Consider the following 56,512-nt stretch of genomic DNA (forward strand, 5'->3'; position numbering starts at 1 on the left):
TCGCCCGCAAGGGCGATGGCGAACCGGGCGTCAAGACGATCTGGCTTGGTTTGAAGGATGTTCATGTGGCGGCGCAAACAATACGCACCCTACGTGAAATGGGGGCGCTCAACAGTTATGTATAACGAGGTGCCCTAAACCGCCACCTGTCGCGACCGCCGCTTTACCGGATGTGTCTATCATGTCATCGGGTCTCCATGATCGATTGTCTGGCCGCTTCAGTTCTTCTTGACGTTTTTTTGTCATTCTTAAATTGCTTCCCATAACCCCTGGCAAAAAAATTATGGGAATTATTTTTTTGGGCGGAACCGTCACGTCATGACGCACCGTATCTTTTATCTCGGTCAGGTTGACCGTATATTCAGCCCAGCCGCCGACAGTCTGATGAAACTCACCCTGATGATTGCCATGCTCATTCAGATCATCATCGTCGCTCACGGCAGTTCTCCCTTGTAACGTATCGTGTAGTTGTCCATGCCTTCTCCTTTTTGTACGGGTGTGTGTCCATCGGCGTTACTGGTGCCGCTTATCTTGTTGCCGTCGTCACGTATCAGCTCGAAAGCGATATCGGCTGCCGGTTTGCCGTTGACCTCCAGCAAACGGATGGCCTGATCAAAACTGGTATGGGGCCTTTCATTGAACTCCTGCGACACACTCTTCGGCGCCAAGGTTTCCAGATTGCCGTTGAACAGCACCGGCGATGACGTGAAGAACTGCACCTTGTCGCTGATTTCCAGCATGTGGTTGGCGCCGTGCAGGCGAATGCCTTTCTTGCCTTTGATATTGACCCAGTCCGCTTCGCTGATCAGCGACAGCACTTTGCGGGCGATGATGTCGACTTCGTCGTTGTGGGCTTCGATGGCGATCTTGCCGGAGGCGGCGATCAGTTTCATGCCGGCCTTGTGGACGAAGATGCGCAGACTGTGGGCCACGCTGGCAAAAAGACTGTGGCCGCTGGCCAGGGCGATATCCTTGCCGCTGGTTAGCGCCACATGCTCGCTGGCGCCCATATGGACCGAGGCCGCGCTCGACAATTCGATGCCGGCCGGGCTGGCCATGACCAGGTGCGGTTCGGACAGCTCCGGAAAATGCTCTCCGCTGCCCTTGATGGCCTTGTTTTGCTGCTTGATGGCGTCAGCCACGGCGCCTTGCTCGCTGGCGCTGTCCTGGGCGCCGGCGTCGACTGCCATCTCGGCCAGGCCATGCTGCAGTTCCCTGGCCTGCGCCAGCCGGGCCAGGGTATCGTCGAGCTGTTTTACGGCGCCTGTACCGCCCGGTGTTTCGGTGGTGATCAGCAGGCCTTTGCTGGCGCGCAGCGCGCCCCAGGCGTTGGTGGCCAGTTCAAAGCCGGTGCCGCGCGCTTCCTTGCGGCCGGCGTGGTCGTCGATGCGGGCGATATTGCCGAGCGACAGGCGGCTGTCCTGGTGGCTGCTGCGCAGCTGGGCCTGGCTTGCCTGCTGCGTATCGTCGAGTACCAGGTGATTCGCACCGCTAGCCCCCAGCTCGCGGCTGCGCAGGCCGGACAGGGCGCGCTGCTGCGGCAGTTGCCAAGGGGGCGGGTTGGCGCTGTTGTACACCACGCCGGTCACGATGGGGTGGTCGATATTGCCGTCCTGGAATTGCACCACCACTTCCTGGCCCACTCTTGGCAGCGCGATCTGGCCCATCTGCGTGCCCGCCATCGGCATCATGACCCGTATCCATGGCGAACTGCGCTCGTCGAATTCTCCCAGGCGGTCCCAGTGAAACTGCAGGCGGATGCGGCCCAGCGCATCGGTGTGGATTTCCTCGCCGGCCGGGCCGACTACCAGCGCCGTCTGCACGCCAGCCACCAGGCAAGGTTGGCTGTTGTAGTTGCGGCCCGGACGCCAGCGCTGGTCCTTGCGCACGCAAACAAAACCGTTTTCGTAATGGGACGGCGCGTCGCTGCCGGCTTGATAATTGTTGCTGGCGACATGCTCGACCGACAGGATCAGGTATTCGCGCGCTTTGGCGTCGTCGCGGCGCGGCTCGCCGCGCTGGTATCGCCTTTCCTGTGCGCTGAAATGGCCGGCCAGGGTAAAACAGCGGCCCGCCTGGGCCTGGCGCTGGTTGCCTGCCGCCTCGAAATACAGGCGCAGATGATCGCTTTCTTCCATGCGGCGCTGGGCCAGCAGTGCGCCATGGTCGCTATCCCGGTAGCCATAGGAACCGGTGTTTTCATATAGTTCATGGACGGCGACGTCGCCCTGGCGGTTCAGTGAGTGGCCTGTGGCGCGTTGCGGCCGCGGGTTTTTATAGTCGAAGCTGGCCAGGGTCAACAGGCCGGAACCGAGCTGGCGCACGGCCTGCCATTGATGTACGCCATCGTCTTCCATCGAGCCGGAGCCGGCATGAAACTGCATGGCGCCCTTGGCCTCGCCATCGATCAGCTCGGCCAGAGTGCTGTCGTCGGCCAGCCAGAGTGTGTGGCCGTCCGGGCGGTGTTCATACCAGTAGTGCCAGCCCAGTGCTTCCCAGCGCCGGTGCAGATGGTTGTAGTCGGTTTCGTTGTGCTGATTGGCGCAGGACAGTTGCGGATCGTCACCTTGCAAACAGGTCTTCCAGTCACGTTGCTGGTAGTGCGCGAACGTGGTTTCGGTCAATTGCATCACGCTTTGGCCATGGAACGAGACATTGTCCTGGCGCAGCCTGGCAAACGCCAGCCAGGGCTGCAGCAGCATGTGGTACCAGGCAAAACCGCCATCGGCGCGCAGCAGGCGAAATTCCCCCACATAGCCGTTGAAGTGCCGCAGGCTGCCATCGTCGCGCACCATGCTGATGGTCACCATGCGCCCCATCATGGCGCTCAAGGCGATATGGGCGTCGTCGGACAGCATTTCCACCTCGAAACGAAAGTCGCGCGACAGCGCTTCCTTCGCCTGAATGGAGTTGACCAGCAGCACGGTATCGGCAGGACCGTCGCCATGCGGAAAATCCAGGCGCAGCAAACGCCGCTCCTGCGAGGCCGAACCGAAGACGGACAATGCTGCCAGGATGCTGTTGTTCATGCTGCGCTCCACTATAAAGAAGTGATCAGCCTGGCGCCGCAAGCCGTCTTGTCGCCGTCGTAGGCATAGGCGCGGCCCTGGTGCCTGGCGCCGTCGCCGTCGGGCTGGACAGGAAAACTGCCCTTGCATCTGGGGCAGACCGTCATGTCGCCGGCCAGCACCGCCGCCACACCCATTACGATGGTGCTTGAGGTTGCGCTGCTGACCGTGCCGCCATGGTCGGTCTTGTCGCCCAGGCGTATCACGCCGCGTCCCTGATGTTTCATGTCGTCCTCGCTTGCCTCAAGAGATAGCGCACTTCGGCGCCGCGCACCTGGCCCTGGCGGCCTGGCAGGAAAGTGCTCCAGCCCAGCCGGCGCTGCCTGGCCGGATTGCTGGTCAGCACCAGTTTGCTAATGCAGGGCTCGCTCAGCACCAGCCGTATTTCGACTTGCAGGCTGGGCGCGCCAAACAGTGCAAGCATTTGCGCCAGTGCCTGCGCACCGGCACCGTGCGGCAGGAAACGTTGCAACTCGGTCTCGTCCACCGGCCCGACATGCAGGCGTACGCGCCGGTCGTGCCGCCAAAGGCGCAAGCCGACGGTGGCGCCAAAGCCCAGCACGAAATTGGCGCTGCCAAGCCGACTCAAGCGGTCTGGCGGCAAGTAGTCCCAGGCGCCGGCAAATTGCTCCAGCACCATGGGAATGCGGCAATGGTCGGCCAGCACCTTGACAATCGCGTGCGCCGAAGCGGGGCGGTTGCGCAACAGCCCCGCATACCAGGGCGCCGCACTGGCTGCATCACAGGCGGCGGTAGCATGGACGCCGGCCAGCGCCAGCAGCATCGGCAGTTGATCATCCCTGGCCTCGGTCGCCAGCCGGTGTTCCAGCCGGTATTTGCCGCACGCCTGGTAAAACAGCGTCACCAAGCGGTGCGAAAAAATGTCCAGGAAGGCTGAAGCGCCATCGTCCCTGGTGGCGGCCTGGCTGATGGCGATGCCCTGCGTATGGTGCAGGGGCAGGGCACCGCTGTTGCCGAGCAAACCGATAAAGGCTGGCGTGATGGCGATACTGCCGTCGTCCTGCTGCGACAGGCGTTCGAGCTGACTGGCCGGAAAGCCCAGCGACAGGCTGTTCCGGAAGCGCAGCACTTCGTCCAGCGCCTGTTCCGGCGGCACGCCCTGCTGGCGCAGCCAGCGCAGTAGCAGGCCCACCGCCTGCATGAACTTGTAGCGCCATGGTTCGGCCATCAGGTGTGCGATCACACCAGATATTGCATGCCGTTTCTTGGTTTGCATCGGATCAGCTCCTTTCCGCTTTGCAGCGACAGCACCACCAGTTCGACAAAGCTGTTGATTTGCACATACAGGCCCAGGAACTGGTCGATGACCCGTACGAACAAATGCATGCTGGCGCCGACGAACGCTTCTTCGTCGAGCGTCAGGCGCACTTCGAGGCCATGCACCAGCGACGCGCCACGCGGGTGGCGCAGCCAGGCGGTGGCCGGGCGCTGTTCCAGCGCCACGATGCCGCCTATCTGGCGTTGCGAGGTGGCGCTCTGGGCCAGGTCGTACAGCACCAGCATTTCGCGCAGGGCAGGCAAGCCTTCTTGCGTCAGCGCATGATGATTCAGCGCCAGGTGCGATACCAGGCGCCAGTGCATGCCTTGCCCCGGCGCGTAGCGGCGTGGCGCACTGGGCCGGCGCAGCAGCCGCAGTGGCGCGCCGTCGCCGCAAGGCTGCAAATCGCCTCGCGGCTGGCCGTGTTTGAGCAGCAAAGGCAGGTCGCGGTTGCTGCAGCTCAGCATCAACGACAGGGTGGCTTTTTCCGGCACTAGGGGATTGAAGTCGCCATCGACCAGGCTGATGGTTTTTTCATGGCCAGCGCTGTTGAGTGCCACGGCCGGATCTTCGCGCATGACCCAATACGGCCCCGGCTGCGCCGCGTCTTCGCCATGGCGCAGGCTGTACAGGGGACGCACTTCGCTCGCGCTGGCGTCGCCGTTGCGCTGGCGCAGCATTTGCACCGATTCAATGCCCAGGACCTCGTAGCCATGCGCGTGGGTGGCGTGGGCCAGCACGGCGTACTCGGTTTTCTGCTGCGTGACCGTGACCGGCACGCCGGTTTGCGGAAACAGGTTGATCACGGGACTGCAACCGGGCAGCAGGTTGGCGCTCGACAAGCTGGCCAGCATGCGCGCGCTGTCGCCGTCAGCCGGCATGCCGGTCAATACCAGATGCAGGGTATAGCCGCGAGAGCCGGCCGGCAGGCGCGCTTGCAGGGCCGCGGTGTCGATATCGACGAAATTGAATTTTTCCGGGTAGGCAAAATACTCGGCCAGGATGCGGTAGGCGCTGTGCGAACGTGCGCCAAACGGCAACATGGCGTCCGCTTCGGCAAAGCCCACCGGCGCCAGCGGTGGCGCAGGCAAGGCCAGCCATTGCCCGTCGGTACCTTCGACCCAGGCGCTGCCCGCATGCAGGAACAGCGCGTCGTACAGCGCGGCGGCAAACGACGGCTCGCCATCGATAAACAGGCGTAGCGTCGTCGGCGGCTTGCCGTCATGCTCGATGGCGATGCCGATCACCGCGCTGGCGCCCGCCGGCAGGCGCACGGCGGGCGGCGCCTTGATGCGGGTGTCGAAGGTGGCTGCCGTCAATCTCGCGTCGCCGGCCGCGATATTGTAGACGGCGCTGAAACGGCAGCGCACACCGCGCACGGGAGCCGAATCCATCAGGCTGCCGGCCGGCAAGCGCAGCACCGTGCAGCCCTGCGCGGGCGGCGGCAGGCGCACGATCGCGCAGGACGGGAACGGCCGCAAATAGTGCGGAAACAGGGTCTCGAACAGGGCGTGCGTGAATTGCGGATAGTCATCGTCGAGACGCTTCGAGATGCGCGCCGCCAGCAAGGCCACCGACTCGATCAGATGTTCGACGTGGGGGTCTTCGCAAGCCTCGCCCGACATCTGCAGCTTGCCGGCGATGCGGGGATAGCGCTCGGCAAACTCCCGGCAATGGCGCCGCAGCAGCACCAGTTCACGTTCGAAATACGGCAGCAAGGTTTCCATGCCTGTGATGCGCCTGGCAGCGCCGGTGTCATGTGGAAGTGCCAGTATCGAGGTGTTTTCTCAAAAGCAATTTGCGATTACGCAAAATTCAACAGTACTTGCTGCGCAAGCTCAATGACTTTCATCCTGGCAACTTCAGACTGGAGGAAGAGGGCGACCTTCAACCATCACCGGGGAGAACAGCGTGACATTGCCATCAAAATTATTATGGTCGGAAGGGCTGGCCATCAGCCCGCAGCAGTTCCAGCAACTGGACCTTTATCATGAAGCGCGTTTGCAGCGGCTGGTGTCCTTGATCAGCCCGCATTTGTGGGGCGTGCACGTGCTCGACTGGAATGCCGATGCGCTGGCCAATAACAGCTTGCGCGCCGACACCCTGTCGCTGGTGTTCCAGGACGGCGAGATCTATGAAGCGCCTCTCGGCGATGCCTTGCCGGCCGCGGTCGACCTGTCGCGGCTGCCGTCAGATGAGCACAGCTTTACGTTCTACGCGGCGCTGCCGGTCATGAAAGCGCATGGCGGCAACCTGGCGTCCGGTGCGCGTTATCAACAGGCAGATATCGAAACGCCCGACCTGTACAGCGAAGCCGTCAGCATGCCGGTGGCCTACCTCAAAAAAACCGTCCGCCTGCTGTGGCACGGCGAGCCGCTGCAGGACTATCTGGTGATGCCGCTGGTGTGCCTGCGCCGCGGCGGGCGTGGCGGCTTCGAGATCGATGCTTCCTGGCTGCCGCCGTGCCTGACCATCAATGCGGCCACGGGATTGCAAAAGATGCTCGATTCGCTGATCGAGCGCCTGGGCGCGAAAATAGCCTCGCTGTACAGCCGCCATCGGCAGCCGGGCCATCATGCGGTGGAGTTTCATGGTGGTGACATGTCTTCGTTCTGGATGCTCAATACTCTCAGCACGGCGATTGCCACCCTCAGCCATTGCGCCACCCATGGCCGCCACCATCCGGAGCAGTTGTTCGGGCACCTGACGGCGCTGGCCGGCGGCCTGATGACGTTCTCCAGGAAATACGCCTTGAAAGACCTGCCGCGCTACCTGCATGACGACCCCGCGCCCGGCTTTGGCAAGCTGGACTTCATCATCCGCGACCTGGTCGACACGGTGCTGCTGTCGCGCTATTTTCCGATCGCGCTGGAAATCGATGCGGAAAAAAGCACCCACTATCATGGCGTGCTCGATGCGGCGCAGGTCAACCTGCAGACCACCTTGTGCCTGGCCGTGAATGCCGATTTGCCGGCGCTGGAACTGGTTGCGGTGATACCGCTGCAATTGAAGATTTCTTCGCCCTCGCAGATCGACGTCCTGTTGGCACGCGCCTTGCCCGGCGCCGCGCTGCGACATATGGCTCAGGTGCCGGCGGAAGTGCCGGTACGGCCGCACACTTATTATTTCTCGATCGAAAACAAGGGCGCAATCCATGAAGCAATAGTCAAGGCGCAGGCGATCACCATCTATGTGCCGTCGGGGATCCGGGGATTGCAGTTGGAATTGTTCGGTATCAGTGCCGCTGGTCACGCGTAGCGCACCCGCCAGATGATTCTTTAAGGAATGGACTTGCCCACGTTGTTGACGTTATCATGTTTTTGCAAGTGTCAGTGACACACGATAATGGACAAGGCGGGCATGGGCATGGCAGGCGATGCAAGGGGTGGGCTGATGCCTGGCGCCGGGAAACGACGGGCGGTGCTGCGGCGCTGCAGCCGCGCATTGCTGCTCGTGCTGGCCTGTGGCGCTTGCGCCCATCTCGCCGCTGCTACCGCCGCTGCTGTGCCGGCCACCCTGCATGGCAAGCGCGTGCTGATTCTCAATTCATATGACTACGGCCGCTCTGGCGTGGAATCGTACACGCGCACCTATATGAAGGCCATGAAGGACGGTGGCCTGGCCAGCGAAGATGTGATGGTGGAATTTCTCAACCTGAACACCCTGAGCGAGCCGGTGCTGCGCGCCAAGATGCGCGAATTGTTGCTGTTGCGATACAGTAACGGGTCGGACCACCAGGCCGACCTGATCGTTGCCATGCAGCAGTCGGCGTTTGACTATCTGCTGGCCGAACTGGCGCCGCTGGCGCAATCGACGCCGGTGCTGGCGATCAATACCTCGGGCAAGGCGCTGCCGGCCGGCACCCGGCCCACCATCTGGCAGCAGCAGGCGACTGTCGATTTCGCCGGTACCCTGGCGCAGGCGATGGCGCTGTTCCCGAACACCCGGCAGATCGTGATGGCGGTTGGCGCCAGCGAGGCTGACCAGGCACTCAAGCGCCGCATGCAGCAGGCGGCCCAGGCCAGGCTGGCCAATGTGCCGGCCTTTGGCCTGTATAACGCCAATCTGGGAAAGGGCATCCTGGGCGGCTCGATACTCGATATCGAGAGTGCTGCGCAGCAGGTGGCGCGCCTGTCGCTCGGTGTGCTGGCCGGCCGGGTGCCCGGTGCGCCGGGCGTCTTGCTGCCGACGGTGCGCCCGGTGCCGATGTACGACTGGCAGCAATTGCAGCGCTGGGACGCCGATATCAAACGCCTGCCGGCGCAGGCCGTGTTCCTGAACCGGCCGCCGAATGTGTGGCAGGAACACAGCCTGGCCGTGCTGGTGGTCGGTGGCGTGTTCCTGATGATGGCGTGTCTGCTGAGCGCCTTGCTGCTGCAGCAGCGCCGGTTGCGGCGCGCGGAAAGCGAGGCGCGCGAAAGCGAGCAGCGTTTCCGCATCCTGGTCGAGCATGCACCCGAGGCGATCCTGGTATATGACCTTGATCTTGACCGCTTTGTCGACGCCAACAGCAGTGCGCAGCAGATGCTGGGCATGTCGCGCGAGGACCTGCTCGCCTGCGGGCCGTTCGATCTGTACAGCAGCGAGCAGCCGGATGGCCTGCCGCTGGGGCTGGTAGTGAAAGACCATTTGCGCCGCATCATGCTGGGCGAGGCGATCAATGTGGAGCGCAATATCCGTCGCGTCGACGGCAGCGTGTTTCCTGCCGAAGTGAGGATGGTTCGCCTGCCGATGGACGGTCGGCGACTGGTGCGCGGCGGCATCGTCGACATCAGCGCGCGCAAGCTCGGCGAACTGGAGTTGCTCGGCTACCGCGACCATCTGGAAGAGCAGGTGCAGCAGCGCACGGCGGCGCTGTCGGTGGCGGTGACCGAGGCGCAATCGTCCAACCGGGCAAAAAGCGTTTTCCTGGCCAATATGAGCCATGAATTGCGCACGCCCTTGAATTCGGTGATCGGTTTTTCACAGATGATGGCCGACTCGACCAGCATGTGCGAGGAAGAAAAACAGAACCTGGCCATCATCAACCGCGCCGGCCACCATTTGCTCACCCTGATCAACGACATCCTGGAATTGTCGAAGATCGAAGCGGGCCGCATGCAGCTGCAGACCGGGCCGGTGGATCTGAACGGCGTGCTTGACGAGGTGCTGGAAATGGTACGCATGCGTGCGCGCGAGCGAGGCATTGCGCTATGCGTGGAACGCGCCAACGTGCCGCCGCTGGTCATGCTCGACGGCGCCAAGCTGCGCCAGGTGCTGCTCAACCTGTTGTCGAACGCGCTGAAATTCATCGAACGGGGCAGCGTTACCCTGTCGCTCGATTGCCAGCCCGATGGCAACGGCCAGGTATTGCTGGCGTTTGCCGTACGCGATACGGGGAGCGGCATCGCCGAGGCCGACCTGGAGCGCATTTTCGAACCCTTCGTGCAGGCCGACAGTGCCGCAGCGCAGGCCGGTACCGGCCTGGGCCTGAGCATTTCGCGTGAGTTCGTGCGCCTGATGCAGGGCCAGTTGCAGGTCGAGTCGACCCTGGGCCAGGGGTCGGTATTTCATTTTTCGCTGAACGTGCCGATGGTGGTGGCGACACCTGGCTTGCCGCTGCCGCCTGGGCGCGTGTGCTGCCTGCCGCTGGCCCAGCGCGGCCGCGCGCTGCTGGTGGTGGACGACGATGTCAATTGCCGCAAGCTGCTTGCCGGCCTTTTGGCGCCGCTCGGTTTCGTGCTGCAGGAAGCGGGTGGCGGTGCGCAGGCGCAGGCGATGCTCGCCGCGCAGCGTTTTGACCTGGTGCTGACCGACTGGCGCATGCCCGAGATGGACGGCTTGCAGCTGACGCGCTGGCTGCGCGCGCAGGTGGGCCTGGCGCAACCTCGGCTGGCGATCATGACGGCATCGGCCTTTGAAGAGGAAAAGCAGGAAGCGCTGGCGGCCGGCGCCGATGCTTTCTTGCGCAAACCGATCGAGCAGGAGCATCTGTTTGCCATGCTCGAACAGCAACTGGGGCTGCGCTTCCTGCGCGAGGAAGCGTGCGCCGCGCCTGCCGTGGCAGGGCTCGCCGGCGAACTGCCGGCGCTGACGCCTGGCGAGCTTGCGCTGCTGGCCCCGGCCGAGCGCCAGGCACTGCTTGAGGCAATCAGCGCGCTCGACCTGCGCCGCAGCGCCATCGTGCTGGCCGGCCTGGCCACGCGACTGCCGCAACTGGCCGCGCGCATGGCCGCCATGCTCGAGCAGCACCAGTACCGGCAATTGTGCCTGTGGCTGGCGCAGGATGCCGATAAAGGGCAGGCATGAGCGAGGCAACGATCAAGGTCAAGGGCCAGTCCGGGCGCCTCGATGGCATCTCCATCGTGCTGGCCGTCAGCGTGGCGCTGACCTTTGTAGTGACTTTGCTGCTGCTGGTGTTCGCCGTGCTGTTCTACCAGTCCGAGCGCGCGCAGCGCTGGCAGCAACTGCACCGCACCGTGTCGGTCAGCGCCGACCAGCTGGCGGTAGCGGTCGAACTGCCGCTGTGGAATCTCGATGAAAAGCAGATGCAGGCCATCATGCGCAGCATCCTCGGCAACCGCGAACTGTATGCCATCGCCCTCACGCCGGCGATCGGCAAGGACACCATCATCCTGCGCCGCAACGTTGATGGCGCCATCGACAGCCTGCAACTTGAACCGGACGATCCGTCGCTGCTGGCCGAGCGGCGCATGGTGACCCTGGGCGGCCAGATCATCGGCGCCGTTGCCGTGTACGCCGAGCCGTCGGTGCTGCATGCGCAGCTGCGCCAGCGCGCGCTGGCCATCGGCGCCATTATCGTTGCGCTTGACGTGATCCTGGTGGCCAGCATCTGGCTGCTGATGTGGTGGCTGATGCTGCGGCCGCTGAAGGCTATCGGCCAGTATGCAGCGGCCGTGCGCGCCGGCCAGCCGGTAGCGGCCGGCATGCCACCGAAGACCTGGTTCCTGGGCGAACTGCGCACCTTGTACCGATCGATCCGCGACATGGTGGCACTGCTTGACAGCCGCTACCGGGCTTTGCAGCGCAGTGAAGAGCGGGTGCAGCTGGCCACCGGGGCGGCCAGCATCGGTATCTGGGACTGGAACGTGGCCGACGACGAACTGGAATGGGACGACCAGATGTACACGCAGTTCAAGGCCGATCCTGCGGCGGGCTTGCCGCCATCGACAATCTGGCGTGACTCGCTGCTGCCGGAGGATATTGAACCGACAAAACAGGCGCTGCGCGCGGCGCTCAAGGAAGGCCACGCCTTCAAGCATGAATACCGCATCGTCTGGCCTGACCAGTCGATCCGCTATATCAAGGTGGACGCGGTGCTGTTTCGCGATGCCGCCGGTAAGCCCCTGCGCCTGGTGGGCTCCAACTACGACATCACGGCCCACCGCGAGGCCGAAATGGAGCTGCTGCGTCACCGCCACCACCTGGAAGAACTGGTGGCCGAGCGCACCGGCGCGCTGTCGGTGGCCGTCAATCAGGCGCATGCAGCCAACCGGGCCAAGAGCGTATTTCTGGCCAATATGAGCCACGAACTGCGCACGCCCTTGAATTCGGTGATCGGCTTTTCGCGCCTGATGGCCGATTCGGTCCATATGCATGCCGATGAAAAGCGCAACCTGGCAATCATCCACCGCTCGGGCAAGCACTTGCTCAACCTGATCAACGAGATCCTCGAATTGTCAAAGGGTGAAGCGGGCAAGCTGTCGCCGCAATGCGAGGTGGTGGCGCTGGCGCCGCTGCTGCAGGAAGTGATGGACATGATCGAGCTGCGCGCCGAGCAGCATGGCCTGCTGCTGCGCCTCGATTGCGCCGGCCTGCCGCCTGCGGCCTGTGTCGATGGCACGCGCTTGCGCCAGGTGCTGCTGAACCTGATGACGAACGCCGTCAAGTTTGCCGGCTGCGGCACGGTGACCTTGCGCGCGCGCGGCGTATGCCTCGGTGGGGACGAATGGCAGCTCGACTTTGCCGTCAGCGATACCGGCGCAGGCATCGCCCCGGCAGACCAGCAGCGCATTTTCGAGCCTTTCGTGCAGGCCGACAGCGACGGCCCGAAAGACGGCACGGGCCTGGGCCTGGCCATTTCGCGCGAATTCGTTTGCCTGATGAAAGGCGCATTGACGGTGGAATCACAGCCGGGGCAGGGCGCAACGTTCCGCTTTGCGATTCCTGCGCGCGGTGCCGAGTTGCCACCGGTGGCAGCGTCCCAGGCTGCGCTCCCGGCCACGGTGATGGCCAACCCGGCACGCGTGCTCAGTGCAGGTGACCTTGCCGTGCTGGTGCCAGACGAGCGCGCGGCGCTGCTGGCGGCGCTGCGCGAACTGAACCTGATGCGCGTGGGGCTACTGCTGCAAGCCTTGCCGCAGGACGCGCAAACGCTGGTCGCGCCGCTGCAGGCGATGCTGGAGCAGCACCAGTATCTCGAGTTGTGCGCGCTGCTGGAACAAAGTGACGGGCGCCTGCCGACGTGATTGTGGACTGACAACATCGGCCAGGATAAAAAATTCGTAAAAAGCCAGTTGTGCAGTGGTGCTAATTTGCAATGAAGATTATGATGATAGAACGTAGTTCACTGCAAAACGAGTCTTGTCCAGCGCGCCGGCAATCGCTGCGCCTTATCCAGAGCTGAGAGAACTGCTACATGCATCGCGATTTTCCGGAAGTCAATACGAAGGGCGAAGTACTGATCGTCGAGGATACCCCGGCGTCGCTCAAGCTGTTGAGCGACCTGCTCGGCGCCGCCGGCTATGCCGTGCGCCAGGCGCCGAATGGCGAGCTGGCCCTGTGGACGGCGCAATCACGTCCGCCCGACCTGATTCTGCTCGATGTGCGCATGCCCGGCCTCGACGGCTTCGAGGTCTGCCGCCGCCTGAAGGCCTCGCCCGAACTGTGCCAGGTGCCGGTGATTTTCCTGTCGGCGCAGCACGACACCGACGACAAGGTGCGCGGCTTTGCGCTGGGCGCCGTCGACTTTATTGCCAAACCCTTCCAGGCTGAAGAAATACTGGCCCGTACCGACGCCCATGTGCGCCTGCGCCGGGCGCAGCTGCAACTGACGCAGGAACGCACCACGCTGGAGCAGCGGGTGGCCGAACGCACGGCCGAACTGGAGCAGGTGGCCAGCAACCTTGCGCGCGAAGTGCAGATACGGCGCGCCAACGAAGACCTGCTGCGCTTGTCCGGCCAGGTGTTCGAGGCCACCCAGGACGCCATCCTGATTACCGACCCGCAAGGGATCATCCTCACCTCCAATCCGGCATTCACGCGCATCACCGGCTATACGGCGCAGGACGTGCGCGGCATGGACATCATGCGCCTGCACGCCGGCGAGGTGGGCGAGGTGGGCGAGGCAGCCCTGGAGGCGCTGCGCCAGGGCTTGCGCACCAGTGGCTGCTGGTCTGGCGAGGTGCAGACGCGGCGCAAGAGCGGCGACATCTACCCCAGCCACCTGAGCGCGACCACGGTGTATGGCCCGCACGGCGACGTCATCAATTACATCGGCGTATTCCTCGATATCAGCGAGCGCAAGGCCGAGCAGCACCTGATCGATTTCCTGTCCTGGCACGATGCGCTGACGGGGCTGCCCAACCGGGCGCTGGTACGCGAGCGCTTTGAGCAGCAGCGCCCGGCTGCCATCCGCGAGGGCCAGCAACTGGTGCTGATGTGCCTGGACCTGGATCGCTTCAAGAACATCAATGACTCGCACGGCCAGGCCGTGGGCGACAAGGCGCTGCAAGTGGTGGCGCGCTTTCTGACGGGCTGCGTGCGCGAAGGCGACACGGTGGCGCGCCAGGGCGGCGACGAGTTCCAGATCCTGCTGCAGGACGACGCGCTGCTGGGGCGCACGATGGCACTGGCGCAAGCCATCCTGGCCGGCCTGCGTGAAGAACTGAGCGTGGGCGGCGACCGCCTGGTGCTGAACACCAGCATCGGCATCGCCATGTGCCCGGCCGACGGCGATACTTTCGACGATCTGCTGCGCCATGCCGACACGGCGCTGGTGCGGGCCAAGGAACTGGGGCGCGACCACTACGCGTTTTTCACCGAACGCATGGGCAACGATATCCGCGCCCGTCTGGCCATGCAGCAGCAACTGCGCGGCGCCATCGCGCGTAACGAATTCGAGGTGCATTACCAGCCGCAGATGTGCTTGCGTACGGGCGCCATGCTGGGTGCCGAAGCGCTGCTGCGCTGGAATAATCCGGTGCTGGGCAAGGTGCCGCCGAACCTGTTCATCGCGCTGGCCGAGGAATACGGCCTGATCACGGCCATCGGCGAGTGGGTACTCGACAGTGTCTGTGCGCAGATCAGCGCCTGGCAAAGTGCCGGCCTGGGCAGCATCAAGGTGGCCGTCAACCTGTCGGGCAAGCAGTTCGCACAGGATCGCACCGTGCCGTTCGTCAAGGCGACCTTGCACAAATACGGCCTGGATCCGGCCTGCCTGGGCATCGAGATCACCGAAAGCACGGTGATGGGCGACCCGGACAAGGCGGTCGCCGCGCTGACCAGCCTGAAAGATATCGGTGTGAGCATCTCGCTTGACGACTTCGGCACCGGCTACTCGAGCCTGGGCTACCTGAAGCGTTTTCCGATCGACGTGCTGAAGATCGACAAATCATTTGTCGACGACGTTACCACCAGCAGCAGCGACGCGGCGATTGCCCTGTCGGTAATCTCGCTGGCGCACAACCTGCACATGCGGGTGATCGCCGAGGGCGTGGAGACACGCGAGCAGGTCGACTTCCTGACCCGCCATGGCTGCGATGAAATGCAGGGATATTATTTCAGCCGTCCGCTGGCGCTCGAAGCTTTCACGGCGTTGCTGCGCGAGCAGGGGCCGTTCTGCGTCATATGATTGCCGTGATCTTCAAGGGCTGGCCGAAGTCCATGGCGTCGATGAAATAATCAGGTTGGATATGAGCACCGCGCGTAGCGAACAGAAAGGATCATTATCGTGCCTGGCCGCGCAGATGGAGTTGTCTGCATGAAGTCACTGATGACGTTTCTGCTGGCACTGTTGTGGGGAACCGTCGCAGCCGCCAACGGCGTGCCCGTTGTACAGCCTGTCACCGCGAGCTTTCGGGTAACGAGCGAATGCGGTGTCGCGCAAGACTTGCGCCTCGGTGCGGACGCCGCGCTGACCACTTGTGCCGGCAAGGCCTCGGAAGTCGCTGCGGTCATGCCCGCTTTGGTAGTGGCGGGGCGGCGTCTGTATCTCAACGCCGACCTGCGTTTGAGCACGCCCGATGCCATCAGTCTCAGCATCCTGATCACCGCCTATCACGGCGACCAGGTGGCCAGTCATAGTGGCGGCAATTACCTTTTCAGTGGCGGCCTGCTGCAGGCCAGCGCGTACATACCCCCGGAAGCGGACAAGGTAGGTGTTTTTATCCAGGTAAACAGCGGACCGGCCCAACTTCATATCCATACACTGTCGCTCAGCAGGAGCAGCGCGGTGTACGCACCGGGACAGATGAGCAAGGACAGTGCGGCCTATCTGGAACAAGCGTTCGACAAGCTGACCAACTACTATCTGTACTACGATGCGGACCGGCTGCGCACCTTGCGCCAAAGTGCCGGCATCAGCGTCAGCGGCGCCGTGTCGCCAGCCGACCTGAGTCTGACGCTGAAGGACGTGGTTCGCCTGCTTGGCGACCCGCATAGCCGGTTCCTCACGGTCGAGGAAATTCGCATCCTGGACGCCAGCAAGGCACGCGAGCGTGCCGGAAGTCCGTCTGACGACCACGCAATTGACGCCATACTGCTGGCGCCTGATCTGGCTTATGTGAAGCTTTTCAGCAAGGCGCCCGTCACCCGGGAAGCGCGGCAACGCTACGCGCACCAGGTGCGCGACGTGCTGCGCGACATGCATGAGCGCGGCGCGCGGCGCTGGATTGTCGATTTGCGCGAACAAAGCGGCGGCAGCACCGGGCCATTGATTGCCGGCTTTCGCCCACTCTACGGCAACATCGATGTCGGTTATACGGTCGACCGTAACGGCAAGCGCCGCCGCTGGGCCTTCGGCATTCCAGCCGATAGCGACGACCAGGAACCGTATTTCACCGGCGCCGATCCCATATTCGATGGCGTGCGTGAGCCGGTGGCACTATTGATCGGCAATCGCACCGCCAGTGCCGGAGAAGCCCTGCTGACCGCTTTTCTGCAGCGCCCGCACAGCGCGACCTTTGGCGCCGCCACTGCGGGATTGACCACCAGTGTGTTCGACCGCCCCTGGCCGGATGGAGCCAGTCTGGCCATCAGCACTGGGCGTTATGCCGACCGAAATGGCCAGGTAATCCTGGGAAAAATCGCACCCGACCATGCGCTTGATACCCAGCCTGAAGACCACCGGGACGCGGTGCTTGAGGCCGCCCTGCAATGGATCAGGCAGCTCTGAAGCCTTCCCGGTTGACTACGAGAGACGATCCCCATTGCAGAACTGGCACCGGCTTGGGTGCATCGCGTCCAGCAAGCGCCCCATGATGGTGCAGCCGCCACACGGCGGTGCATGATTGTCACTTCCTCCCTCCCGCTGCCAGTTCAGGCATTGGCACGCATCGTGCTTTGATCAAGCTTATTTGCTTGTGCACTGACTACCGCCATGCCTGATTGCAGCACGTCCATATTGACGACCGACGCCGAGCCCTCCCATGGGGCATGGCAGGCACAGCTGACGCTGGGCTTTGCCTTGCACGGCGACGTCAGTCGCCTGGTCGAGCGCCGTCACAGCGGGCCGCTGCGCGTGCAAAAGCCGCTGTATCCGGAAGGCGGCGCGGTCTGCCACGCCATTATTGTGCACCCGCCGGGCGGTGTGGTCGGTGGCGACCAGCTGGCCGTCGACGCGACGGTTGGCGATGGGGCGCACGCCTTGCTCACCTCGCCGGGCGCTGCCAAATGGTACCGCGCCAATGGCCATGTCTCGGGCCAGCACATCGTGTTGCGCGCGGGCGCGGGCAGCGCTATCGAATGGCTGCCGCAGGAGAGCATTTTCTTCGACCAGGCCTGCGTGCGCCTGCGCCATGAAGTCGACCTGGCGCAAGACGCCAGTTACCTTGGCCTCGATATCGTTTGCCTGGGCCGTAGCGCCTCGGGTGAATCATTCAACACCGGCAGCATCGGCCAGCACACGCAGATACGCCGCGGCGGCAAACTGCTGTGGTGGGAGCAGGGCACGCTGGTCGCTGGCGGCTCATTGATGCAAGGCGCGCTGGGTATGGCCGGCCACAGCGTGTGCGCGACCTTGCTGGCGGTCGGCATGCAGTTGCCGGCACAAGTGCTGGCGGCGCTGCGCGCACTGGCCGTGCCCGAGGGCGCGAAGTTTGGCGCGACGCAAATGAAATCGGTGCTGGTGGTGCGCCTGCTGTGCGACGACAGCGAGGCGGCGCGCCGCGTGATGCTGGCCGCGTGGAAGTTGCTGCGCCCGGCCTTGCTGGGGCGCGCCGCGGCGGTTCCCCGCATCTGGAATACCTGACCATACAAAAGGACAACCATGGATTTGACACCACGCGAAAAAGACAAGCTGCTCATTTTTACGGCCTCGCTGCTGGCCGAGCGGCGCCTGGCGCGCGGCCTGAAACTCAATTATCCGGAAGCGGTGGCGCTGATCAGCGCAGCCATCATGGAAGGCGCGCGCGACGGCAAGTCGGTGGCCCAGTTAATGTCGGATGGCGCGCAGATACTCACGCGCGACGATGTCATGGACGGCATAGCCGAAATGATTCCCGATATCCAGGTCGAGGCGACCTTCCCCGATGGCAGCAAGCTCGTGACCGTGCATAACCCGATACCGTAGTCACCGCAGCATTTTTACAGGAGCCGGACATGATCCCAGGCGAATACAGATTGGAAGAAGGCGAAATCAGCATTAACGCGGGCCGTACCACGGCCACCGTGGTGGTGGCCAATCGCGGCGACCGGCCGATACAGGTCGGCTCGCATTTTCATTTTTTCGAAGTCAACCCGGCGCTGTCGTTCGAGCGCTGGCGCGCCTATGGCATGCGCCTCAATATCGCCGCCGGCACCGCCGTGCGCTTCGAGCCGGGCCAGCAGCGCACAGTGGAACTGGTGGCGCTGGCCGGCGAGCGCAAGGTATTCGGCTTCAATGGCGAGGTCATGGGCGAATTGAAAGATACTCCACCCGGAAAGGAATGAGATGGCCAGTATTCCCCGCAGCGCCTATGCCGAAATGTTCGGCCCGACCAAGGGCGACCGCATTCGCCTGGCCGACACGGAATTGTTCATCGAAGTCGAACACGATTACACCATCTATGGCGAAGAAGTGAAATTCGGTGGCGGCAAGGTGATCCGCGATGGCATGGGCCAGTCGCAGCGCAATGCGGCAGAGGTGATGGATACCGTTATCACGAACGCCGTCATCGTCGATCACTGGGGCATCGTGAAGGCCGATATCGGCTTGAAGAATGGCCTGATTTTCGGCATCGGCAAGGCGGGCAACCCCGACATCCAGCCCGGCGTGACGCTGGCGATTGGCGGCGCCACCGAGATCATCGCCGGCGAAGGCATGATCGTCACGGCCGGCGGGGTCGACACGCATATCCATTTCATTTGTCCGCAGCAGATCGAGGAAGCCCTGATGAGCGGCGTGACCACCATGCTGGGGGGCGGTACCGGGCCGGCCGTCGGCACGGCCGCCACCACCTGCACGCCGGGGCCATGGCATCTGCATTCGATGCTGGCGGCGGCCGACGCGTTCCCGATGAACCTGGGCTTTATGGGCAAAGGCAATGTCAGCCTGCCGACGCCACTCGAAGAACAGGTGCGCGCCGGCGCCATCGGCCTGAAACTGCATGAAGACTGGGGCAGCACCCCGGCCGCCATCGACAATTGTTTGTCGGTGGCCGAGCGCATGGATATCCAGGTGGCGCTGCACAGCGACACCCTCAACGAAGGCGGCTTCCTGGAGCACACCCTGGCCGCTTTCAAGGACCGCACCATCCACACTTTTCATACGGAAGGGGCGGGCGGCGGCCACGCGCCGGACATTATCGCCGCCGTCGGGCAATCGAACGTGCTGCCATCGTCGACCAATCCGACCCGCCCATTTACCGTCAACACGCTCGACGAACACCTGGACATGCTGATGGTATGCCATCACCTGGACCCGGCGATCGCCGAAGACGTGGCCTTTGCCGAGTCGCGCATCCGCCGCGAGACGATTGCCGCCGAAGATATTCTGCATGACCTGGGGGCTATTTCGATGATGTCGTCCGATTCGCAGGCGATGGGCCGCGTCGGCGAGGTGATCATGCGCACCTGGCAGACGGCGCACAAGATGAAGGTGCAGCGCGGCTCGCTCGCCCCCGACGGCGCGCGCAACGACAATTTCCGCGTCAAGCGCTATATCGCCAAGTACACCATTAACCCGGCCATCACGCATGGTATTTCGCATGTGGTCGGCTCGCTGGAGCCGGGCAAGATCGCCGACATCGTGCTGTGGAAACCGGCCTTTTTCGGCGTCAAGCCGTCGATGATTTTAAAGGGTGGCATGATTGCGGCGGCGCAGATGGGCGACCCGAATGCCTCGATCCCGACCCCGCAGCCGGTGCATTACCGCATGATGTTCGGCGCCTTTGGCGGCGGCCTGAAAAAGTCGTTTACCTTTGTCTCGCAGGCGGCCTATGACCTTGATATCGGCCATCAGCTGAAGCTCAATAAAACGCTGATCGCGGTGAAAAACATGCGCGGCCTGCGCAAGCGCGACATGATACATAACGGCGCCACGCCGCAGATGGAAGTCGATCCGGAAACCTACGCCGTGCGTGCCGACGGCCAGTTGCTGGTGTGCGAAGCGGCCAGCGTGCTGCCGATGGCGCAGCGCTATTTTTTGTTCTAGGACTCATTGAGAATCACGATGCTCACTTTGCATACCAAATTGACGGCCGACGACAGCCACGCGATTATCGGGCAACTGGTGCTGCCGTATGACCAGCGCGAAAAATGCCGGCTGCGCGCCACCTTGTCCACCGGCGAGGAAGTGGCCGTCTTTACCGTGCGCGGCACGGTGTTGCGCGATGGCGAGCTGATGACGGGGCCAGATGGCCGCGTGGTACAGATCGTCGCCGCGCGCGAACCGACCTACCTGGTGCGCTGTGCGGATGCGCATACCTTGCTGCGCTGCGCTTTCCACCTCGGCAACCGCCACACGCAGGCGCAGGTGGGCGATGGCTTTCTGCGTATCCGCAAGGACCCGGTCCTGAAGGAAATGCTCGAAGGCCTGCAGGCGCTCGTGACGGAAGAAAGCGCCCCATTCGAACCCGAGGCGGGCGCTTATGGCGGTGGCCATGGCCACCACGAGCACGGCCAGCATCTGCTGGCGCCGGTACCGTTGCGCCAGAAAATCCACCGTCCCGGCGACGCGGCCTGATGCAGGCGTCCGCGCTGCTGCACTTGCTGCAGTTCGCCAGTCCGGCCCTGCCGATTGGCGCCTACAGCTATTCGCAGGCGCTGGAAGCGGCGCTTGAAAGCGGCGCCGTGCGCGATGCGGCCAGCGCCCGCCACTGGATCGCCGAACATCTGGCGAACGTGGTGGCGCGCTGGGAAGCGCCTTTGTGCTGGCGCCTGATGCAGGCCTTCGAACAGCAGGACTTTGACAGCGTGCGGCGCTGGAGCGAGCGCTTTATCGCTTCGCGCGATACGGCGGAGTTTCGCGCCGAGACCATACAGATGGGCTATTCGCTGACCAAGCTGCTGGGCGAACTTGGTGTGGCCGACGGCGCACTGATCGCCATGCTCCAGAGCGAAGCGGAAGTTGCGCTGCCGACGGCCTATGCCTGTGCGGTGGCGGCGCTGCAGATTCCGCACCAGCAGGCCTTGCTGGCAATGCTGTTTGCCTGGGCCGAAAATCAGGTGCTGGTGTGTGTCAAATCGGTGCCGCTGGGGCAGGTTGCCGGCCAGCGTTTGCTGCTGTCGCTGCGCTCCGATCTGGAAGCGGCGGCCGTCACCGCGCAGAGTTTGCAAGACAACGAGATGGGCAACTGGACGCCGGGCCTGTCGCTGCTGTCGATGCGGCACGAAGTGCAGTACAGCCGGCTGTACCGCTCCTGAATCATTCAATGAAAGACTAGAAAATGACATCGACAACTTCCAATCCGCTGCGCGTGGGCATCGGCGGGCCGGTAGGCTCCGGCAAGACGGCCCTGTGCGAAATGCTGTGCAAGGGCATGCGCGAACGCTATGACATGGCCGTCATCACGAATGACATCTATACCAAGGAGGACATGGAGATCCTGCTGCGCGCCGACGCCTTGCCGGCCGAGCGCCTGATGGGCGTGGAGACGGGCGGCTGCCCGCACACGGCGATCCGCGAAGACGCCTCGATCAACCTCGAGGCGATCGCCCGCATGCAGGCCGATTTCCCCAACCTCGACCTGATCCTGGTCGAATCGGGCGGCGACAATCTGGCCGCCACCTTCAGCCCGGAATTGTCGGACCTGACGCTGTATGTGATCGACGTGGCCGGCGGCGAAAAGATTCCGCGCAAGGGTGGCCCCGGCATCACGCGTTCGGACTTGCTCATCATTAACAAGACCGACCTGGCGCCGCACGTGGGCGCCGACCTGGACGTGATGGCGCGCGACGCCAGGCAGCAGCGCGGCAGCCGGCCGTTTGTGTTTACCAACCTGCGCAGCGGCGACGGCGTGCAGGCCGTGATCGATTTTATTCGCGAGCAAGGTCTGCTCGATCAACAGGAGACGCAATGAATACCTTTTCCCTGAAACACACGGCCGTGCTGGCCACGCTTTCCATGCTGGCGCTGCCGGCCATGGCGCATCCGGGACATGGCGAAGCGCTGGGCTTCCTGGCCGGCGTGGCCCATCCGTTTACCGGGCTCGACCATCTGCTGGCGATGCTCGGTGTGGGCATTTGGGGCGGCCAGCAGCGGCGCAGCCTGGCGCAGCCCGCAACATTTCTGGGCATGATGTTGCTGGGTGCACTGGCCGGCATGGCCGGGTTCGGCATTCCCGGGCTGGAAATGGGCATCGCCGCCACCGTTGCGCTGACCGGCATGGCTATCGCTTTGGCGCTGTCGCTGCCGAACTGGCTGGGCGTGGGCCTGGTGGGCCTGTTCGCGCTGGCGCACGGCAATGCCCACGGTCACGAGTTGCCGGCCGCTTCGGCCGCTTTCGGCTTTATGCTGGCCTCCGCCATTCTGCTGATGACTGGGCGCTTTATCGGTCAGGTGATGGCGGTGCGCATCGTGCGCGTTGCGGGTGCGGCCATGACGGCGGCCGGCCTGGTGCTGATGGGCATCAGCTGAAGCTGACTTCAGCCGGGGCGCTTTTCGGACAGCACGATGGGCGAGGCATTTTCAGGATGCAAGCCCTGGTGTCCGGCATACGCGGCGGCTATCGCCGCCATGTCGGCTTCCTTGTCGCCCGTCAGGTATAAATGGTCGACCATGCCCAGCACCTTGCTCGGGTAGTCGATATACACCAGCAACAGCGGCACGTTGGCGGCCAGCGCCAGGTGGTAAAAGCCGCTGCGCCAGTTCGGGCGGTAGCTGCGCGTCGCTTCCGGTGTGATCGCCAGCCAGTACCAGTCGGCGGCCAGCATGCGCTGCGCCTGCCGTAGGGTAGTGCCGCTGGTGGTGCTGCGGTCCACCGGTTCGCCACCCAGGTAGCGCATCAGTTTGCCCAGCGGGCCGCGGAACAGCGCGTCTTTTGCCAGCCAGCGAAACGGCAGATCCAGCGCCCACTTGGCAAACAGGCCGATCGGAAAATCCCAGTTCGAGGTATGCGGGTACACCACCACGATGCCGCGCGGGCCGGGCAGGGGCCGAAAGCGCACGCGCCAGCCGAACAAATGCAGCATGCGCAAGGCGCTGCGGCGGCGCCAGGTGGGCAAATCATCTGTTTGCACAAAATGCTGTTCCATGAAGTGTCGTCCTTGTTGTCGATAGTGGGCTTGGGCGGCAAGCGCAGACGATTTCTCCACAGCAAAAAAACCGCGCAGGCATTCTATCTGCCAAAGACGGCCACGACAAGCATGGCCATGCCAGTTCTTGCTTTCAGGCTGTACAGCTTGCTGTTTGCAGGACGAAGGGAGGAGGGGGTGATGCAGGAACAACGGTGGCGGCCACGCCCGCCGCGACTGTTGGCGGCGTGGCCGATTGATGGCTCAGGGATCAGGCCAGTGCAGGGTAGTCGGTGTAACCGGTGGCGCCTTTGGCGTAGATCGTCTCGGCGTTCAGCGCATTCAGTGGCGCATCGGTTTGCAGGCGGATCGGCAGGTCCGGGTTGGCGATAAACCACAGGCCGAAAGCGACCGCATCGGCCTCGCCCTTGTCCAGCAGCGCCTGGGAAGCGGCCTTGTCCATTTTTTCATTGGCAATATACACGCCGCCGAACTGTTCCTTCAGGTAGGGGCCCAGGCGGTCGTCGCCCAGCGCTTCGCGTGCGCAGATGAAAGCGATGCCGCGCTTGCCCAGTTCGCGCGCCACGTAGCCGAAGGTCTCGCGCGGTGTGGAGTCGCCCATGTCGTGTGAATCGCGGCGCGGCGCCAGGTGCATGCCAACCTTGTCGGCGCCCCATACGGCGATACAGGCGTCGGTCACTTCCAGCATCAGGCGGGCGCGGTTCTCGATCGAGCCGCCGTAGTTGTCGCTTCGCTGGTTGGTGCTGTCTTGCAGGAACTGGTCCAGCAGGTAGCCATTCGCACCGTGTACTTCCACGCCGTCAAAGCCGGCTTTTTTCGCATTTTCCGCACCCTTGCGGTAGGCCGCCACGATGCCGGGGATTTCTTCTGCATCGAGCGCGCGCGGCGTGACGTATTCCTGCATCGGGCGCACCAGGCTGACATGGCCGGCCGGCTTGATGGCGCTTGGCGCCACGGGCAGGTCGCCGTCCAGGAACAGCGGAGCGGAGATGCGGCCCACATGCCAGAGTTGCAGCACGATCTTGCCGCCGGCCGCATGCACGGCGTCGGTAATTTTCTTCCAGCCTGCCACCTGTTCGTCGGACCAGATGCCCGGCGTATCGGCATAGCCCACGCCTTGTGGCGTGACGGCGGTCGCTTCGGAGATAATCAGGCCGGCCGAGGCGCGCTGCACATAGTACTCGGCCATCAGCTCGGTGGGCACCCGGCCCGGGTTCTCGGCGCGCGAGCGCGTCAGCGGCGCCATGATGACGCGGTTTTTCAGTTGCAGGCTGCCGATGGTGATCGGGTCAAATAAAGTGGTCATGTCGTGTGCTTTCATAGGGTTGGCCGCAGGACGGCTGGTGCTTACAAATCTTGCTGCATATGCTCAAGAAACGCCGCGATGGCCGTATCGTCGCGTTTGAAAAAACTCCATTGGCCGACCTTTTTGGTCGACACCAGTCCGGCCTTTTGCAAGGTCGCCAGGTGGGCCGATACCGTCGATTGCGACAGTCCCAGCCGGCGGTCGATCAGGCCGGCGCACACGCCCAGCTCGAGCGGCAGCGATTGCTCGCTGAAATGCTGCTCCGGCTGTTTCAACCATTGCAGTATTTGTCGCCGCACGGGATTGGCCAGCGCCTTGTGGATGGCGTCGATGTCCATGGTATGTATCGGGCCTTTCGGATTTCAATATCGCAATATCGCAATATTACGATATAAACGAAAAGCCTGCTGGCCGCGCGCGGCCAAGGCAAGGATCAGGCGAAGTGATGCAGCAGCAGGGCAATCACGGCCGGCACGGTTTGCAGGTACAAGATGCTTTTCTTGACGGTGGCCGCGCCCCAGATGCCGGCCACGGCGATGCAGAGCAAGCCATAGATGGTAAAGGCATGGGCAACGACTGGATCCCGATGCAGGAAACCGGTCGCCAGCGCGGCGACCAGGAAGCCGTTGTAGCAGCCCTGGTTGGACATGGCGGCGCGCACGACCTCCGCTTTTTCCTTGCTGAGCGCAAACGCCTTGCGCCCGCGAGTGTCAAACAGCACGGTTTCAAGCAGCACGATATACACGTGCAGCAGCAGGATCAGGGCGGTAACGATCTGGGCCAGAACTGACATGGGGACTCCCGAAGCAAGATAAAGCATTGATTATCGGGCAAGCCGGCAGGCAGCGGGGATTTTTTGCCTGGAGCAAATATTCTAGCCAATGGTATAGTGCCGTTTTGCTCCTGCGGGGACGACCCCGCCCGATAATGGGGCTACATGGCAGGGACGACCCTGCCACCTGTTTCAGGAGAAAAATATGGCATGGTTTATCTTGGTATTGGCCGGTTTGCTGGAAGTGGCCTGGGCCATCGGCCTGAAATATACGGCAGGCTTTACCCGCTGGCTACCGTCAGCACTGACCCTGGCTGCCATGCTGGGCAGCGTACTGATGCTGGGCCTGGCCTTGCGTACCTTGCCGCTGGGCACTGCCTATGCGGTCTGGACCGGCATCGGCACCGTTGGCACGGCCATCTTCGGCATCATGGTGCTGGGCGAGCCGGCCGGCGCGGCGCGCATCGCCTGCATCGCGCTGATCGTCTGCGGCATCCTCGGCCTGAAGCTGCTCAGTTCGCACTAAACCCGGGCAGCGCCAATCAGAAACTCGGACTGACACGCGCCAGGTAATACCACTCAGCATTGGCTGCTGCGTTGACGTCAGGGAACAGAATGTAGGCGTCGAACTCGGCCGTCACCGGCGTACCATCAAAACGCACGCCGATTTGCTCTCCTTGCTTGACGCTGTCAAAGCTCGACCAGCTCTTGATGAAGCGGTCGCCAGCGTGCAGCTTGTCGTGCACCACTACCATGTTCAACGCTTCCATGTCGGCGTCCGCAATCGGCGCCGGCTGTGGCGCGTCGATCAGTCCCAGGAAGGCCAGGGTATTGATGATGGCGCGGTAAGCCACGTCGGGTGCGGCCGGGTCGGCGTGCTGGCCGCATTCCAGGGTCAGCGCATAGCCGCCCGTCGAACGCATGTATTCGGTGGTGCCCACGCCATAGCGCAAGACCAGGCCGACCTGGTCGCTGCCGGCAAGGCGGCGCTGCACGCCGGCGCCATAGGTTTGCAGCCAGCCATCGACAAAGCGGCGCACGCCCAGGCGGCGTGCCAGCGCCCGTTCTTTCTCTTCATGCTGGAACGGCTGCAGCGGGCCGTCGTTGTTGCGCGGACCGACCATCACGAAGGGCTGGCTGTCGGCATTGAACGAGTGCAGGTCCAGCAGCACGTCGTGCTGGCCCAGTAGCGGGCACAGCCAGTTGGCGATGCGGTCTTCGAAATCTTGCGGATTGTCGTTGGGGAACAGGTTGCGGTTCAGGTTGCGGTCGCCGCTGCGCACGCCCTTGGCGTAGGCCAGCGGGTTGGTAATCGGCACGAAGGTCACGCTGCCGGCCAGGATGGCCAGTGCTCCACTGTCGATTTCCGCCATCACGCGCTGTATGCCCTTGGTGCCGCAGGTTTCATTGCCGTGAACTGCTCCGGTAACGATCAGGCGCGGGCCGCTGCCCTGGCCCGTGTAGTTGATGGATTTGAAGTGGAGTGCGCTGCTCATGCTGGTTTCCTATATGAAAAACGGGTCGCCATATTTTAGCGGCAATCACGCCAGGGGCCGCTGAAAATGTGGGCGGGCAGTTCTCGCACGTGGCATGATCTGCGCCATTGCCTGCTTTTACCGCCGCTGACCATGACCAGTTCCCCCATGAATCCCCGCCTGTACGGCCTCGATACTCTGCGCGCGTTGGCCATCGTGCTGGTGTTTGCCAATCATTACGAGCTGTTTGTCAGTGCCGGCGTGTTCGGTTTCTGGGGCCAGACAGGCTGGATTGGCGTCGACCTGTTTTTTGCCCTGAGCGGCTATCTGATCGGCAACCAGATCTTTGCGGCTTTGCGCCGCAAGCAGGGTTTTTCGCTGCCGCATTTCTATGCGCGCCGTTTGCTGCGCACTTTGCCCAATTTTTACTTCGTGCTGGCGCTGTATTATCTGTGGCCTGCGTTCTGCGGTGATTTTGCGCTGCTGCCGCTGTGGAAGTTTTTGACCTTTACGCAAAATATTAATCTGACGCCGGGCACCGCCTTTTCGCATGCCTGGTCGCTGTGCGTGGAAGAGCAGTTCTATGTGCTGCTGCCGCTTGTGGTGCTGGCGATTGCCGCCCACCGCAAGTCCTTGCGCTGGGCGTGGGTGGCGGTGGCGGCCAGCTTCGCCGCCGGCATGCTGGTACGTGCGTATATATGGGATGAGTATGTGCAAGTGCCGCGCGGCGGCCTGGGCTACTACAAATATATCTATTACGCGTCGTGGTGCCGCTTCGACGAACTGGTGGCGGGCGTGGCGCTGGCGCTATTGAAGAACTATCATCCGGCCGCCTGGTCGCGCATCACCGCGCATGGCAACCGCACCCTGCTGGCCGGCCTGGCCGGTGCGGCCTTGATGTTCACGCTATTTTTCTACCACCATTTCGATTATTGGGTGACCGTACTCGGCTATCCGGCGTTGGCCATCAGCTTCAGCCTGTTGCTGGTGGCGGCCATGAGTCCGGGCAGTGTCTTGTATCAGGTGCGTGTGCCAGGGGCGGCCAGCCTGGCCCTGTGGTCGTATGCGATTTATTTGCTGCACAAGCAGCTGTGCATTTTGCTCAGCCCTATCTTGCAGGGCCATGGCCTTGCGCCGGACGGCTTGCCGGCGGTGCTGGTGATGGTCGCCGCCAGCATCGTCAGCGGCTGGCTGCTGTATAGCCTGGTGGAAACGCCGTTCATGCGCTTGCGTGCACGCTACTTTCCGGCCAATCACCGTTAAGCCGGCATATCGATCACATCGATGCCACGCGGCGTGCCGAGCAGCAACTCCAGTATCGCGTGCACTCTCGGATTAGTTGCTTCGTGCTCGGTGTCGCGGATCAGCGCGCGCAGGCCCGGCACGGCTTCCATGATATGCGGGCTGTCATAGGCGTGGATCAACAGCAGTACCAGGTCGGTGGCGCCTGTGCCCGGCTGGCGGCGCAGGCGGTCGTGGATCATGTTCAGCAGGGCGCGCTGCATGCGCGGTGTGGGATTGGTGATATAGGCAAATACGCTGGGCGTGTTGCTGATCGCCGCACACAGGCGCCGTTCGATCTCGTCCGGCTTGACGTCGGAGGCGATATCGAAATACGCCGCATCCCAGTGCGTGCGCGCATATTGGTGACCGGGCGGAAACGAATCAGCCGTTTCAAAACCGCAGATGCGGCTCAGGGTTTTGAGCCAGCTTAATAAGGTCGATGATAGAGTGGAGTTCATATGGCGATTTTAACGGCATTGGCGGTGCATCGGCATGGCGCCGGCGAAAACGGCTGACGCCCGGGAACTGTTAAAGTTTCCCGTAAAACAGCCCTTGTCATTCCGGGAAAGCCTCTCTATAATGCTGGTCTTCGGGGCGGTTAGTTCAGCTGGTTAGAATACTTGGTCGACATCCAAGGGGTCGGGGATTCGAATTCCTCACCGCCCACCAGAATTTTGCAGCAAGCAGTTTCAGCAGGTAATCGCGCAACAAGCGATCGATAAAAAGTTTTAAGGGCGGTTAGTTCAGCTGGTTAGAATACTTGGTCGACATCCAAGGGGTCGGGGATTCGAATTCCTCACCGCCCACCAGAATGCAGTAATCAAGAAAGGGTCACCGGTTATGACACCGCGAACTACTACCAGGTTTTGGGAGTGACGCTAGTCGAACGGGTTTGCTTTGTCCTGAAAAAGTGAAAAACGCGGCTAGTCCGCGTTTTTTTGCGTCTGCGTTTTCCTTTCAGTATTTTTCATCTGCACACACTGCAGTTTTACCTGGCGCCAGCGCCGACATGGAGATCAATATGCTTACAATCCGACTTCCCGATGGTTCCGCCCGTCAATTTGACGGCCCGGTCACCGTGACCCAGGTTGCGGCCAATATTGGTACTGGTCTCGCCAAGGCGGCACTGGCCGGCAAGGTCGACGGCAAGCTGGTCGATACGTCTTTCCTGATCGAGCAGGACGCCGAACTGGCCATCATCACCGACAAGGATGCCGATGGGCTGGACGTGATCCGCCATTCGACCGCCCACTTGCTGGCGCATGCCGTCAAGGAATTGTTCCCGGATGCGCAAGTAACCATCGGCCCGGTGATCGACAACGGCTTCTATTACGATTTCGCCTACAAGCGTCCGTTCACGCCGGAAGACCTGGTGGCGATCGAAAAGAAAATGGCAGAGCTGGCCAAAAAAGACGAGCGCGTCACGCGCAAGGTCGTCACGCGCGATGAAGCCATTGCGTACTTTGCCAGCATCGGCGAAGCGTACAAGGCCGAACTGATCGCCGCGATTCCGGCCGACCAGGAAGTGTCGCTGTATTCGGAAGGTTCATTTACCGACTTGTGCCGTGGCCCGCACGTGCCGTCGACCGGCAAGCTGAAAGTCTTCAAGCTGATGAAGCTGGCTGGCGCCTACTGGCGCGGCGACTCGAAAAACGAGATGCTGCAGCGCGTGTATGGTACGGCCTGGGCCAAAAAAGAAGACCAGGAGCTGTATCTGCACAACCTGGAAGAGGCGGAAAAGCGCGATCACCGCAAGCTGGGCAAACAGCTCGATTTCTTCCATTTCCAGGAAGAAGCACCGGGCCTGATTTTCTGGCATCCCAAAGGCTGGTCGATCTGGCAGCAGGTCGAGCAATACATGCGCAATGTCTACCAGGTCAACGGCTACCAGGAAGTCAAGGCGCCGCAGATTCTCGATCGTGGACTGTGGGAAAAAACCGGCCACTGGGACAACTACCGTGAAAACATGTTCATCACGGAATCGGAAAACCGCTCGTATGCGCTGAAACCGATGAACTGCCCCGGTCACGTGCAGATCTACAACAACAGCATGCGCAGCTACCGCGACCTGCCGCTGCGCTACGGCGAGTTCGGCCAGTGCCACCGCAACGAGCCATCGGGCGCCTTGCACGGCATGATGCGCGTGCGCGGCTTTACCCAGGATGACGGTCATATTTTCTGTACCGAAGAGCAGATCGCCGGCGAAGTAACGGCCTTCCACCAGCAGGCGATGGATGTCTATACGGCGTTCGGCTTTACCAATATCGACGTCAAGCTGGCCCTGCGCCCGGACAGCCGTATCGGCACCGAAGAATCGTGGGACAAGGCGGAAGAGTCGCTGCGTTCGGCGCTGCGCGCCTGTGGCGTGGAATGGACAGAGCTGCCGGGCGAGGGCGCGTTTTACGGTCCGAAGATCGAATACCATCTGAAAGACAGCCTGGGCCGTGCATGGCAGGTTGGCACGGTGCAGATCGATCCGTCGATGCCGGGCCGTCTGGGCGCCGAATATGTGGCGATCGACAATACGCGCCAGGTACCGATCATGCTGCACCGCGCGATCGTCGGTTCGCTGGAACGTTTCATCGGCATCCTGATCGAACACTATGCCGGTGCAATGCCTTTGTGGCTGGCGCCGATGCAGGTATCGGTATTGAATATCTCGGACGCGCAGGCCGATTATGTGCAGGAAGTGGCAACTAAACTACGCAAAGCGGGCATACGCGTACAGGCTGATTTGCGTAACGAGAAGATTACCTATAAAATACGTGAACATTCCGTACAAAAATTGCCTTACATCCTGGTGGTGGGCGACAAAGAGCGGGATGCCAATACAGTGGCCGTGCGGGCGCGGGGCAATGTCGATATGGGCGTCATGTCCGTCGATGCCCTGATAGAGCGACTCAAACATGAAGTCGACACCAAGGCCTGACGAGGAAACTCGCTGCACGACCGTCTTATCAGATTTTTAAAGGAAATTACAATAGCTACTGACAAGTCACATCGCATCAATGGCGAAATCACTGCCCCTGAAATGCGTTTAAGCGGGGTCGATAACGAGCCACTCGGTATCGTAAGTTTGGCTGAAGCCTTCCGCCTGGCGGAAGAGGCAAACGTCGATCTGGTGGAAATTGCGCCTACCGCGCAGCCACCGGTGTGCCGTTTGATGGACTACGGCAAATTTAAGTATTCGGAGCAGAAGAAGGCTCACGAAGCGAAATTGAAGCAAAAGATCATCCTCGTCAAGGAAGTCAAATTCCGTCCGGGGACTGATGATGGTGACTACAATATCAAGTTGCGTAATCTCATCAAGTTCCTTGAAGACGGCGACAAGACCAAGATCACCTTGCGTTTCCGTGGTCGCGAGATGGCGCACCAGGATATCGGTTTCCGCATGCTTGAGCGTCTGAAGGCTGATCTGGAGCCGTTTGGCCAGGTTGAGCAGTTTCCGAAGATGGAAGGTCGCCAGATGATCATGGTCCTTTCGCCGAAGAAGAAAAAATAAGTTACAATAGCGTTTTACTGTGAATCGACATCGGTGCGCCAGGCTTGGTGCAAGACGTGATTCCAGGCAGAATTTTGAGCGGCCCGGCCAGTGATGTCCGGGCCGCTCAAACTGTAGTGGACTCGCATCCGCTGCACAACATGTGAAAGCAGGCATCTAAGCGCAGCGTCGTGTTGCCACCTGCAATCCTGTTATAAATGGAGCTGTCCGTAAGAGGACAGATTGCTATGCCTAAAATGAAGACCAAAAGCTCCGCGAAAAAACGTTTTCGCGTGCGTCCAGGTGGAACAGTCAAGTCGGGTCACGCGTTCAAACGCCACATCCTGACCAAGAAAACCACCAAAAACAAACGTCAGTTGCGCGGTACCCGTAACATCAACGCATCGGATGTCACGTCCGTCATGCGCATGATGCCGACTGCTTAATCTCACACTCAATTTAAGGAGTTACTATGCCTAGAGTAAAACGTGGGGTTACAGCTCGTGCCCGTCATAAGAAGATTCTTGTTCAAGCTAAAGGCTACCGTGGTCGCCGCAGCCGTGTATACCGTGTTGCCAAGCAAGCAGTCATGCGCGCTGGCCAATACGCTTACCGCGATCGCCGCAACAAGAAACGCGTTTTCCGCCGCCTGTGGATCGCCCGTATCAACGCCGCTTCCCGTGAGCATGGCGTGACGTACAGCGTATTCATGAACGGTCTGAAAAAAGCAAATATCGAACTGGACCGTAAAGTCCTGGCCGATATGGCTGTGATGGACAAGCCAGCGTTCGCTGCGATTGTCAATGCAGTCAAAGCAAAAATCGCTGCGTAAGCACGGTCATTGCACAACGTCACTCGCAAGGTGACGTTATAAAGAGCGGGGCAGGGGTGGACAACCACCTTGTGCCCCGTTTCCGTTTTTGATTGCTGGGTTCTGTATGACACAATCCAGGATAGATTTCCAAAACAGGAAAAGCCGTATGAACTCCCTAGAACAACTCGTCGTCTCGGCCCAGGCTGACTTTATCGCCGCCGCAGACGCTGCCGCCCTTGAAAACGCCAAGGCCCGCTATCTGGGCAAGACCGGCCAGATTACCGAAATGATGAAGGGCCTGGGCAAGCTCGACCCGGACGCGCGCAAGGCGCAAGGCGCCCTGATCAATGCCGTCAAGGTGCAGATCGAAGACGCGCTGACGGCGCGCCGTGATGCGCTGGCCTATGCACAGATGCAAGGCCGCCTGAACGCCGAAGCGATCGACGTCACCATGCCAGGCCGTGGCCGCATGCCGGGGGGCATCCATCCCGTGATGCGCAGCTGGGAGCGGGTCGAGGAAATCTTCCGCTCGATCGGTTTCGACGTGGCCGACGGCCCCGAAATCGAAAACGACTGGACCAACTTCACTGCGCTTAACAGCCCGGAAAACCATCCGGCCCGTTCCATGCAGGACACCTTCTATATCGACGGCAACGACACCGACGGCAAGCCGCTGCTGCTGCGCACGCACACCAGCCCGATGCAGGTACGCTATGCGCGCACGCATACGCCGCCAATCAAGGTCATCGCGCCGGGCCGTACCTACCGCGTCGACAGCGATGCCACCCATTCGCCGATGTTCCACCAAGTTGAAGGCTTGTGGATCGCCGAAGACATCAGCTTTGCCGACCTGAAGGGCGTGTACCTGAACTTCGTCAAGGCCTTCTTCGAGACCGATGACCTGCAAGTGCGTTTCCGCCCGTCGTATTTCCCGTTCACGGAACCGTCGGCCGAGATCGATATCGCTTTCGGTTCGGGCCCGTTGAAAGGCCGCTGGCTCGAAGTGTCGGGCGCCGGCCAGGTGCATCCGACCGTGGTGAAGAACTTCGGCCTGGACCCTGAGAAATTCATCGGCTTTGCTTTCGGCTCCGGCCTGGAACGCCTGACGATGCTGCGTTACGGCATCAACGACCTGCGCCTGTTCTATGAAGGCGACCTGCGTTTCCTGAAGCAATTTAACTAAGCTAAGCTTTGTTCCGTATGATTCATGGCGCTTGAGCGCCGCTTGTGCTCGCGCCGTGAGCTTTGACCCTTTGAAGGCTTGATTATGCAATTTTCCGAAAACTGGCTCCGTACCATGGTCGATCCGAAGATGACTTCGGACGAACTGGCCCATCTGTTGACCATGTCCGGTCTGGAAGTCGAAGACGTCGATCCGGTCGCGCCTGCGTTCTCGAACGTGGTGGTGGGCCTGGTCCTGGAGATGGAGAAACATCCGAACGCCGACCGCCTGAATGTGTGCAAGGTCGATGTTGGCACCGGCACCATGCTGACCATCGTCTGCGGCGCGCCGAACGTGCGCCCGGGCCTGCGCGTGGTGTGCGCCAAGGCCGGCGCCATACTGCCGCCTGGCGCCGACGGCAAGCCATTTGAAATCAAGGTCGGCCAGTTGCGCGGCGTTGAGTCGCAAGGCATGTTGTGCTCTGCGCGCGAACTGAAATTATCGGAAGAAAACGCCGGCCTGATGGAGTTGCCCGACGACGCGCCGATCGGCCAGAACTTCCGCGATTATTACGCCTTGAACGACCTGAAATTCACCATCAAGCTGACGCCGAATAAGGCGGACTGCCTGTCGGTGCTGGGCGTGGCGCGCGAAGTGTCGGCCTTGACCGGCGTGCCTTTGACGGTACCGCAGTTCACTGTCGTCCCCGTGTCGAGCGATGAAGTATTGCCGGTCAGAGTCAGCGCGCCGGACCTGTGTGGCCGTTTCACGGGTCGCGTAATTCGCGGCCTGAACGCGAAAGCCGGCACGCCGGACTGGATGAAGCAGCGCCTCGAGCGCAGCGGCCAGCGTCCGCTGTCGGCCCTGGTCGACATCTCGAACTATGTGATGCTGGAACTGGGCCGTCCCAGCCACGTGTTCGACCTGGCCAAGATCCATGGCAGCCTCGATATTCGCTGGGGCAAAGCTGGCGAGTCCGTCAAGCTGTTGAATGGCAACACGGTCGCTGTCGATGACTGGATCGGCGTGATTGCCGACGAGCAGGAAATCGAATCGCTGGCTGGCATCATGGGCGGCGACGCCAGTTCGGTCTCGGACGATACCGACAGCATCTACCTGGAAGCGGCCTTCTGGTGGCCGAACGCGATACAGGGCCGTGCGCGCCGTTTGAATTTCTCGACCGATGCGGCGCACCGCTTCGAGCGTGGCGTCGATTTTGCGACCAACGTCGAGCATATCGAACGCATCACGGCCCTGATCGTGGAAATTTGCGGTACCTCCGCCACTACCGTCGGCCCGGTCGACGACCATGTGGTCAACCTGCCGCAGCGCAGCCCGGTGACCATGCGCACCGCGCGCGCGCAAAAAGTCATCGGCGTGCCGCTGAGCGACGCCGTCGTTGCCGACATCTTCACCCGCCTGGCATTGCCGTATACACTGGCCGACGGCGTCTTCTCCGTGACTTCGCCCAGCTATCGTTTCGACATCGAGATCGAGGAAGACCTGATCGAGGAAGTGGCGCGCGTGTACGGTTTCGAGAATATCCCGGCCTTGCCGCCGGTGGCCGCCAACGTGATGCAGATTGCGCCGGAAAACACCCGTTCGCTGTTTGCCGTACGCCATGAACTGGCCGACCTGGGTTTCCAGGAAGTGGTCAACATGAGCTTTGTCGACAGTGCATGGGAGCGCGATTTCTCGGGCAATACCACGCCGATCAAATTGCAGAACCCGATTGCCAGCCAGATGAGCGTGATGCGCTCGTCCCTGATCGGCAGCCTGATCGCCAATGTGCGCTACAACCTGAACCGCAAAACGAGCCGGGTGCGCATTTTTGAAGTGGGCGCCATCTATCAGCGCGATGAAGCGGTGCAGAACGGTGCCCTGTCGGTGGCTGGCTACGCCCAGCCAAAACGGGTGGCGGCCTTGGCCTACGGCCCTGTGGCCGAAGAGCAATGGGGCCAGGCGGCGCGCACGGTTGATTTCTTCGACGTGAAAGCCGACCTGGAAGCGTTGTTCGCGCCACAGGTGCTGCGTTTCAGCAAGGCGGAACACCCGGCGCTGCACCCGGGCCGTTCGGCCAATGTGGAGCTCGATGGCAAGGTGATCGGTTTTATCGGTGAAATTCACCCACGCTGGATGCAGAAGTATGACCTGCCGCAAGCGCCGGTGCTGTTCGAAGTCGATGCCGAGGCCCTGACGCAGCGCGTGGTGCCCGTGTACGCGGAAATTTCCAAGTTCCCGGGTGCCAGCCGCGACCTGGCGGTGCTTGTCAAGCAGACGGTGGCGGCGCAAGATCTGCTCGACACCTTGCAGGCGGCGGCGCAGGCCAGCGCGGCAGCGCGTGTCTTGCAAGCCATTGTTTTATTTGATGAATATCGCGGAAAAGGGCTGGAAGCGGATGAAAAAAGCCTTGCTTTCCGGATTAGCTTGCAAGATACTCAAAACACCCTGCAAGACGATGTGGTCGACAGCCTGATGACCGTGCTGATCGAGGCGGCAAAGCAGGGCCATGACGCGAAACTGCGTTCGTAACATAGCGATAAGCAAGGCCGGCGCACTGCGCTGGCCTGTTTGTCGTTCAATGATATTGTCCCGTTCGTGCCATGCGGCACGCGGGCGCACAGAAAAGGCAGGGCAGGAAAATTAATAACAGCGACGTTGATTCCGCCGTACTGCAGTCCGCATTGGCCGCCGATTTGCACCGTGCCATGCTGGTTGCCAAAGTGCGCCAGGAAGCGGAAAAAGATCTACCCACCTTGACCAAGGCGGAACTGGCCGAACTGCTGTTCGAACAGGTCGGCCTGAACAAGCGCGAAGCGAAAGACATGGTCGAGACCTTCTTTGACGAGATCCGCAACGCGCTTGAGCGCGGCGAAGCCGTCAAGCTGTCCGGCTTCGGCAATTTCCAGCTGCGCGACAAACCGCAGCGTCCGGGCCGCAACCCGAAGACCGGTGAAGAAATTCCCATCACTGCGCGCCGCGTGGTGACTTTCCATGCCAGCCAGAAGCTGAAAAGCATGGTCGAAGAGACCAGTCCGCTGGCCCGTGCTGCCTGAGTGAGTGGCGATGAACGAGCGCATCAGTAAAACCGAGTTGATCGCTTTGCCGCCGATACCGGCCAAGCGCTATTTCACGATCGGCGAGGTGAGCGAGCTGTGTGGCGTCAAGCCCCATGTGCTGCGTTACTGGGAGCAGGAGTTCTCCCAGCTGAAACCCGTGAAACGGCGTGGCAACCGCCGCTATTACCAGCACCACGAGGTGCTGTTGATACGCCGCATCCGCGAGCTGCTGTACGAGCAGGGCTTTACCATCAGCGGTGCGCGAAACAAGCTCGACAGCCGTGGCGGCCTGCATTTGGCGCCCGGTATCGAACTCGACAACGGCGCTGTTCCGGTGCCGGACACCAGTCCACCGCTGCCCCAAGAAGTGCCGCTGGACCGCGAGTCGATACGCAGCGAATTATTTGCGATTCTCGCCTTGCTAAAACCGGATTAGTACCCATATGGGTCGGGTCGTTTGATAACGCTGTTTTTTGACTAAAATGGTGTTACGCACGCCATGTAAGGTGCGCCGTGCGCAATTTACTTATAATACGATAGTTGCGTTTTTGTTAGTGACGCTGAACCGGTGCTGCTCCATGCACCGGTAGTCTTTCCCAAGCCAGGAAAATTTAAGGGGAAACAATGATACGCGTTGCCATTTGTGATGATCACCAAATAGTACGAGCCGGATTCAAGCAGATTTTTTCATCGTCTGACGATTTTAATGTGGTGGCGGAAGCCGGTACCGGGCGTGAAGCGCTTGATATCGCCCGCCGCGAAATATGTGATGTATTGCTGCTCGATATCGCCATGCCTGACCAGAGTGGCATCGATACGCTGCGCACGATCCGCCAGGGCCAGCCGGAATTGCCGGTGCTGATACTGAGCGGCTATCCGGCCCAGCAATACGCACTGAACCTGTTCAAGATGGGCGCCAATGGCTATCTGAACAAGGAGTGCGAAGCCGACGAGCTGATGACCGCCGTACGTACCGTCTACCAGGGCCGGCGCTATGTCAGCTCGACCGTGGGCGAGTTGCTGGCGCAGTCGTTCGACCGCGATACCAACGCGGCCCTGCACACGGAGTTGTCGGACCGAGAGTTCCAGGTCTTCCTGCGGCTGGCGCGCGGCGCCACCGTGTCCGATATCGGCGTGGCGCTGTCGCTGAGCATCAAGACGGTGAGCACCTACCGCACGCGCATCATGGAAAAGATGGGTTTGCAATCGAATAGCGACCTGACGTATTACGCCATGAAAAACAATTTATTGGATTAAGCGGGCAGCATGGCCATGTGATCATGGTCGTCCAGCCTACCAGCCGGCCATAAGGCCTGGCCAGGTAGCGTACGGTGCGGCACTTTGTAGCAGGGTTATAATTGGCCGGCGCGGGCGTTCTCTGCCGCGCTGAACCTTGCTAAGGATGCACACCAGGATGTATTTCACCGTCGAACCGGCGCCGTATCATCGCCTGCCTCTGTATAAGACCATCCTTTGTGTCACCTGCGCCTTGTTGCTGGTGCTCAATGGCTTCAGCTTGTACCACAACCTCGCAACCCTGAAGAGCACGAATACCTTGCTGGCCCAGAGCGCCAAGGTGGCTGATCGCCTGCAATACCTGAACGTGCTGGTGCTCGATGCCGAAAGCAGCTTGCGCGGCTATTTCATTTCCAATGCAGACGCCTACCTGGGGCCGTCGCGTACCGCCACCGCCGAAATCGACAATGAGTTGAAGGGCCTGGAGATCCTGCTGCAGGGCAGTCCAAGCCAGCTCAAAAACCTGCTCCAGCTCAAGACCCTGATACGCCGCAAGATGATGACCCTCGACGAGACCATCAATGTCTACAAGCAGGGCGGCCTGGCCGATATCGTCAATATCGCCAGGGTCAGTGACGAGCGCGCCACCATGGATGAAATCCGCCTGCAGGTGGTGATCATGGTACGCGAGCAGAACGAAGCGTTGGCGGCCGGCAGCGCTGCCTTCTACCGTGAGTACCAGAAAGCCGTGTTGCTGGGGATCGGCATCAACGGCCTGGCGATCCTGGTGCTGATCATGTTTTACCAGCTGGTGCGGCGCAGCTTCCAGAATCGCGCGGCGGTCGAGTTCGCGCTGAAAAACGCCAATGACACTCTGGAGTCAACGGTTGTCAAGCGTACCGAACAGTTATCCGTATTGTCGCGTCATTTGATCAGTGTCAATGAGGTGGAAAAGGCGCGGCTGGCGCGCGAGTTGCATGATGAACTCGGTGCCAATCTGACCTCGATCAGCATGGACTTGGGCGCCGTCACGCAGCAGCTGGCGCAGTCCCATCCCGAACTGGCGGCGCAACTGCGCCACGCCAAGGCCACCTTGCTTGAAACAGTGGCGCTGAAGCGGCGCATCGTCGAAGATCTGCGCCCCAGCCTGCTCGACAACCTGGGACTGTGTGCCGCCATCGAAAGCTATTGCGAGGATTTTGCACGCATGAGCTCCGTGCGCTGCGATACCGATGTCGCCATCCATATCGACAACCGCGAAACCACCCTGGCGATCGCGTTGTTCCGCATCGTGCAGGAGTCGCTGACCAATATCCTGAAATACGCCAAGGCAAGCATGGTCAGCGTCAGCCTGAAGCGTAATGAAGCGGGGCTGGTGCTGCGCGTGATCGATGATGGTATCGGCATTACCGAAGAGGCTTTGCAAAAGCCGATGTCGCACGGCTTGCTGGGCATGCGCGAACGAGCCTTGCTGCTCGGTGGCAGCCTGACCGTCAAGCCCGGGCCGCAAGGCAAGGGTACTTGCGTCGAGGCCTTGATACCACTGCCCCTGGCGCCAGAACCGGCCGGAAGCTAGCGACACCGACAACGAGCTGTTCAAAAGAAAATGGCCGTACATGCAAGCATGTACGGCCATTTTTGTCAGCGTTCAGCTACCGTGATCAGCAGCGCGCGACGTCGCGCAGCAGACGGTCGTATTCGGTCTTGGCAACCTTGTAGCATTCGCCGGCGTACTCTTCCAGGCCAGCGCGATCGAGCACCGTGATATTGCCGCGGCGATAATGGATCAGGCCTTCATCCTGCAGCTTGCCGGCGGCAGCGGTAATACTTTCACGGCGCACGCCCAGCATGATGGAGATCAGTTCCTGGGTCACTTTCAATTCGTTCGATGGCGAGCGGTCCAGGCGGTCCAACAACCAGCGGCACAGCTTTTGTTCGATCGAGCTGTGACGGCCGCCAACTGCGTTCTGTGCCATCTGGGCAAACAGTGCATTGGTATAGCGCATCAGCAACTGGGGCAGGGCGCCGCCTTGGTTGAAGGCTTCACGCAAGCTCTGCGTTTTCAGGCGATAGCCGTAGCCGGCGCTTTGTACGACAGCGGTGCACATGGCGCGTTCACCGGCTACCAGCGACACACCAACGACGCCCTCATGACCAACCACGGCGATCTCGGTGGTGGCGCCGTCTTCCATCACGTACAGCAGGGATACGATGGCGGTGGTCGGGAAGTAGGTGTATTCCAGGCAGTTACCGTAGGCATACAGCTCTTTGCCGAAAGGCATCTCGACCAGTTCCAGGTGTTCGAACAGCGATTCAAGCGCAGCACGTGGCAGGGCGCCCAGCAGTTCATTCTGTTGTGCGCTGCTCAGGCTGACCCGCGACCCAAGCTTGATCTCGCGTCCGGCCGCAGGCATGGCGTGCGGCAGCATCTGATTCTTTTGGACCGGGGCGTTCAGTTGAGTGTGGTTCATTTTGTTCCTCGCAGGCTTTTTACATCGGAGTGCGTCTGCTACTGGGTGGTGGATATCTTTTTGTCCGCCGCGCAGTGCAGATCGCGATGTCGCTACTTTAAGGGGGTATGTATTTGGCGAACATAAGATTAGCAGTCGCCACTTTGTAGTCTCAATTGAGGCGGCTTTGTAGTCCTGGTCCTACAGAGGTTCTGCTGATATCCATTCTTGCGACATCCCGCGAGATTTTGTGATAGCGGAGTTCCTGAAATTGAACATATGCAATAGTGAAAAAGACGGCTTGTATCCGCACATGCAGCCATATTTGCTGTTGCCGAGAGTGGAACAGTTCACACGGAAGGACGTTCCTTCTGTAAAATCGAGGGTTTTTTGCGAGGGCCATATCATGGTCACCAATATGGCCAACGAGAACGACATCAACACCCCGGATTCCACCGACATTCAGGACGGCGCAGAGCCTTCTGCCGCAGCCGCAACGGGCAGCAAGGCGCCGGCCGTGATCGCACGCGAAGTGCAGCGTCGCCGCACCTTCGGCATCATTTCCCACCCCGATGCCGGTAAGACCACGCTGACCGAAAAACTGCTGCTGTTCTCGGGCGCGATCCAGATGGCCGGTACCGTGAAAGCCCGTAAATCGGGCCGCCATGCGACCTCTGACTGGATGGAAATCGAAAAGCAGCGCGGCATTTCCGTGGCATCGTCGGTGATGCAGTTCGAGTTCCGCGACCACGTCGTCAACCTGCTCGACACCCCCGGCCACCAGGACTTCTCGGAAGACACCTACCGCGTGCTGACGGCGGTCGACTCGGCGCTGATGGTGATCGATGCGGCCAAGGGCGTGGAAGCGCAGACGATCAAGCTGCTGGCCGTGTGCCGCATGCGCAATACGCCGATCGTCACCTTCATGAACAAGATGGACCGCGAGACGCGCGATCCGCTGGACCTGCTCGACGAACTCGAATCGGTGCTGAAGATCCAGTGCGCGCCCGTCACCTGGCCGATCGGCATGGGCAAGAACTTCCGCGGCGTGTATCACCTGCTGAACGACGAGATCATGCTGTTCAAGGCCGGCGAGGAAAAAGCCGACGGCGCCTTCGAGATCATCAAGGGCATCGACAACCCTCGCCTGCAGGAGATGTTCCCGCTCGAGATGGACCAGTTGCGCATGGAAGTGGAACTGGTGCATGGCGCCTCGAATCCGTTCAACCTGGAAGAGTTCCTGTCCGGCGTGCAGACGCCGGTGTTCTTCGGTTCGGCCATCAACAACTTCGGCGTGCGCGAGATTCTGTCGGCGCTGGTCGACTGGGCGCCGGCGCCGCGCGAACGCGATGCCACCGTGCGTTCGGTGGCGCCGGCCGAGCAGCCGTTTACCGGCTTCGTGTTCAAGATCCAGGCCAATATGGACCCGGCCCACCGCGACCGCATCGCCTTTTTGCGCGTGTGCTCGGGGCGTTTCGAGCGCGGCATGAAGGTCAAGCACTTGCGCCTGGGGCGCGAGATCAAGGTATCGAACGTGGTGACCTTCATGGCCTCCTCGCGCGAACAGGTGGAAGAGGCGTACGCGGGCGACATCATCGGCTTGCCGAACCACGGCAACATGCAGATCGGCGACAGTTTTTCGGAAGGCGAGCTGCTGACCTTTACCGGCATCCCGTACTTTGCGCCGGACTTCTTCCGCTCGGTGCGGATCCGCAATCCGCTGAAGATCAAGCAGCTGCACAAGGGTTTGCAACAGCTGGGCGAAGAGGGCGCAGTGCAGGTCTTCAAACCGGTGCAGGGTGGCGAACTGGTGCTGGGCGCGGTCGGTGTGCTGCAGTTCGAAGTGGTGGCCAGCCGTTTGCTGAACGAATATGGCGTCGACGCCGTGTTCGAAGGCACCAGCATCAGCAGCGCGCGCTGGGTCAGCTGCGACGACAAGCGCATCTTGCAGGATTTCGAGAATGCGCTGGGTCACAACGTGGCCTATGACGCGGCCGGCAACATGGCCTACCTGGCGACGTCCGGCGTGAATTTGCGTTTGACCGAAGAGCGCTGGCCGAAGCTCACCTTCCACGCCACGCGCGAGCATTCGGCCAAATTGGCCTGATGCCCTGTACTGCAGGCGCTCAAGCCTGCAGTACAGCCGTCATCTGGCGGCAAAGTGGATGTCTCAGCCGGGCCAGGGTTTGCGCGCCAGAATAGCCGAACGCTCTGGTCCCGGCGGGCAAGTTCGTCCATAATCGCTCTGATAATCGTGGGCTTGTTACTGCTTCAAGCGGGCAGCCTCTTTATATTCATCAGCGAGGATATCTTGGAAAAAAAACCAAAAATTATTTTGTCGTCACAGGACCTGGAACGACTGGAAACATTGTTGTACGCAATGGGAAACAATCTGTCGCCCGACAAGGCCGCCTTGCTCGAAGAGCTGGGTCGTGCCGACGTGCTCGAGCCGCATGAAATTCCGCCCACCGTGGTGACCATGAATTCCACCGTGCGCTTCACAGTCGAGAACAAGGAAGAGTTTCGCCTGACCCTGGTCTACCCGAAAGACGTCGACGGCCAGCCTGACCGTATCTCGGTGCTGGCCCCGGTCGGCAGCGCGCTGCTGGGACTGTCGGTCGGCGACAGCATGGACTGGCCAATGCCGGGTGGCGTGGTCAAGGTCACTATCGAGGAACTGCTCTACCAGCCCGAGCGTGCCGGCGAATACCACCGTTAATGCCCTAGCTGTTCTGCTGCATCCGCACTACCAGCCACCCTGCCACCACCGTGAATGTCACGATAATGGCGACGATGATGGCAAAACCGTGCGGGTGCTGGGCCAGCGGGATGCCGCCCACGTTCATGCCCAGCATGCCGGCGATGATATTGATCGGCAGGGCCAGCACCGTGACTATGGTCAGCACATACAGGCTGCGGCTATTTTCTTCATTGACGCGCGCCGCGATTTCCTCCTGCAGCAGCTTGATGCGCTCCTGCAGCGAAGACATGTCGCTGAGTACCACCGAAAATTCCTCGGTCGACTGGCGCAATTCCAGGCTGTCCAGTTCCTGCACCCAGGAAGGTGGGCGCTGCAGCAGCCGGAACAGGGCCGCCGGCTCCGGCGCCAGCAGGCGCTGCAAGCGCACCAGCACGCGCCGCATGGCGCCCAGGTCTTCGCGCTTGGGCACCAGGCGCCCGGCCAGCAGATGGTCTTCGATATCGTCGACCCTGGCCACGGCATCGCGCACGATATTGACCAGCACATCGGCCTGGTCGCGCAGCAGATGCACCAGCAATTCCACCGATGAGCGTATCGGCTCATGATTCTTGATGACGGCCTGGCGCAGCCGCTCGATCGACTGCAGTGGTGCGCGGCGCGCCGTGATGACCAGGTCTTTGGCCACGCTGGCCCACATGGTGGAGATATCGGACGCTTCGAAGCTGAAGTTGTGCACCACATCGTTGACCACCGCGATCAGGGTATTTTCCGCCTGTTCGATGCGCGTCGAGCGCGAACCCAGATGCAGCGTTTCATAGAATTCGTCGGCCAGCCGGGTGTGCGCATGCAGCCATTTTTCGCTGGCCGCATGCGACAGATTGAAATGCAGCCAGACGAATTCGTTCGGCTGGCGTAGCGCGCCGGGCGCCAGCCAGGCCAGCGCCGCGTCCGAGTCCAGCGCCAGAGGCTGGGATTGGCGGCCAAACAGGAAGCCCCAGACCAGGCCCGAGGTGTCCGAGCCATAGGTAAAACCGGCAGTTTCCATCGCCATCTTGATTGTGTCCCGCGCAGATAAAATGATCGTCGTGCGAGTATGCGCCTGTTACATGACCGGAATATGACAAGGCCACCGCATGCGGTGGCCTTGTCGGTGTCAACTCAACGATCAATAGCGGCGCGGATCGTTGGGGCGATGGTCATCGCGGTTCGGCACACCATCGTGGTCGTTGTCGCGCCCCCGGCCATCGTTGTGGTCGTAGCGGTTCGGCACGCCGTCGTGGTCACGGTCGCCGTTCGGGCCACGCTGTACCCAGCGCGCCTCTTCCAGGCGCCAGCGGCCATCGCGCTGGTTCCAGGCTGGTGCCGTATAGACGTAGCCTGGACGTTCGGCGATCCACACGCCCGGGGTCCAGTCATACCTTTGTCCGCGCCATTCCCAGTGACCGGGTGCCCACACATAGCCGTTGCGCGGACGCGGTATCACTTCGCGCCGTGGTGGCGGTGGGGCGATGCGGATCTCTTCATAGCGTACCGGCTGCGCTACCGTGACCCACCCGCCACGGTCCAGGCGCCAGCGGTTGTTCTCCTGTATCCATTCGGCGCGGCGATACTGGTTGCCGCTGCGTTCGCGCAGCCATTCGCCATTGACCCAGACATGGCGGCGGCCGTCCCAGTTCCAGTAGCCTGGCGCCCAGACATAGCCGCGCCGCGCTTGTGGCACGCTTTCGAATCGTGGTGGAGGCGGTGCGTCGTTGACGACGATACGGACGCCGACCTGGTTTTGCGCCATGGCTTGCGCTGGCAAGAAGGCTGCGGTGCTGATGGCGAGCATGGCTGCTGCGTAGAGTGCGATTGGTTTCATTTCCGTCTCCATTTCGGTGATTGCTTGAAATGGACTATAGCGACTTGCCGGCGGTGTTTGCGGCTTTGAATTAACTTATTACAACTGACACAATGCTGTGCGCCTGTGTATCGGGCGGTGATACAACCGCATGGCCCGGCGCGGGGTGGCAGGCGCCGGGCACGGTACTGGTCATGCGCCGCTCACAGGATGCTGGCGGTGGTAATGCCTTGTTCTGCTTGGCGTTCTTCCAGCAGCGACAGCTGCTTTTCCTGCGCCGTCAGGCGTTTGGCGGTGACGGTCACGACATGCCTGGCGCTGGCCGACTGGGCCGCGCTGGCTTTGCCGGCAGGCGCTTGCATGAAACTGACATAGCTGGCCGAGCAGGCGATGGCGACGGCGACGGTGAAGATGGCTTCGAAGTTTTTCAGGGTTTTCATGATGCTTCCTTTCGGTTGGCGGGTGGGGATGTATGTACTGTAGCCATGCGCCCCGCATGCCGCCATGCACTTGCGACCAGCCGCGATTTTTGCGGCATCAACGGCAAAAAACGGGCGCTGAAATGCCTGGCCGGGGCCACCGCTTGAATTGAGGGGGAAACAGGCCTGTATCCTGCCCTATGAAGCTAATTGCCATGTGGCATCATTTACAACTGGGCAGGAGTGCGCGCGCGCGTTCGACGCGCCGCGCCGCGCTTCGCTGGCGCTGCTGCTAGAATCGACATCGCAGCATGCGCGGATCACATCATCATCAGGAGTCACACATGTTCCAATTGTTTGGTTTTGGCGGCGCCCGCTGCCCCCGTTGCGAACACAAGAATGCCGCAGCCGCAGGCTATTGCGCGCAATGCGGGCTGTCGCTCGGCACCCCCGGCAACGACGCCGTGCTGCATGCCAACCAGTGGCGCCTGGCCGACGACCAGCTGGCCCTGTTCTTCGGCGTGCGCGAGCTGTCGTCGCTGTTTGGCGACGCCCGCAAGCGCCTGCAGGTGTCCGCACAGGCACGTGCCTGGATCGTGCAGTCGAACGCTTTCACCTCGATACCGACCGGCGACTATGACAGCGCTGCCTTCTTTGCGCGCCTGCCGCAGTTGCTGCCGGCGCGTCCGGCTGAAGTGCTGATCGCGCGCGCCGCGCCGGTCTCGCTGACATTCGAGCTGCCGTCGCTGGCCAGTACCGAGCAGTTGCAGATCGCCGCTACCTTTCAGGTCGATATCGCGCTGGGCCAGCCCGACGCCTTTGCGCGCCAGTTCATGCGTGCGCCGGGCGCCGTCACCCTGGCCCACCTGCATGCCTTGCTGCTGCCCTCGGTGCGCCAGATCGCGCTGGAATTTACCGGCAGCCGCGCGCTGCGCGAGATGGATGCCAACGAGGACCTGCGCCCGCAGTTCAACGAACGCCTCCAATCGTCCCTGACCCAGCGCCTGGCTGCTTCGGGCCTGGCGGTGGCGCGCGTGGAGACGCTGGCGCTGCGCCACAACAAGCTGGCCGTCGACGAGACCTGCATCGGCACCTTGTGGCTGGGCGGCTTGCAGGCGCCGGACGGCGAGCAGGCGCTTGAGCGCAGCCGCCAGCTGGACCAGCTCTACGACGAAGAAGAACTGCAGCGCATCGCGCGCGAAGCACTGACACTGCGCCATGCACAGCGGCGCCTGGAACTGCAGCAGGACGCCAAGGTAGGCCAGGCCGAACTGGCGCACCAGGAAGCCGAACGCCTGCAAGCGCTGCGGGGCCGCCAGATCGACCTGTATGGCCGCATCCTGGAGGCGAAATCGCAGCGCCAGGCGCTCGACCATGGCGCCGCCGTGGCGCTGCAGGAGCTGAAACAGGAGCTGGCGAAAAAGGGCGCCAAGCACGCCGATGAAGCAGCCGAATGGCAGCATGTGCGCGCGCTGGCGGGTATCAAGATGCGCAGCGAACTGGAATTGTCGCAGCTGAGCGGGCGCGAACAGCTGCAACTGGCCCAGCAGCGTTTCACGCACCAGGTGCATTTGCAGGCCATCGCCCAGCAGGTGGAAAGCGCGCTGCTGATCGACGATGAAGCAGGTCGCCGCGCCCAGCTGGCACGCCTGCACAAGGCCGAACAGGATGCTGCGCAGCGCGAAGCGCAGCTGGAAGCAGAACAGCACAAGGCGGCCTGGCAGGGCGCCGTACTGGCCAACGCCGCGCGCAAGCGCGAAGCAGAGCGGCTGCAGGAGTGGGAAGACCAGATGCAGCTGGCGCGCCAGCGCGAACTGCTGCGCGCCGAAGCGCACAAGGATGAGCAAGCGCAGGTGCAGGCAGCCGAGATCGCTGAAAAAGTCGCCGTGCTGCGCCGTGGCGGCGCGCGCGAAGAAGCTATTGCCCAGCAAGAAAAACTGCTGCGCACCATCGAAGCCGACGGCGTGCATGCGCGCCAGTTGCACCAGCAATCGCATCTGGCGCAGCTCGACGCGCTGGCGATCGAAGAACAGCGCCAGCAGCTGCGCCAGCTGGAACAGGAAGCACAGTGGCAGCGCGACTTGCTGGCCATGTCGCAGCAGCGCGAACACGATTACGCGCGCTGGAAAAACGACTACGAAGCGCTGGTGGCGCAACAGGCGCATGCGGCCGAACTGGCACGTATCGATATCGACCGCATTGAAAAAATCGGCACCCTGAGCGACACCGGCAAGGTGGCGATGGCAGCCGGGCCGAATGCGGCCGTGCTGGCGCAGGTGCTGAAAACCCAGTTGCAGGCCGGCATGAGCGCCGAACAGATCCATGCGCTGGCCGCGCTGGCGGCAGCCGAGAACAGCATCGCGCCGGAACAGGCCATGCGCATGGCGCAAGACGGCGTGGCGCAGGAGCGTGCATACATGGAAGCGCAGGCCGAGCGCGAACGGCGCCAGCAGCTCGACCTGATCGCCTTGCAGAACGCGGCGCACAGCCACGGCTTGAGCGCGCAGGCACAATTGGGCGTGGCGGTGGCGCAGGCGGTGGCCGGCAGCGCACCAGCGCGCTGCTGCAGCAATGGCCACGCGCTGCGGGCCGGCCATCCGGAAGACAAATTCTGCGCCGCCTGCGGCGTGGCAGTGCAGCCTTGATGCAAGCCCCGTACTCCAGATGACACAAAAAGCACGAGACAAGCTGCGAGAACTGCGCGCCCTGCACGACGACGGACTGCTCAGCGAGCAGGAATTCGAACGCCGCAAGAACGCCATCCTCGACGCCGAATACGCGCCGCCCGGCGCCGCACCGGCAACGGTGGCGCCGCCGGTGCGCCAGGGAACGGAGCTCGGTTTCATGACGGGCCAGGAGATCGGCCCGCAAAACCGCCGTTACCGCCTCGAGCGCCTGATCGGCACCGGTGGCATGGGCCAGGTGTGGCAGGCCACCGACCTGGCCACGCATGCCGAATTGGGCAGCAGCGAAATGGTGGCGCTGAAAATCCTGCCGCCGCAGCTGACGCAAAGCGCCACCCATGCCCGGCTGCTGATCGAGGAGGCGACACAGGCGCGCAAACTGGCGCATGAAAACATCGTGCGTGTGTACGAATGGGCGCAGGACCCCGCCACCACCAGCTACTTCATCATCATGGAATGCCTCGACGGTGAAGACCTGGAGCATTATCTGGCCCGCCAGGGATCACTGGCACTGGCGGCGATACAGGAGTTGCTGCAGCCGGTCGCCGACGCGCTCTCGTATGCATGGGAAAAGCACAAGCTGGTACACCGCGATATCAAGCCGGGCAATGTTTTTTTGACCAGCAAGGGCGACGTCAAGCTGCTCGACTATGGCATCGCTTCGCGCGTGCGCAACGCCGGCAGCAGCCTGGGGCTGGAAACGCCGAACGCGGGCACGGAAGGCTATCGCGCGCCCGAGGCCGGCGCCCACCAGCGCCAGCCCAGCCCGCGCCTCGATGTGTATGCGGTGGCGGTGATGATCTACCAGATGCTCGAAGGGCGCATGCCTTTTGACGGCGTGCGCAATGCCGAGCAATTGCCATCAAAGCCGCCAGCGCTCAAGGCGGCCCAGTGGCAGGTGCTGCAGAACGGCTTTTCGATGACGCCGGAACTGCGTCCACAATCGGTGCTGGCCTTGCTGGAAATGCTGGAGCGGGCGGCCGGGCCGTCGCCCGAGGAACTGGCCGAACAGGCGCGCCAGGAACGTGCGCGCGCGGCCGCGCGGCAAAAGCAGGCGGCGCTGGACGCCGAGCAGGCCAGGGAAGAAGCGCGCCGGCGCGAGGAAGAGCAGGAGCAGCGCAGAAAAGCCGAGGCGCAAGCGGCGGCGCTGGAAAAACAGCGTCTCGACAAATTGCGCCGCGAGCAGGAAGCGCAGCGCCAGTTCGAAGCGGAAGAAGCGCGCAAGCTGCGCAAGGAAGCGCTGCGTGGCCAGCTGCGTGCGCGGCGCGAAGCCGATGCCGCCACCGCACTGCGCGAACACCAGCAGTTGCAGCGCAAGGCGATCCAGGCCAAGGCGGAAGCGGCCTACCGCGCCGAACAGGAAAGGGCGCGCAAAGAAGAAGCCAGCCGCGCCGCTGCACCGGCTGCTGCGGCTGCAACCGCGGCAGTGGCACCTGTCGCCGAACCAGAAACCGGGGTGGAGCCGCCCGCGCTGGTGGCTGCGCCAAGCGGCCTGCTGCGCGACGATTTTCTCGACGGCTCGGGCCAGGGGCCGGAGCTGGTATGCCTGCCCAGCGGCCGCTTCCAGATGGGCGCAAGCGAAGAAGAGCACAAGGCGGCCTTGCAGGCCGGCTCGCAACAGGGCTGGCTGGAGCGCGAAAAACCGCAGCACTGGGTCGGCATCGAGCGCGGCTTTGCGCTGGGGGTCCATCCGGTCAGCGTGGGAGAGTGGCGCGCCTTTGTCAAGGCGACAGGCTGGGAGAGGGCCGGCGCGGAAACCGACTGGGACAATCCCGGCTTCGTGCAGAACGAGCAGCATCCGGTGGTGGGCGTGAGCTGGAACGACGCCCAGCTGTACCTGGCCTGGCTCAGCGAAAAAACCGGCCAGCTGTATCGCCTGCCCAGCGAAGCGGAATGGGAATATGCCTGCCGCGCCGGCACCCGCAGCGCGTTCAATGTCGGCGACACCATCAGCACCGACGAGGCCAATTTCGACGGCCTGTACGTGTACAACGGCGGCCCGCGCGGCCAGTACCGGGGCGGCACCAGCGCCAGGAATACCTTTGCGCCGAATGCCTGGGGCCTGTTCGACATGCACGGCAATGTGTGGGAATGGGTGCAGGACATCGTGCATGACAATTACGACGGTGCGCCATGCGACGGCAGCGCCTGGGAAGACTGTGGCGACACCAGCCGGCGCATACTGCGTGGCGGCTCCTGGCTGTATCATCCGCGCTATCTGCGCTCGGCCATCCGCAACGGTTTCTCCATCGTGCTGTCGAACGATATCGTCGGCTTCCGCGTGGCGCGCCAGCTCGGTTGAACCCTTGACGCCCTGCCATCAGGCAAGCTGCGCAAGTGCCGCAAACGGTGTAAATTGTGGCTTTCCCAAACGCTGCAAGGAATGCCATGACCATCAAAGCCATCCGTGACCAGTCGCAACCGATGCGCCATATCGTGCACGTGCGCGACCATATCCTTTCCGCCGACGGCTCGGTGGCCGAAGGCGGCGGTGATTCCGGCCCGTCGCCGCACGACCTGTACGACGCTGCTTTGTCGGCCTGCAAGGCGCTGACGGTGGTCTGGTACGCCAGACACAAGGGCATACCGCTTGAAAACGTCGAGGTGTCGACCGAGCGTGACGCCAGCGAAGAACGCAAAGGCGTGTACCGGCTGGCCGTCAGCCTGCACCTGACCGGCGACCTGTCCGACGCGCAGCGCGATGAATTGTTGGGCGCGGCCGCCAAATGCCCGATCCACAAGCTGATGACGGCCGTGACGACTGAAATCACGACGGTGCTGGCATGAGCACGCCCATCCTCAAAAGCCACGAAAAAGACCTGGGCGGCGGCTTCGTGGTGCGCCGTTTGCTGCCGTCCAGCGTCAAGCAGACCGTTGGTCCGTTTATCTTTTTCGACCATTTCGGCCCGATCGACGTGGCGCCCGACGCCAACCATGATGTGCGCCCGCATCCGCATATCGGCCTGGCCACCGTCACCTATCTGTTCGAAGGCGCGATGGACCACCGCGACAGCATCGGCTCGTACCAGCGCATCGAACCTGGCGCCATCAACTGGATGACGGCCGGGCGCGGCATCGTTCATTCCGAGCGCACGCCGGGCGACCTGGCCGGCCAGCCGCATCGCACGCATGGCCTGCAGCTGTGGGCCGCGCTGCCGAAGGCCAATGAGGAAGACGAACCGAGTTTTACCCATACGCCGCAAGCCGACATTCCGGTAGTGACACTCGACGGCGCGGTGGTGAAAGTGCTGATTGGCACCGCCTTCGGCCAGACCTCACCGGTGCGCACCTATATGCAAACCGTGTATCTGGACGTGGCGCTGCAGCCCGGACAAACGCTGCAGCTCGATGGCTTGCCGGCGGAGGCGGCGATCTACCCGATCAGTGGCGAAGTGCTGGTCGATGGCGTGGCACTGGCGCCGCACACCATGGCGCTGCTGGAACCGAATGCGGTACCGGTGGTCACTGCCGGCCCCGGTGCCGGTGCCGGCGCGGCGCAGTTCGTGGTGATCGGCGGCGAGTCGCTCGACGGTCCGCGGTTCATTTTCTGGAATTTTGTCTCGTCGAGCAGGGAACGGCTGGTGCAGGCGGGCGAGGACTGGAGCGCGCAGCGCATGGGGCAGGTGCCGGGCGAGACGGAGTTCATCGCGCTGCCCAAGGCGCCAGCCAGGCCTGCGCCCCAGTTCCTGTAGAGTCCGACCCTGGGCCCAGCCGCCATTCCCGCAGACTTTGCACCATGGTGTTCCAGGCCGCTACCATCCATTCGCTCGACCATAGCGGCCATCGCTGTACGAAGTTGGTGGCGCGCTGCAAATGGATGCCGTCGAAAAAGACGTGATCAGCCACGAGGGTGGCGGCCAGCCAGGCGGTGGCAATCACGATCAGGTCGTGGCGGCCGCTCTTCCACCAGCGCAGCGAGTGGCGGCGGATAATCCACGGCACGCCCAGTGGATTGGGCCAGTCGGCCAGCAGATGCATGATGCCGCCGGCGGCAAAGCCGAACAGCGGTGGCGCCCATGCATGATGGGGCAGTTGCAAATAGGTGTAGACCAGCAGGGCGATCCAGGCCAGGCCCCAGTGGGTCCAGGTGCGGTGCGTGATCCACAACCGGCGCGTAGGGGCCCACCAGGCCACTTCCAGCCAGTCGGGCGCGGTGCCGCCCAGTGCGCCCATCGCGAAGGCGAGCATGCTGAGCAATTGATACGGGCCGCCAGCGTCCGCATGCGCCACCAGCGCTGCGGCGATCACGCCGGCCGCCCAGCCAGTGGCATGGTGCGCTTTAGTTGAAGCCATAGGAAATGTAAAACACGCTGTGCGCGCTGTGTAAAACGTCGGGGGAGTTTAGCTGGATGAATATACAGTACGCAAGGGCGTCATGCGAGGCAATTTGCACAAATCCAGTGCATTATTTGTTAAATCGCGGTGGTTTCAGCTTGTCTTAAGCTGGTGGGGTTGTCGCGCTGAACTGTGCTGGTGCTGGCTCAGGCGGTGAGCGCTGCGCTGTCGCACAGGCTGGCGCCTTCGGTGCGGATGATCCAGCATTCGGGATACGCTTCGCTGGCGAAACGGTTGTGGCGGGCAAAGCCGGCAAGTTTGTCGAGCGCGGTGGCGGGCGCCAGCGCGGTTTCCTTGCCGCTGGCGCAATCGAGGTGCCAGAAGCCACCGTTGCGGTGGAACAGCATCGGTAGCGCCGCCGCCTGTGGCGCGAGGGTGTGCGGCGCGGGCACGACGACCGGGCGCGCTTCGGGCAGCAGCAGGTAAAAGCATTCCGCATGCGCACCCTGGTCCAGGCGGTGCAGGATGACGCCGTGCTGCAGGATGGCCGATACGCCCAGCACCACGATGCCCTTGATGCTGGCCGTCAGTTCGATGCGCATGCCCTGGCGCAAGGCCACTGGCTTGTGCTTGCCTGGCCATACGCCGTCGAGCAGCATACCGTAGCGCGACACGTCTTCGATATCAAAACCCTGCGCGCTGCGGCGTATCACGGCATGGCGGCCGGAAAGCCGGCGCGTCAGGCCATTGTTGTCCTGGCCGTCGACGCTGAAATGGCTGAGCAGCACATCGGCCTCCGGATCGACCAGCTCGAATCGGCCCAGCATGCATTCTTCCAGCGCAAACAGACGGATCTGGCGCTGTTCGCCCGCTTCCGGCGCCGCATTGACGATGCAGGCTGCCACGCTGGCATGCGGGTGGCAGTCGCTGGCCGATGGCACGTCGACCTCGATCAGTTCTTCGTCCCAGGCGATGGTGGTAAAGCCCATGTCGATCTTGCCTTGCGGCGCCGACAAGTCCACATGGGCGATGCCGGCATTGCGCGCGGTGACGTCGAGATTGCAGCCGTCGCCGCCTGTCACGCGCGCGATCGAAGCGTCGTCGGCCATCACGCGCACGTTTTTATGGGTGCTGAGGAAAATCTGGTGGATTTCGGTCAGGGTGGCGTCGCGGCGCGGTACCAGGATGACAAAGGTGCACACCCATTTCTGCGCCACCGCGCCGTCCACGTGGCTGAGGACGTCCACCTCGATCTGGTATTGGCCGTGCTCCTTGTTGCGCGAGGAAAACTCGACAAACACGGGGCGCCAGTCGCCGCGCGTGGTGCGCACCACGTCATGCTGTACCTGGCCGCGCGCAATCAGGTCCGAGCGCAGGCGCAAGCTCAGCTGTGGCGCGCATGCGGCGTCCATGCCGCGCAATTCCATTTTCAGGGTTTGCCGTCCGCCTGCCGCGCGCGGATCGAAACCGCTGATATGCAGATGGGTAGCCACCGGCGTGGGAGTGACGGCCGCCGGCGCCAGGGCGGGGCGCATGACAGGCATGCTGACGGAGTTGACGGGCGGCGACACCGCCAGGGGCAGGGAAACCACGGACGCAGGCACGCCCACCGTTGCCGATAGCTCGGAACGGGCGCTGCGCATGGCGTTCAGCAGGTCATAGCTGGTGGGGGCCTGGACTGCCTGCGGGTGGTTGCCCGCGCAGACCTGCTCACCAGACAAGACCCAGAACGTACAATGCGGGTGCTCCGGGTTGCTGCATTTTTTCATGTGGTGGAAACTCGACCGGGTGGGAGCGTGGCGCCCTCTGTTATACATGAGAGCTTACGCCCTTTTGACCTTGCTTGGCAACAAGCATGATTGCGTCGCCGCCTGTTTTTTCGGCAGATGTGCGGTCTGGCCAACGCGCCGCCCAATATCTCCGGAAACCATTGCTTAAAATCACATTTTATGGATTTTAAGATAGTTATTTATTGCAAGAATATCGAGTCCTTCAGGTTCGGTTCTTGCACTTGCGCGTTTCTGGTCAGACCCTGTGGCGCGCAGATTGTTCGCCGCCTGTGTGCTGCCGTGCACGGACGTGGCTGACTGGCCTGGCGTAAGCTGGCTCCATTTCGCCAAACGACCTGAAAGCCACTGATGCCCGTCCTACGCCTGCCGCAGCTTCTTCTTGCTTATGTTGTGACCCTGGTCGCCTTTCTGGCGGTCGATGCCTTGTGGCTGGGCATCGTGATGAAACAGGCGTATGCCGCCTGGCTGGGATCCTTGATGCTGGCGCAGCCCAAGTTGCTGGCGGCCGGCCTGTTCTACCTGTTATATGTGGTGGGGCTGCTGGTGTTTGCCGTGGTGCCGGGCTTGCGTGAGCGCAGCTGGCGCGCGACGGCCTGGCGCGCCGCCTTGCTGGGGCTGGTGTCCTACGGTACCTATGACCTGACCAATCATGCGACGCTGAAAGACTGGCCCCTCGCGCTGACGGTGACCGACCTGGTGTGGGGCGCCGTGCTGTCTTGCCTGTCGGCCACGGCGGGTCATGCGGCCGCCAGCCGGTTCAAGGCTTGATGCGCAGCGCCACCAGGGTCAGATTATCGCTGTGCAAACCTGCCGGTGGGTGCGACAGGAAATCGGTGAACAGGGCCTCGCTGGCCTGCGCCGCCGTGCGGCCTGCGCACAGGGCCGGCCAGCGCGCCAGCACGCTGGCCGGGTCGAGACATGACCAAAAGCCGTCGCTGGCCAGCAAGTAAAGCGCATCGCGGCGCAGCCGCAGTGCGCGGCGGTCACCCATGCTGGCCAGGAAAGGTGGCAGATTGCGCTCATCGAGTGCATAGAGTCCGGTAGCAAGCCTGTGCGGGTTGACCATCACATTACCCAGTATAAAAGCTTGCGAGATTTGCGGTTGGTGTTCGCCATACACCTGGCTGCGCCATTGCCGCTCGCTGATCACGCCTTGCATGGCGTACACGGTGGCTGGCACATGGTCGATCGTCAGGGCTGTCACGGCGCCATCGGCCACTTCGTACAGGCGCGAATCGCCCACGTGATACAGCAGCGGCGCTTGCTGCGGCGCAATTTCAAGCAGGGTCAAGGTGGTGCCGGGCGGGCGCGACCGGGCCTCGGGGCCGGTATCGAAAGCAGCTTGCAGGCGTGCGTGCAACTGGTCCATCTGCTGCGCCAGGGTTGTCGTGTCGGAGCAAGCCGGCATAGCCAGCAAGCCCTGCACGGTGGCTTCGGCCGCCTCGCGGCCATGGCCATGGCCACCCATGCCATCAAGCACGGCCAGGCGCACATGGCCAGCCGGCCAGCCTGCCACCTGGCCCCGCCATGGTGTTTGCCCAACCAGGCAGGCGGCTTGGCCAGTGGCGTCGATCAGCAGGAAGTTGTCCTGGTTCTCGCGCCGCGCCATCGGGCCGGCACCCACGCTGCTGCCGGCTGCGGCATCCAGTCCCGGGCCGAAATCGAATTCGTCTTTGATAAAGTACATCGGTAATGGCAGCCCTGGTGAGTATCGATATTGATTATTAATATGGCTAGACTGATACAGCTTAGCCGATCTTGCCTGCGGGCGATACCTTGAACTGACCTGAAAAAAAAGCAAAAAACCTGCGGCAGCGTTGCTGGCGCAGGTTTTGTTCAGGTGCGGACGCGCTTAGCGGCGGTGTCCCCAGCCACGGTCATCGCGGTAGCCGCGACGGTCATCCCAGCGGTCGTGGTCACGGTAGTAGCCACGGCCCGGTTGCACGTACACCACCGGTGGCGGGCCGTAGTAGCGTGGTGGCGGCGCGTAGTACACGGGGCGCGGCGCAGGTTGGTAGTAGACGGGACGCGGCGCGGGCTGATAGTACACGGGCGGCGGGCTCTGGTAATACGTGCCGCGGTAGCCACGGTCATAACCACGATCGCCCGTGCGCAAGCTGTTGCCGACGGCGGCACCGATCACGCCGCCAACGATCGCGCCGTTGGTACCGCCAGTGTTGTTGCCGATCGCTGCTCCGACGACGGCGCCGGCAACGGTATTGAAGTCGCGGTCACCGGCGGCCGTTGCTGCCGACGAGACAGCTACAGCCGCTACCATTACCGCACCCAGGAGTTTCTTGTTCAACATGGCATTTCCTTCCAATCCGGCGAGATCACAGTGATCTGCATGAATGAACTATAGCGGCCGCACAAACCTTGATCCATGTCTAATACAACTTATTACAATCCGTCCATGTCCGTAACAAGTTAATCATGCGTGTGCTGCGTGGCGCGCCGGGCCTGCCACTCCGGCCGCAGCAGGCCATACATCCTGGCGTCGCGCATCACGCCGTTGATAAAGAACGC

Annotated in this window: 51 protein-coding genes, 2 tRNA genes and 1 pseudogene; 35 read left to right on the forward strand and 19 right to left on the reverse strand. The window is 62.2% G+C overall.

The annotated features are described in order from the left end of the window. The coding region (locus ACQ4WM_RS20690) for an IS4 family transposase (protein ID WP_436548691.1) at nt 1–125 on the forward strand (125 nt) is incomplete at its 5' end. Here ACQ4WM_RS20690 and ACQ4WM_RS20695 read toward each other — a convergent pair. From ACQ4WM_RS20695 to tssF, 5 genes are read right to left on the reverse strand one after another with little or no spacing between them, the layout of a single operon-like run. After that, a complete protein-coding gene (locus tag ACQ4WM_RS20695) occupies nt 109–438 on the reverse strand; it encodes a hypothetical protein (RefSeq protein ID WP_436548541.1) in 330 nt (109 codons plus the stop codon). The genes ACQ4WM_RS20690 and ACQ4WM_RS20695 overlap by 17 nt on opposite strands. Continuing rightward, entirely contained in the window at nt 435–3,029 is a 2,595-nt protein-coding gene (locus ACQ4WM_RS20700) for a type VI secretion system Vgr family protein (RefSeq protein WP_436548542.1), read from the reverse strand. Before ACQ4WM_RS20700 ends, ACQ4WM_RS20695 begins: the two co-directional genes overlap by 4 nt. An 11-nt stretch (nt 3,030–3,040) precedes the next feature. Then, nucleotides 3,041–3,295 (reverse strand): PAAR domain-containing protein, encoded by a 255-nt coding sequence (locus ACQ4WM_RS20705; protein ID WP_436548543.1) that lies wholly within the window; start codon nt 3,293–3,295, stop codon nt 3,041–3,043. Next, nucleotides 3,292–4,305 (reverse strand): type VI secretion system baseplate subunit TssG, encoded by a 1,014-nt coding sequence (tssG, locus tag ACQ4WM_RS20710; RefSeq protein WP_436548544.1) that lies wholly within the window; start codon nt 4,303–4,305, stop codon nt 3,292–3,294. The genes ACQ4WM_RS20705 and tssG overlap by 4 nt, the downstream gene beginning before the upstream one ends. Next, nucleotides 4,269–6,074: a type VI secretion system baseplate subunit TssF gene (tssF, locus tag ACQ4WM_RS20715; RefSeq protein WP_436548545.1), complete on the reverse strand. Its 1,806-nt coding sequence runs from the start codon at nt 6,072–6,074 to the stop codon at nt 4,269–4,271. Before tssF ends, tssG begins: the two co-directional genes overlap by 37 nt. 184 nt (nt 6,075–6,258) lie before the next feature. On the opposite strand from tssF, the gene tssK reads away from it, so the two are divergent. The 13 genes from tssK to ACQ4WM_RS20780 all read left to right on the forward strand — a co-directional run bounded on the left by tssK (nt 6,259) and on the right by ACQ4WM_RS20780 (nt 22,621). Further along, the gene (gene tssK, locus ACQ4WM_RS20720; RefSeq protein ID WP_436548546.1) at nt 6,259–7,605 is read left to right on the forward strand and encodes a type VI secretion system baseplate subunit TssK; all 1,347 of its coding nucleotides are present in this window, start codon (nt 6,259–6,261) and stop codon (nt 7,603–7,605) included. 108 nt (nt 7,606–7,713) lie between these two features. Then, nucleotides 7,714–10,635 (forward strand): ATP-binding protein, encoded by a 2,922-nt coding sequence (locus ACQ4WM_RS20725; protein ID WP_436548547.1) that lies wholly within the window; start codon nt 7,714–7,716, stop codon nt 10,633–10,635. Next, nucleotides 10,632–12,815 (forward strand): sensor histidine kinase, encoded by a 2,184-nt coding sequence (locus ACQ4WM_RS20730; RefSeq protein WP_436548548.1) that lies wholly within the window; start codon nt 10,632–10,634, stop codon nt 12,813–12,815. Before ACQ4WM_RS20725 ends, ACQ4WM_RS20730 begins: the two co-directional genes overlap by 4 nt. 170 nt (nt 12,816–12,985) lie before the next feature. Then, nucleotides 12,986–15,199 carry a GGDEF/EAL domain-containing response regulator gene (locus ACQ4WM_RS20735; protein ID WP_436548549.1) on the forward strand — a complete coding sequence of 738 codons (2,214 nt, stop codon included), beginning with the start codon at nt 12,986–12,988 and terminating at the stop codon, nt 15,197–15,199. Nucleotides 15,200–15,328: 129 nt separating this feature from the next. Then, entirely contained in the window at nt 15,329–16,741 is a 1,413-nt protein-coding gene (locus ACQ4WM_RS20740; RefSeq protein ID WP_436548550.1) for a S41 family peptidase, read from the forward strand. Between the two features lie 204 nt (nt 16,742–16,945). Then, on the forward strand, nt 16,946–17,815 hold the full coding sequence (locus ACQ4WM_RS20745) for an urease accessory protein UreD (RefSeq protein WP_436548551.1): 870 nt from the start codon (nt 16,946–16,948) through the stop codon (nt 17,813–17,815). A gap of 18 nt (nt 17,816–17,833) precedes the next feature. Then, complete coding sequence (locus ACQ4WM_RS20750; protein WP_308921823.1) at nt 17,834–18,136, forward strand: urease subunit gamma; 303 nt, start codon at nt 17,834–17,836, stop codon at nt 18,134–18,136. A 29-nt stretch (nt 18,137–18,165) separates the two neighbouring features. Then, nucleotides 18,166–18,495: an urease subunit beta gene (locus tag ACQ4WM_RS20755; protein ID WP_308921822.1), complete on the forward strand. Its 330-nt coding sequence runs from the start codon at nt 18,166–18,168 to the stop codon at nt 18,493–18,495. 1 nt (nt 18,496) lies between these two features. Beyond that, complete coding sequence (gene ureC / locus ACQ4WM_RS20760) at nt 18,497–20,197, forward strand: urease subunit alpha (RefSeq protein WP_436548552.1); 1,701 nt, start codon at nt 18,497–18,499, stop codon at nt 20,195–20,197. A gap of 18 nt (nt 20,198–20,215) precedes the next feature. Continuing rightward, on the forward strand, nt 20,216–20,728 hold the full coding sequence (gene ureE, locus ACQ4WM_RS20765) for an urease accessory protein UreE (RefSeq protein WP_436548553.1): 513 nt from the start codon (nt 20,216–20,218) through the stop codon (nt 20,726–20,728). Continuing rightward, nucleotides 20,728–21,408: an urease accessory protein UreF gene (locus tag ACQ4WM_RS20770; protein WP_436548554.1), complete on the forward strand. Its 681-nt coding sequence runs from the start codon at nt 20,728–20,730 to the stop codon at nt 21,406–21,408. Before ureE ends, ACQ4WM_RS20770 begins: the two co-directional genes overlap by 1 nt. Before the next feature lie 23 nt (nt 21,409–21,431). Next, complete coding sequence (ureG, locus tag ACQ4WM_RS20775; protein ID WP_436548555.1) at nt 21,432–22,064, forward strand: urease accessory protein UreG; 633 nt, start codon at nt 21,432–21,434, stop codon at nt 22,062–22,064. Next, nucleotides 22,061–22,621, forward strand: coding sequence for a HupE/UreJ family protein (locus ACQ4WM_RS20780; RefSeq protein ID WP_436548556.1), 561 nt, complete (start codon nt 22,061–22,063; stop codon nt 22,619–22,621). The genes ureG and ACQ4WM_RS20780 overlap by 4 nt, the downstream gene beginning before the upstream one ends. 8 nt (nt 22,622–22,629) lie before the next feature. Here the strand turns inward: ACQ4WM_RS20780 and ACQ4WM_RS20785 are convergent, their stop codons facing one another. From ACQ4WM_RS20785 to ACQ4WM_RS20800, 4 genes are all read right to left on the reverse strand, one after another. Next, on the reverse strand, nt 22,630–23,238 hold the full coding sequence (locus ACQ4WM_RS20785) for a 1-acyl-sn-glycerol-3-phosphate acyltransferase (RefSeq protein ID WP_436548557.1): 609 nt from the start codon (nt 23,236–23,238) through the stop codon (nt 22,630–22,632). 250 nt (nt 23,239–23,488) lie between these two features. Beyond that, nucleotides 23,489–24,544, reverse strand: a complete 1,056-nt coding sequence (locus ACQ4WM_RS20790) for an alkene reductase (RefSeq protein ID WP_436548558.1) — start codon at nt 24,542–24,544, stop codon at nt 23,489–23,491. Between the two features lie 41 nt (nt 24,545–24,585). Beyond that, complete coding sequence (locus tag ACQ4WM_RS20795; protein ID WP_436548559.1) at nt 24,586–24,882, reverse strand: ArsR/SmtB family transcription factor; 297 nt, start codon at nt 24,880–24,882, stop codon at nt 24,586–24,588. Nucleotides 24,883–24,977: 95 nt separating this feature from the next. After that, nucleotides 24,978–25,337 (reverse strand): DUF1304 domain-containing protein, encoded by a 360-nt coding sequence (locus tag ACQ4WM_RS20800; protein ID WP_436548560.1) that lies wholly within the window; start codon nt 25,335–25,337, stop codon nt 24,978–24,980. A gap of 184 nt (nt 25,338–25,521) precedes the next feature. On the opposite strand from ACQ4WM_RS20800, the gene sugE reads away from it, so the two are divergent. Next, nucleotides 25,522–25,842 carry a quaternary ammonium compound efflux SMR transporter SugE gene (sugE, locus tag ACQ4WM_RS20805; RefSeq protein ID WP_436548561.1) on the forward strand — a complete coding sequence of 107 codons (321 nt, stop codon included), beginning with the start codon at nt 25,522–25,524 and terminating at the stop codon, nt 25,840–25,842. Nucleotides 25,843–25,858: 16 nt separating this feature from the next. On the opposite strand, the gene ACQ4WM_RS20810 is transcribed toward sugE, so the two are convergent. Then, the gene (locus ACQ4WM_RS20810) at nt 25,859–26,812 is read right to left on the reverse strand and encodes a M14 family metallopeptidase (protein WP_436548562.1); all 954 of its coding nucleotides are present in this window, start codon (nt 26,810–26,812) and stop codon (nt 25,859–25,861) included. 132 nt (nt 26,813–26,944) lie between these two features. Here ACQ4WM_RS20810 and ACQ4WM_RS20815 point away from each other — a divergent pair, with 132 nt between their 5' ends. Next, the gene (locus ACQ4WM_RS20815; protein WP_436548563.1) at nt 26,945–28,054 is read left to right on the forward strand and encodes an acyltransferase family protein; all 1,110 of its coding nucleotides are present in this window, start codon (nt 26,945–26,947) and stop codon (nt 28,052–28,054) included. Here ACQ4WM_RS20815 and ACQ4WM_RS20820 read toward each other — a convergent pair. Next, nucleotides 28,051–28,533, reverse strand: coding sequence for a hypothetical protein (locus ACQ4WM_RS20820; RefSeq protein ID WP_436548564.1), 483 nt, complete (start codon nt 28,531–28,533; stop codon nt 28,051–28,053). The genes ACQ4WM_RS20815 and ACQ4WM_RS20820 overlap by 4 nt on opposite strands. Before the next feature lie 134 nt (nt 28,534–28,667). Between ACQ4WM_RS20820 and ACQ4WM_RS20825 the strand changes: the two genes are divergently transcribed. The 12 genes from ACQ4WM_RS20825 (at nt 28,668) to ACQ4WM_RS20880 (ending at nt 39,403) form a co-directional block, all read left to right on the forward strand. After that, nucleotides 28,668–28,744 (forward strand) — tRNA-Val (locus ACQ4WM_RS20825). Between the two features lie 63 nt (nt 28,745–28,807). Beyond that, a tRNA-Val gene (locus tag ACQ4WM_RS20830) sits at nt 28,808–28,884 on the forward strand. A 212-nt stretch (nt 28,885–29,096) separates the two neighbouring features. Beyond that, nucleotides 29,097–31,004: a threonine--tRNA ligase gene (gene thrS / locus ACQ4WM_RS20835; RefSeq protein WP_436548565.1), complete on the forward strand. Its 1,908-nt coding sequence runs from the start codon at nt 29,097–29,099 to the stop codon at nt 31,002–31,004. A 27-nt stretch (nt 31,005–31,031) separates the two neighbouring features. After that, a complete protein-coding gene (infC, locus tag ACQ4WM_RS20840) occupies nt 31,032–31,577 on the forward strand; it encodes a translation initiation factor IF-3 (RefSeq protein ID WP_254926743.1) in 546 nt (181 codons plus the stop codon). A 227-nt stretch (nt 31,578–31,804) separates the two neighbouring features. Continuing rightward, entirely contained in the window at nt 31,805–32,002 is a 198-nt protein-coding gene (gene rpmI / locus ACQ4WM_RS20845; RefSeq protein WP_038493025.1) for a 50S ribosomal protein L35, read from the forward strand. A gap of 26 nt (nt 32,003–32,028) precedes the next feature. After that, nucleotides 32,029–32,388, forward strand: coding sequence for a 50S ribosomal protein L20 (gene rplT / locus ACQ4WM_RS20850; RefSeq protein ID WP_010399214.1), 360 nt, complete (start codon nt 32,029–32,031; stop codon nt 32,386–32,388). A gap of 148 nt (nt 32,389–32,536) precedes the next feature. Further along, nucleotides 32,537–33,553: a phenylalanine--tRNA ligase subunit alpha gene (gene pheS / locus ACQ4WM_RS20855; protein ID WP_436548566.1), complete on the forward strand. Its 1,017-nt coding sequence runs from the start codon at nt 32,537–32,539 to the stop codon at nt 33,551–33,553. 84 nt (nt 33,554–33,637) lie between these two features. Then, nucleotides 33,638–36,064 carry a phenylalanine--tRNA ligase subunit beta gene (gene pheT / locus ACQ4WM_RS20860; protein ID WP_436548567.1) on the forward strand — a complete coding sequence of 809 codons (2,427 nt, stop codon included), beginning with the start codon at nt 33,638–33,640 and terminating at the stop codon, nt 36,062–36,064. Between the two features lie 176 nt (nt 36,065–36,240). Beyond that, nucleotides 36,241–36,588, forward strand: a complete 348-nt coding sequence (locus tag ACQ4WM_RS20865; RefSeq protein ID WP_010399205.1) for an integration host factor subunit alpha — start codon at nt 36,241–36,243, stop codon at nt 36,586–36,588. A gap of 10 nt (nt 36,589–36,598) precedes the next feature. Continuing rightward, nucleotides 36,599–37,027, forward strand: a complete 429-nt coding sequence (locus ACQ4WM_RS20870) for a MerR family transcriptional regulator (RefSeq protein WP_436548568.1) — start codon at nt 36,599–36,601, stop codon at nt 37,025–37,027. Nucleotides 37,028–37,215: 188 nt separating this feature from the next. Further along, on the forward strand, nt 37,216–37,848 hold the full coding sequence (locus tag ACQ4WM_RS20875) for a response regulator (RefSeq protein ID WP_065309215.1): 633 nt from the start codon (nt 37,216–37,218) through the stop codon (nt 37,846–37,848). 157 nt (nt 37,849–38,005) lie between these two features. Next, nucleotides 38,006–39,403: a sensor histidine kinase gene (locus tag ACQ4WM_RS20880; protein ID WP_436548569.1), complete on the forward strand. Its 1,398-nt coding sequence runs from the start codon at nt 38,006–38,008 to the stop codon at nt 39,401–39,403. An 85-nt stretch (nt 39,404–39,488) separates the two neighbouring features. On the opposite strand, the gene ACQ4WM_RS20885 is transcribed toward ACQ4WM_RS20880, so the two are convergent. Further along, nucleotides 39,489–40,298: a Crp/Fnr family transcriptional regulator gene (locus ACQ4WM_RS20885; RefSeq protein WP_436548570.1), complete on the reverse strand. Its 810-nt coding sequence runs from the start codon at nt 40,296–40,298 to the stop codon at nt 39,489–39,491. 397 nt (nt 40,299–40,695) lie between these two features. Here ACQ4WM_RS20885 and ACQ4WM_RS20890 point away from each other — a divergent pair, with 397 nt between their 5' ends. Together ACQ4WM_RS20890 and rnk are read left to right on the forward strand one after the other, a co-directional pair. Beyond that, a complete protein-coding gene (locus ACQ4WM_RS20890) occupies nt 40,696–42,384 on the forward strand; it encodes a peptide chain release factor 3 (protein WP_436548692.1) in 1,689 nt (562 codons plus the stop codon). A 204-nt stretch (nt 42,385–42,588) separates the two neighbouring features. Continuing rightward, on the forward strand, nt 42,589–42,996 hold the full coding sequence (gene rnk / locus ACQ4WM_RS20895; protein WP_436548571.1) for a nucleoside diphosphate kinase regulator: 408 nt from the start codon (nt 42,589–42,591) through the stop codon (nt 42,994–42,996). Between the two features lie 4 nt (nt 42,997–43,000). Here the strand turns inward: rnk and ACQ4WM_RS20900 are convergent, their stop codons facing one another. The 3 genes from ACQ4WM_RS20900 to ACQ4WM_RS20910 form a co-directional block, all read right to left on the reverse strand. After that, entirely contained in the window at nt 43,001–44,029 is a 1,029-nt protein-coding gene (locus ACQ4WM_RS20900; RefSeq protein ID WP_436548572.1) for a transporter, read from the reverse strand. A gap of 114 nt (nt 44,030–44,143) precedes the next feature. Continuing rightward, complete coding sequence (locus ACQ4WM_RS20905; RefSeq protein WP_436548573.1) at nt 44,144–44,839, reverse strand: YXWGXW repeat-containing protein; 696 nt, start codon at nt 44,837–44,839, stop codon at nt 44,144–44,146. A gap of 182 nt (nt 44,840–45,021) precedes the next feature. Further along, nucleotides 45,022–45,258, reverse strand: a complete 237-nt coding sequence (locus ACQ4WM_RS20910) for a hypothetical protein (protein WP_436548574.1) — start codon at nt 45,256–45,258, stop codon at nt 45,022–45,024. 323 nt (nt 45,259–45,581) lie between these two features. On the opposite strand from ACQ4WM_RS20910, the gene ACQ4WM_RS20915 reads away from it, so the two are divergent. From ACQ4WM_RS20915 to ACQ4WM_RS20930, 4 genes are all read left to right on the forward strand, one after another. Then, on the forward strand, nt 45,582–47,882 hold the full coding sequence (locus tag ACQ4WM_RS20915) for a coiled-coil domain-containing protein (RefSeq protein WP_436548575.1): 2,301 nt from the start codon (nt 45,582–45,584) through the stop codon (nt 47,880–47,882). A 19-nt stretch (nt 47,883–47,901) separates the two neighbouring features. After that, the gene (locus tag ACQ4WM_RS20920) at nt 47,902–50,223 is read left to right on the forward strand and encodes an SUMF1/EgtB/PvdO family nonheme iron enzyme (RefSeq protein ID WP_436548576.1); all 2,322 of its coding nucleotides are present in this window, start codon (nt 47,902–47,904) and stop codon (nt 50,221–50,223) included. A gap of 86 nt (nt 50,224–50,309) precedes the next feature. Beyond that, the gene (locus ACQ4WM_RS20925; RefSeq protein ID WP_436548577.1) at nt 50,310–50,708 is read left to right on the forward strand and encodes an OsmC family protein; all 399 of its coding nucleotides are present in this window, start codon (nt 50,310–50,312) and stop codon (nt 50,706–50,708) included. Next, on the forward strand, nt 50,705–51,613 hold the full coding sequence (locus tag ACQ4WM_RS20930) for a pirin family protein (RefSeq protein ID WP_436548578.1): 909 nt from the start codon (nt 50,705–50,707) through the stop codon (nt 51,611–51,613). Before ACQ4WM_RS20925 ends, ACQ4WM_RS20930 begins: the two co-directional genes overlap by 4 nt. Before the next feature lie 148 nt (nt 51,614–51,761). On the opposite strand, the pseudogene ACQ4WM_RS20935 reads toward ACQ4WM_RS20930, so the two are convergent. Together ACQ4WM_RS20935 and ACQ4WM_RS20940 are read right to left on the reverse strand one after the other, a co-directional pair. Continuing rightward, nucleotides 51,762–52,214 (reverse strand): annotated as a pseudogene (locus ACQ4WM_RS20935) (metal-dependent hydrolase); the annotation flags it as partial. 188 nt (nt 52,215–52,402) lie between these two features. Continuing rightward, nucleotides 52,403–53,965, reverse strand: a complete 1,563-nt coding sequence (locus tag ACQ4WM_RS20940) for an FHA domain-containing protein (RefSeq protein WP_436548579.1) — start codon at nt 53,963–53,965, stop codon at nt 52,403–52,405. A gap of 369 nt (nt 53,966–54,334) precedes the next feature. Between ACQ4WM_RS20940 and ACQ4WM_RS20945 the strand changes: the two genes are divergently transcribed. Further along, nucleotides 54,335–54,754, forward strand: a complete 420-nt coding sequence (locus ACQ4WM_RS20945; RefSeq protein ID WP_436548580.1) for a DUF2177 family protein — start codon at nt 54,335–54,337, stop codon at nt 54,752–54,754. Here ACQ4WM_RS20945 and ACQ4WM_RS20950 read toward each other — a convergent pair. Next, nucleotides 54,744–55,673: a PP2C family protein-serine/threonine phosphatase gene (locus ACQ4WM_RS20950; protein WP_436548581.1), complete on the reverse strand. Its 930-nt coding sequence runs from the start codon at nt 55,671–55,673 to the stop codon at nt 54,744–54,746. The genes ACQ4WM_RS20945 and ACQ4WM_RS20950 overlap by 11 nt on opposite strands. Nucleotides 55,674–55,838: 165 nt before the next feature. Then, nucleotides 55,839–56,294, reverse strand: coding sequence for a glycine zipper 2TM domain-containing protein (locus ACQ4WM_RS20955; protein ID WP_436548582.1), 456 nt, complete (start codon nt 56,292–56,294; stop codon nt 55,839–55,841). Between the last annotated feature and the right edge of the window lie 218 nt (nt 56,295–56,512).

It is taken from the genome of Janthinobacterium longum (genome assembly GCF_051380735.1).
Classification (GTDB): Bacteria; Pseudomonadota; Gammaproteobacteria; order Burkholderiales; family Burkholderiaceae_D; genus Janthinobacterium.

Excerpts from the sequence above, each read along its gene's own strand:
- ACQ4WM_RS20700 (WP_436548542.1), bottom strand. The coding sequence starts at position 3,029 with ATGAACAACAGCATCCTGGCAGCATTGTCCGTCTTCGGTTCGGCCTCG.
- ACQ4WM_RS20705 (WP_436548543.1), bottom strand. The coding sequence starts at position 3,295 with ATGAAACATCAGGGACGCGGCGTGATACGCCTGGGCGACAAGACCGAC.
- tssG (WP_436548544.1), bottom strand. The coding sequence starts at position 4,305 with ATGCAAACCAAGAAACGGCATGCAATATCTGGTGTGATCGCACACCTG.
- tssF (WP_436548545.1), bottom strand. The coding sequence starts at position 6,074 with ATGGAAACCTTGCTGCCGTATTTCGAACGTGAACTGGTGCTGCTGCGG.
- ACQ4WM_RS20725 (WP_436548547.1), top strand. The coding sequence starts at position 7,714 with ATGGCAGGCGATGCAAGGGGTGGGCTGATGCCTGGCGCCGGGAAACGA.
- ACQ4WM_RS20730 (WP_436548548.1), top strand. The coding sequence starts at position 10,632 with ATGAGCGAGGCAACGATCAAGGTCAAGGGCCAGTCCGGGCGCCTCGAT.
- ACQ4WM_RS20735 (WP_436548549.1), top strand. The coding sequence starts at position 12,986 with ATGCATCGCGATTTTCCGGAAGTCAATACGAAGGGCGAAGTACTGATC.
- ACQ4WM_RS20740 (WP_436548550.1), top strand. The coding sequence starts at position 15,329 with ATGAAGTCACTGATGACGTTTCTGCTGGCACTGTTGTGGGGAACCGTC.
- ACQ4WM_RS20745 (WP_436548551.1), top strand. The coding sequence starts at position 16,946 with ATGCCTGATTGCAGCACGTCCATATTGACGACCGACGCCGAGCCCTCC.
- ACQ4WM_RS20750 (WP_308921823.1), top strand. The coding sequence starts at position 17,834 with ATGGATTTGACACCACGCGAAAAAGACAAGCTGCTCATTTTTACGGCC.
- ACQ4WM_RS20755 (WP_308921822.1), top strand. The coding sequence starts at position 18,166 with ATGATCCCAGGCGAATACAGATTGGAAGAAGGCGAAATCAGCATTAAC.
- ureC (WP_436548552.1), top strand. The coding sequence starts at position 18,497 with ATGGCCAGTATTCCCCGCAGCGCCTATGCCGAAATGTTCGGCCCGACC.
- ureE (WP_436548553.1), top strand. The coding sequence starts at position 20,216 with ATGCTCACTTTGCATACCAAATTGACGGCCGACGACAGCCACGCGATT.
- ACQ4WM_RS20770 (WP_436548554.1), top strand. The coding sequence starts at position 20,728 with ATGCAGGCGTCCGCGCTGCTGCACTTGCTGCAGTTCGCCAGTCCGGCC.
- ureG (WP_436548555.1), top strand. The coding sequence starts at position 21,432 with ATGACATCGACAACTTCCAATCCGCTGCGCGTGGGCATCGGCGGGCCG.
- ACQ4WM_RS20780 (WP_436548556.1), top strand. The coding sequence starts at position 22,061 with ATGAATACCTTTTCCCTGAAACACACGGCCGTGCTGGCCACGCTTTCC.
- ACQ4WM_RS20785 (WP_436548557.1), bottom strand. The coding sequence starts at position 23,238 with ATGGAACAGCATTTTGTGCAAACAGATGATTTGCCCACCTGGCGCCGC.
- ACQ4WM_RS20790 (WP_436548558.1), bottom strand. The coding sequence starts at position 24,544 with ATGACCACTTTATTTGACCCGATCACCATCGGCAGCCTGCAACTGAAA.
- ACQ4WM_RS20795 (WP_436548559.1), bottom strand. The coding sequence starts at position 24,882 with ATGGACATCGACGCCATCCACAAGGCGCTGGCCAATCCCGTGCGGCGA.
- ACQ4WM_RS20800 (WP_436548560.1), bottom strand. The coding sequence starts at position 25,337 with ATGTCAGTTCTGGCCCAGATCGTTACCGCCCTGATCCTGCTGCTGCAC.
- sugE (WP_436548561.1), top strand. The coding sequence starts at position 25,522 with ATGGCATGGTTTATCTTGGTATTGGCCGGTTTGCTGGAAGTGGCCTGG.
- ACQ4WM_RS20810 (WP_436548562.1), bottom strand. The coding sequence starts at position 26,812 with ATGAGCAGCGCACTCCACTTCAAATCCATCAACTACACGGGCCAGGGC.
- ACQ4WM_RS20815 (WP_436548563.1), top strand. The coding sequence starts at position 26,945 with ATGACCAGTTCCCCCATGAATCCCCGCCTGTACGGCCTCGATACTCTG.
- ACQ4WM_RS20820 (WP_436548564.1), bottom strand. The coding sequence starts at position 28,533 with ATGAACTCCACTCTATCATCGACCTTATTAAGCTGGCTCAAAACCCTG.
- thrS (WP_436548565.1), top strand. The coding sequence starts at position 29,097 with ATGCTTACAATCCGACTTCCCGATGGTTCCGCCCGTCAATTTGACGGC.
- rpmI (WP_038493025.1), top strand. The coding sequence starts at position 31,805 with ATGCCTAAAATGAAGACCAAAAGCTCCGCGAAAAAACGTTTTCGCGTG.
- rplT (WP_010399214.1), top strand. The coding sequence starts at position 32,029 with ATGCCTAGAGTAAAACGTGGGGTTACAGCTCGTGCCCGTCATAAGAAG.
- pheS (WP_436548566.1), top strand. The coding sequence starts at position 32,537 with ATGAACTCCCTAGAACAACTCGTCGTCTCGGCCCAGGCTGACTTTATC.
- pheT (WP_436548567.1), top strand. The coding sequence starts at position 33,638 with ATGCAATTTTCCGAAAACTGGCTCCGTACCATGGTCGATCCGAAGATG.
- ACQ4WM_RS20865 (WP_010399205.1), top strand. The coding sequence starts at position 36,241 with ATGCTGGTTGCCAAAGTGCGCCAGGAAGCGGAAAAAGATCTACCCACC.
- ACQ4WM_RS20870 (WP_436548568.1), top strand. The coding sequence starts at position 36,599 with ATGAACGAGCGCATCAGTAAAACCGAGTTGATCGCTTTGCCGCCGATA.
- ACQ4WM_RS20875 (WP_065309215.1), top strand. The coding sequence starts at position 37,216 with ATGATACGCGTTGCCATTTGTGATGATCACCAAATAGTACGAGCCGGA.
- ACQ4WM_RS20880 (WP_436548569.1), top strand. The coding sequence starts at position 38,006 with ATGTATTTCACCGTCGAACCGGCGCCGTATCATCGCCTGCCTCTGTAT.
- ACQ4WM_RS20885 (WP_436548570.1), bottom strand. The coding sequence starts at position 40,298 with ATGAACCACACTCAACTGAACGCCCCGGTCCAAAAGAATCAGATGCTG.
- ACQ4WM_RS20890 (WP_436548692.1), top strand. The coding sequence starts at position 40,696 with ATGGCCAACGAGAACGACATCAACACCCCGGATTCCACCGACATTCAG.
- ACQ4WM_RS20900 (WP_436548572.1), bottom strand. The coding sequence starts at position 44,029 with ATGGCGATGGAAACTGCCGGTTTTACCTATGGCTCGGACACCTCGGGC.
- ACQ4WM_RS20905 (WP_436548573.1), bottom strand. The coding sequence starts at position 44,839 with ATGAAACCAATCGCACTCTACGCAGCAGCCATGCTCGCCATCAGCACC.
- ACQ4WM_RS20910 (WP_436548574.1), bottom strand. The coding sequence starts at position 45,258 with ATGAAAACCCTGAAAAACTTCGAAGCCATCTTCACCGTCGCCGTCGCC.
- ACQ4WM_RS20915 (WP_436548575.1), top strand. The coding sequence starts at position 45,582 with ATGTTCCAATTGTTTGGTTTTGGCGGCGCCCGCTGCCCCCGTTGCGAA.
- ACQ4WM_RS20920 (WP_436548576.1), top strand. The coding sequence starts at position 47,902 with ATGACACAAAAAGCACGAGACAAGCTGCGAGAACTGCGCGCCCTGCAC.
- ACQ4WM_RS20925 (WP_436548577.1), top strand. The coding sequence starts at position 50,310 with ATGACCATCAAAGCCATCCGTGACCAGTCGCAACCGATGCGCCATATC.
- ACQ4WM_RS20930 (WP_436548578.1), top strand. The coding sequence starts at position 50,705 with ATGAGCACGCCCATCCTCAAAAGCCACGAAAAAGACCTGGGCGGCGGC.
- ACQ4WM_RS20940 (WP_436548579.1), bottom strand. The coding sequence starts at position 53,965 with ATGAAAAAATGCAGCAACCCGGAGCACCCGCATTGTACGTTCTGGGTC.
- ACQ4WM_RS20945 (WP_436548580.1), top strand. The coding sequence starts at position 54,335 with ATGCCCGTCCTACGCCTGCCGCAGCTTCTTCTTGCTTATGTTGTGACC.
- ACQ4WM_RS20950 (WP_436548581.1), bottom strand. The coding sequence starts at position 55,673 with ATGTACTTTATCAAAGACGAATTCGATTTCGGCCCGGGACTGGATGCC.
- ACQ4WM_RS20955 (WP_436548582.1), bottom strand. The coding sequence starts at position 56,294 with ATGTTGAACAAGAAACTCCTGGGTGCGGTAATGGTAGCGGCTGTAGCT.